Below are 57,671 nucleotides of genomic sequence, written 5' to 3' on the forward strand. Positions count from 1 at the left end.
TGTGATAACATGGTTTGCAGGGCTTTTTTATATCCCTAGATTATTCATTTATCATATTGAAGCCAGTCAAAAACCATCTCCTGATAAAGAAATTCTCTCAGAACAATTGAAATTGATGACCAAAAGACTTTGGTTTATCATTACATGGCCATCTGCTGTATTAGCCCTATTTTTTGCGGTATGGCTGCTTGTTATTTATCCTGGTTGGTTAACACAACCATGGATGCACATAAAATTAGGTTTTGTATTGTTACTGATTTTATATCACCTTAAAAACCATCAAATATTTAAGAAATTTCAACGTAATGAAATTAATTACACCTCTAATTACATGCGTATGTGGAACGAGGGGGCTACCTTAATTTTATTCGCAGTTGTGTTTTTGGTGATCTTGAAGAGTTCTTTTAATTGGATTTTTGGCGTTGCTGGGATTATTGTTTTAGGAATATTACTAATGTTGGGCATAAAACTATATAAGAGAATTCGAAATAAGAATCCTGAAGCTTAATTAGGGTGTATCCCTAAACCTTGTAATGTATTGGTATAGTTATTTTTAAGACCAGTGATATGAGAACAATTTAATGCCTGTTATTTTAAACTTTAATCAAAAACAATATCGTCAATTGTTATTTTTTTATCGTCCTTAAAATCATAAAGTGTTAATCTTCTAAGGGTATAGTAGTCAACCCAAAATTTCTCTAATGAATTTAGGTAACTTACCACAGCTTTATCTTTTTCAGACTGGGCAATGTTCAAGTCGGTTATAGTAATCTTGCCAAGTACATATCTCTTCTTGGTAATGTCATATCGCTTAAGAGCAATTTCTTGTGCTTTTTCTGAGGTTGACAAAAAGTCTCTTTGACTAGACCAGTTTAGTGTATGCAAAAATATTTCTTGTTGAAAAGCTTGCTTTTCTTGTTCAATATCATTTTCTACCAGGCCTAAATCTGCTTCTGCCATTTTTCGTCTAGATTTGGTAACGCCCCAATCAAAAATAGGAAGTCCTACTGTCAATGAAATATTCTGCTGTTGGTCATAATCTTGAAAAAGAGTGGCGTAATCGTCAGAACGTCTATTTAGACCAAAATTTGCACGTAAATTTATTTCTAAACGATTGCTGCCTTTTACTTCGGCCAACCGCTTTTCAGCTTCCAGCCTTCTTCGTCTAAATTCGATAACCGATTTTCTGTTTGTCTTGGCTTCTTCCATAGCCTTATCTAAGGTAATAGCAAAATTTTCTAATTTTTCTGGCACTTCAAGTTCAATGGACTCAGTCTCCAATTCTAAATATCTAGCTAAATCTTGGGAGGTTTTTTTTAGTAGAATGGTGTTTGTGGTAACGTTGTTCTGAGATATTAAATAACTAAGCTCTATTTGTAGTAGCTCATTCTCGGCAATCTTACCTATTTTAAAGCGTTCTTTGGTAATTTGAAGCAGGGTATCTTGATTAGATAAATTTTTCTTTGAGATATCTAAAGTTACCTGAGCTTTTAACAGACCAAAGTATAACCTGCAAGTGGTCAAAGATATATCTTCCATATTTTCAATAATAGTACGCTTAGATTCTTCATATCTTAGTGGCTCTATTTCTCGTTGCCATTTATACGGATTGTAAAACAGTGAACTCTGAAAATAATTGATAGAGAAAGGGATCAAAGAATAATTGGTTGCTTTTTCCGTACCAAAACGATCAACACGATCTATTTTGCTATTGATTGAAAAATTTCCACCTGTGAAAGGTACCTTTTGCTCTAACCGTAATTGTGCATCAATAACCGATTGATTTTGGTTTACAAAAATGTCTTGACCCTCATCATTGATAATTCTACGTATAGAATTTGAATATTCTGGTATTGTAGCTTGTAAGCTTAGCTGAGGTAAAAAATCGGCCTGATAATTTCGAAACCTCCAATAACCAGATCTATATGTATTTACGGCTTTAACATATTCTGGTGATTTTTTCTGGGCAATTTTAATGGCTTCAGTCAGTTTAATTTTTTGTGCCTGACTGTAGCTGTAAAAATGAAAAATCAGGAAAAGGAAAAATAACACTCTTCTCATTTGGTTTGTTTTGATCAATTCTAAAGTTAAAGCGAATTATATATACTGTTATTCATGCCTAATGGCATCAATAGGATTTTTATTAGCGGCAGATTTTGCAGGGAAGACTCCAAAAATGAGCCCAATAAAGGTTGCTACCAAAAATGACAATAAGATGGAGCCTATAGATACTATGGTTTCTATACCAGTAGCAAGTTCTAATATATATGAAGCAATTATTCCTAAAATGCACCCTAAGATACCACCGCCCAAGCTAATTAAAATAGACTCTGATAAAAACTGTAAGATGATATCTTGTTTGGTAGCGCCAATTGCTTTCATTATTCCAATTTCTTTAGTACGCTCTAAAATGGATGCCAACATTATATTCATAATGCCTATACCTCCGATCAACAAAGAAATTCCGGCAATTATACTTAAAACGATATTGAAAATCTGTTTTGTTTTTTGTTGCTGTTTTAATAAATGAATGGGGATAGAGATTTCAAAATCAAGCATATCATTATGCTTTCTTTTAAGCATTTTACTGATTACTTCAGCGGTAGATTTTAGCTCGTTTGAATTATTTACCTGTATAGTCAGCTTATCTATTTGATGATAGTTGCCACGCGGCTTTCTTTTTTTTGGTCCGTTATTATTGCCGCCCATAATCACCATACCACCACCAATGTCCATGGTTTTGTCACTTATTATTTTTCGATCTTTATAGCGAACCAGAAATGTTTTTACAGGAATATAAATGTCTTGGTTTAAGTCTCTGATTCCTAGGTTTTCTTGAGCTGTTTCTGAGATTAATTTTTCTTCAATAATACCGATAACCTTTAACCAAACATCTTTTACTTTGATGTATTTACCAATGGCACTTTCTCTGGTAAATAGCTTTTTTTCTACCTTTTTTCCAATAATACATACAGGCAAGGCGTTTACGGTTTGTCTTTTGGTGAAATTCTCTCCTTGGGCTATTTGAATATTTGAAGTTTCAAAAAATGAGTTAGTTATCCCTATTAATTTCACAGAACTTTGTTTGCCTTTTTTAATGACATAAGTTTCAAGAATAATTTCAGGGCTTAGCTTTTTTACCGTTGGAATGTTTTTTTCTATGCTAGATACATCTAGTAAATCCAGTCCTTTAGAAAATCTAATTGTTCTTGACGCACCGCTATCATCTTCTGATTCAGAATTATTTTCGTCTGCTTCATCGGGTATGGGCGTCACAACTATATTGTTCACGCCTACCAGATCTAATTGTGCTAAAATTTCCTGTTCGGCACCCTTGCCTATAGCTAACATGGTAATTACCGCAGCTACTCCAAATATGATTCCTAATGCGGTAAGTAATGTACGTACCTTATTGGACATTATTACACGAATGGCTTCAGAAAGGTTAGACTTAATCGTTTCTAAAATGATTTTATTAGTCATAGAAGATTATCTTATCTGAGCAATATTTTTATCTTCTAGCCCCTCAGGTTTACTAAGGTAGACAACATCTTTTTCCGATAATCCTCTTTTAACGATAATTACATCATCATTTGATTCTCCAAGTTCTACTTGCTTTTTGTCTATAGAAAAACCAGAAGCACTGTAGACGTAATTTATGGAGTCTTTAGTGAATACAGCTTCTAAAGGAATCATTAATACATTTTCTTCTTTTTGAATTAAGATTCTATTAGAGGTTGTCATGCCCGGTCTAATATTAGGATTGGTTTCGTTTAGTTTTATCAATACCTGAAAAAGGTTAATATCAGAACCCTTTTTGTTTTCCCCAACATTGGCAACACTAGTAACAACCCCTTCAATAGTTATTTCAGGAAAGGCATCAAAACCAACCAAAACCGTTTGTCCTTTGCTTATTTTCCTAATGTCAACTTCATTAGAGTATGTTTTAGATTCCATTTTTGTTAAATCGGGAAGCGTGGCAATCGTTAAATTCCATGCATTGATATCTGAGCCTACTTTCTTCTTGCTACCATCCCAGTTTTTAGCATAGGTTACCATGCCATTGGCATCTGAATGAATTGTAAATGATTTTTGAAGCGCAATAAGATCATCTAATTTTGCTCGTATTTTAGAAACTTCGGTGCCAACCTCAACCATTTTAGCAACAGCCTTTCTTTTCTTTATAGAATAATCTTCCTTTCTTTCTCTTAAATCTCGTGTAGCCCTTTCTATTTTTATTTCTAATTGCCTTATGGTTGTCGGTGATTCATAAATTGACTTCTTTAGCTCAAGCTGATCTTCTTGCATATTAAACTGAATATCCTTCAAAGCCGTTCTTTCTTGTTTTAAGGTCAGCGTAGTATCTAGTTGTTCTTGTAGATATTTTGATTCGGCATTTTCTAAACTTAATTGAGCATCTATGATTTGTTCATTAACCGGAGAAGGATCCAGCCTACCTACATAATCTCCTTTTTTGATTACGGTACCTTCAGGAATCAAATCTTGTATTTTAATATTGTTTAACCTAAATTTTCTAAGGTTTGCCGGACCATCAATATTTTTAAGGTTTGTAGATTGTGCTTCACCGGAAATTAGCACCTCATTTAAGAATTCTCCTTTTATAACCTTGGTAGTTACTGAGACTTCTTCTTTTGAATCAGCACTAAAAAAAAAATAACCTAAGAGAAGTAGTACAATAGGGATCCCGACAAGATAAAGTCGTTTTTTATGCATGGTAGATTGGTTTTAAAACTTCTAAAATTAACTAATTTGTTTTTTCAAAAATTTCACTAAATGTTATTTTTTTCATAATAAATTACGTGAATAGTTAATAAAATACCATAAAATAGTGTTATTCCTCAATAATTTTTGAATATGTTAATAATAGAGGTTCCCAGTTATAAGTTTTAGATTAATTTTTTTTGGTGCGATATTTGCTAACTTTGAAGGAAACACATCGCTTTTGTTAACAAGGTTTTCACTTAGAACACGCATATTTGTATCAATGATTTTATTGGTGTTAATAGCATCTGTTTTAATATTTGGTATTACTGTTTATCAGTTTAAGGAAATTAATATAGACTACCATGAAAACAGAATGGAGCGCAAAGAGGAGCAAATTCGCCAAAGTATAGATCTTGCCATTCAGAAAACCACGTATCCCGTTACGACCGAAAATCTCGATTTAATTTTCAAAAATGAAATTTATGAGATTGCGGTAGTGCAGAATATGAACTTTAACATCTATAGTTTAGATGGTGAGCTTATAAAGAGCTCTCGTCCAAAATTTGCCAATGACTCTATATCTATGTGCTTAGATGCAGAGGTGCTCAATAAATTAGAAGTAAGTCCGGTAAAACGTTATGTAAGGGAAAATGCTTTGGCAGGAGATAAGTACCAAGCTTCCTTTACCTATATAGCCGATCAAAAGTTTAAACCAATTGGTATTTTAAATCTGCCTTACTTTGAAGATAATTCATTTAATGACCACGAATTAAGAGAATTTCTATTGCGCTTGTCAGGGGTGTATTTATTGATGTTACTAATGGCGATATCATTTGCCTTTTTTATTTCTAAGTATATTACCCGCTCTTTAGAAACCATATCTACCATGATGGGGCGCACCAATCTAAACAAGCAGAACAAGAAAATTTTCATCGACAATCCTGGTGAAGAGATAGAAAAATTAATTGCCGCTTATAATGGTATGATTGATGAATTAGGACAAAGTGCCGTAAAATTAGCTCGTAGTGAGCGTGAACAGGCCTGGCGAGAAATGGCGAAGCAAGTGGCGCATGAGATTAAAAATCCGCTAACGCCAATGAGATTAACAGTGCAGAGTTTTGAACGTAAGTTTGATCCAAAAGATCCACAAATTAATGAGAAACTTAAAGAATACTCTAATACCTTAATTCAGCAAATAGATACCATGAGCAGCATTGCATCTGCTTTCTCAAATTTTGCGGAAATGCCTGCACAGCAGAATGAGACACTGAATGTGGTTAAAATTGTAAAACTGGCTTTAGATATTTTCAATGAAGATTATATTCATTTCATTGCAGAAGAAGAGGAAATTATTGCAAAATTAGATCGTACACAATTAATACGTGTGGTAACCAATTTGGTTAAAAATGCCATACAAGCCGTGCCAGATGTTGTATCGCCTAGAGTTTTGGTCAGTGTGGCATCAGAAGGGGATATGGTTAAAATATCTGTGGCAGATAACGGTCACGGTATTGGAAAGGATAACGAAGAAAAAATATTTGAACCTAAATTTACTACCAAAACAAGTGGTATGGGCTTAGGTTTGGGTATGGTAAAAAATATAGTGGAAACGTATAAGGGATCTATCAACTTTACGTCTCATTTAGGTAAGGGAACGGTATTTTGTGTTAAGTTTCCTAAAGAAAATGTATAACGCAACAAATCAATAACAATGTCATACGAAACTTTATTAATTGAAAAAGAGGATGCTACAGCAATTGTAACGATCAATCGTCCTAATAAATTAAATGCTTTAAACAAGCAAACCATAGGCGAATTACATGAGGCTTTCAAGGATTTGAATAAAGATAAAAGTGTAAAGGCTATTATCTTGACCGGCAGTGGAGAAAAGGCATTTGTTGCCGGTGCCGATATTTCAGAATTCTCTGATTTCAGTGAAAAAGAAGGAAAAAAATTAGCGGCTAAAGGTCAAAAACAGTTGTTCAATTTTGTGGAAGAATTATCTAAACCTGTAATTGCAGCAGTCAATGGTTTTGCCTTAGGCGGCGGTTTAGAATTGGCCATGGCCTGTCATTTTAGAGTGGCCAGTGATAATGCTAAAATGGGATTGCCCGAAGTATCTTTAGGTGTTATACCTGGTTACGGTGGTACACAACGTTTACCGCAGTTGGTGGGTAAGGGCAGGGCTATGGAAATGATCATGACCGCAGGTATGATTTCTGCTGCACAAGCACAAGATTTTGGTTTGGTAAATCATGTAACTACACAAGAAGAACTCATGCCATTGTGCCATAAAATTATCTCTAAAATAACCAATAACTCAACTGTTGCCATTTCTCATGCAATAAAAGCAGTAAATGCTGGTTTTAAAAATACTGTAAATGGTTATGAACAGGAAATTGAGGCTTTCGGCGCCTGTTTTGCAACAGACGATTTTACCGAAGGGACCACCGCATTTTTAGAAAAAAGAAAAGCAGCGTTTCCGGGTTCATGACATAAACCAAACTGGTTATGTTAAAACGTAGCGCTTTCTTATTCTTTTTAATGATCAATGTTCTGGCTTCTTTTGCTCAAGAAGAACTGGTTTCGTATACTATTGGTGAAAAATTCCACGATAAATACAGGTACTCTAACATGCTTGCCATTGCAGATGATGGTAGTGAAGGTACTGTTGTAGTTCGTGCCTATTATACCGGAATTGTTTTAAGACCTAAGGGGTATTTTATTGAGCATTACAATAAAAATCTAGAACTGGTTTCTGAATATAATTATAAACTTAAAAATGCTAATTTTATAGATGCCTATGTACGTAACGGGCAAGTTTATTTGTTGTTTTTGGAGTACAACTATAATGCTAGAAGTTATCAGTATGAAGTGCATAGAAGCCCCTTCTCTCAATTTCAGTTTACAAAAGAAACCTTGCTGTCTATAGCGTCTGACCCGGTAGAACAGCCTTTGGATAGAAATTTCTATAACAGAAATTTCTCGTCTGGGTTTACCACTTCTATTTTATTCAATGATGAAAAGTCGGCATTTGCCATAACTACGCACTATAAGAAAAGAAAGATCGATCAGCATACTATTCATGTTTTCGATGCCAATCTAAATAAATTAATGGAGCACGATTTTTCTGATGAGGTAGAAGAAAAAAACTATGCTTTTGAAAATATTGTTTTTTCTAAAGATTTACAGAATGTCTATTTGGTAGGTAAGGCCTATTTTAAAAAAAAGCGTTTTAATGCTACGGAACGAAAGTTTCAGTATGAGATGGTCAGAGTTTCAAAAAGCGGTAGAAGCGTACAATCTTTCTATACTCCCGGTAAATTTCCAGAATCTCTAAAACCTATTTTTAAAGAGAATGAGCTGTTATGTATCGGTTTTTATGCGGATAGAAAGGATAATAGATACAACGGTATTTCTTATTTTAATTTAGATCCCAACTCTTTAGAATTGAAGGCTGAAAAATTTAATCCGTTTTCTGAACAGTTTATGATGGATAAGTTTGGGCGTGAAGATGATAAGGCTATTAAAGATTTGGTATTTAAAGGAATGACTATCACCAAGGAAGGTAATATTTTGTTCAATGCAGAGGAGTATTTTACAAGTAGAAGTGTACAGTCTAACTCTAGCGGTGGTCGTGTAATGGTTACTAGATATCACCATAATGATATTATCAGTGCAAAATTGAGTCCGGTGGGAGATTTAATTTGGGCAAGGAATATCAATAAAACGGAGGTAACCCAAGGCGATGGTGCATATGCATCCTATAGTGCTTACACTAAAAATGATATCACCTACTTTTTCATCAGTACATCTTCAGAAAACCCTCAGCAATTGAGTGAAGACCGTATTATGTTTAAACAAGGATTAAGTAGAAATAGAAATGTATTTTTAATTCGTTTAGATAAAAACGGGCATATGAAATACAACAAGGTTATTGACGATACCGAAGCACGCTTGCCTTTAATGGTATCTGCACCTTATATTGATTATCTGCATGATGAATTAAGATTCTATGCCAAAAGAGGTACAAAAAAGCAATTGGTTCAAGTAAGTGTTAAATAATCTGATCCCGTGTTTTGAAATTATAAGAAATTCTAATGCCAAGCCCAATTGTTCTGGTGTTATAATTATCTTTTGAGTACGATTGTGCATTAAAATCTAATTGATTGAGCGCTTTACCGGCATTCAAGCCATTATAAATTAGGTAAAATCCGTAAGTAGCGTTGTTAGACCACTTAGATTCTTCAATACCTAAAGCAAAAGACCAATAATACATTTTTGCAGTAATCTTTTTTTCTAGTCTAATATTATCAGAATCTAAAAAATTACCTATCGCCTGTATTTTGCCGAAATGATATTTTGGTATTAAAACAACGCGCGTACCTTCTTCTTCATAAAATAGCTTTGGCGAAAATCCCCATATGAACCCTTCGAAGTGTTCATTTAAGTAGGCAGCGTATGTTGGTGGTCCTGTTTGATCGGCACCAAACATTTCTTGTGAGTTTAAGCCGTAGTAGTATGAAACATCAACTTCAGGAGCAATAAATTTGTATGAAGTCAATTCAGAGCCGAAAGTTATTTTATAAAATATATTGTCGTTAAATTCTTCATCTATAAAAACATCGTATTCACCATAAAGACTTGGTGTGGCCAATTGGCAAAAACAATGGTAATTAAGAAAAAGAAGTGCTACTACGAATATGCTTTTCATTCAACCAATTTAAATAATTATAAAATGAAACTATAAAATATTTTATTAGGATTATTTCCATAATTTTGGAATAAATCCTAATATGAAATCAGATTTTCCTGTAAAAGGTAGGGGAGCCCAAAAAAATACCAGTAATAAATTCTCTACGTATAGTTATGAAACACGAGATGATTTTCTTGAGTTTTGCCGTTTAGAAGGGGAAGTTGCTGACAGGAATAAAACCCAATTCTTACCTATATTTCCAAAAACGATAGTAAATAAAGTAACTAGTCCAGATGTGGGTATGAGTTACTCTATGAACATGTACCAAGGTTGTGAGCACGGCTGCATTTATTGTTATGCTAGAAATGCACATGAATTTTGGGGCTATAGCGCGGGATTAGATTTTGAACGAAAAATTCTGGTAAAGCATGATGCTCCAAAACTTTTGGAAGCAAAATTGAAAAGTAAAAGCTGGAAAGCTTGTACCATAGTCCTGTCGGGCAACACAGATTGTTATCAGCCTGCAGAAAAAGAATTTCAACTGACCAGAAAGTGTCTAGAGGTATTCTTAAAATATAGACATCCGGTAGGGATTATAACCAAAAACGCTTTGATTTTGCGTGATTTGGATATTCTAAAAGAACTTAATGAATACGGATTAATAGGCATCAATATTTCGGTTACTTCCTTATCTGAAGAAACGAGAAGAATAGTAGAACCTAGAACTACGACTATTAAAAAACGGCTTGAAGCTATTCGCGTATTATCAGAAAATGGTATACCGGTAAATGCCATGTTGGCACCGATTATACCAGGAATAAACAGTCATGAAATTTTGAATTTGGCTAAGGCGGTTTCAGAACATGGAGCTGTGTCCATGGCATTCACCGTAGTTCGTTTAAACGGGGCAATTGGTGAAATATTCACAGATTGGATTCGTAAAACCTTACCCGACAAAGCAGAAAAAGTATTACATCAAATTCAAGAATGCCACGGTGGTAATTTAAACGACAGTAGATTTGGTGTGAGAAGCAAGGGCGAAGGTAAAATTGCTACTCAAATTCATGATATGGTGCGTTTGGCTAAACGGAAGTATTTTAAGAATACATCTTTTCCTAAGCTCAATATAGATTTACATGAATCTTATAAAGATGGCCAGTTGAAGTTATTCTAAGCTTAATTCTTTTACGTAGATGTATAGACTGTCTGACTAAACATTTGAGATGGTACTGTCATCTCTAAAAGTAAAATTATCCCCTTTAGTTTTTATTAAAAAATTTATTCAAGGGTAGTTATTAAAGTTAAGATACGTTGCTCTATGGTGAGAAAATTACAGGCAGATTTCTCTCTAAAAGTAAAAAACGGATTTTCTGTTTTTTTGATGAAATGAAGTCGCCTATAGGTGTTGTGGAAAATTGAATTGATGATGATGTAATTTATTTTTTCAATCCTTGATAAAAAAATATTTTTCTCAAGGATGAGTACAACTATATGTTAACGAGGGTATTATTAGATATGAGTCAAAAAAAATAGCTTTAAAATCAGTGGGTTAAAATTAAAAACCTTGCAGTTGAATACGGTGAAAAAAATCTTTTGAAAGTTTTGTTAAGAAAAAATCCAAACGTTAAATCCAAGCGTAGATAGGAGGAGTACAATAAATATTAGAGCTATTTATAAACACCGATAACACTTCCAAATAAGATATGAAAAATTTAAAAAAGAATACCGAAAAAACGGAGAGAACGCCTTTCTTCTCCAGAATGAAACATCTAATTGAAAATGCCAACGCATGGGGCGTATTTGTAATGGGTAGCACATTTGTGTTAATGTTTGGTTCGGCTTATCTAGCTTATATATTGCAAAACGACTTTACTCAATTGCATTTAGAAAGAAGAAGCACCATGATCGGATTAATTTTTATGATCGTTGCTGCTGCCTTTTTCGTTTTTAAATTGAGTTTCTTCATTTATACATTTATACGATTTTTAAAATATAAAGCAATACCATCGGTTTCTGATGAAGAATTGCCTACGGTTACGGTTATTGTTCCTGCCTATAATGAAGGAAAGCAAGTATGGGCAACGTTAAAGAGTTTAGCGGTAAGTGATTATCCAGCGCATAAAATTCAATTATTAGCTATTGATGATGGTAGTAAAGATGATACTTGGACTTGGATGCAAGAAGCTAAAAAGGAATTGGGAGATAGAGTTTCTATCTGTCAGCAACCTAAGAACATGGGTAAACGTCATGCATTGTACAGAGGTTTCAACGAAGGTACCGGAGAGATTTTTGTTACCGTTGATAGTGATTCTATTGTAGATAGAGATACGTTAAGGAATTTGGTGAGTCCGTTCATAGTTGATGAGAATTGTGGTGCGGTAGCTGGTAATATTCGCGTGCTCAACAATAAGAAAGAAATTTTGCCTAAAATGCTAGACGTGAGTTTTGCACTTAGTTTTGAGTTTGTACGTTCATCAGAAAGTACGTTGAATTCGGTATTGTGTACACCAGGCGCTTTAGCAGCTTACAGAGCTACAGCGGTATTCGGTTGCCTGGATGAATGGATCAATCAAACATTTATGGGGCAAGCTTCGGATATAGGGGAAGATAGGGCAATGACCAACATGATATTAAAACAAGGTTTCCACGTATTGTTTCAAAGAAATGCATTAGCGTATACTAATGTTCCTGAAAAATATAAAGGACTTTATAAAATGTTCATTAGATGGGGTAGAAGTAATGTACGAGAGAACATTCAAATGTCTAAGTATGTATTTACTAACTTTAGAAAAGGTCCTAAAGCAGGTGCAAGATTATTGTTCTTTAGCCAATTTTCAAGAATTGTATTGTGTTACCCATTTGTACTTTTCATGTTAGTTTTTGTTCTTACACACCCATTATTATTCTTAAGTTCTACTTTTGTAAGTATCATGGTCTTATCAACATTTCCAGTATTGTTCTATGCTAAAAGATATTCAATTTCTGAATCAATTTGGGCGTATTCATATAGCATACTTTTTACATTCGGTCTTTTTTGGATTACGCCATATGCGCTTGCTACGGCAAGTAGAAGTGGGTGGTTAACAAGAGAATTGCCACAGAAATAGGCATGATGTTCTCTTAAAATGAAAAAGGGTCTCAACTTAAATTGAGACCCTTTTTGAATGTTTTTATGTGGTTTGGCAAGTTTAGCTTAAATTTTTTAATGGATTCCATTCTTGGTAAAATTGTTCTAAAAAGTCAATCATATATTGGTGTCGCTCATGTGCTAGGCGTTTGCCTGCTTTGGTGTTCATTTTGTCTTTAAGAAGTAATAATTTCTCGTAAAAGTGATTTAATGTGGGTGCTTCTGATTTTTTATATTCTTCTTTGGTCATTTCTAGATTAGGAGGTATGCTAGGGTCATAGAGCGCTCTATTTTTAAATCCGCCATAGTTGAATGCACGAGCAATACCTATAGCGCCAATAGCATCTAGACGGTCGGCATCTTGCACTACTTTAAGTTCTTTGGATGTAAACAGTTTTCTCTTCATTTTACCATCAATTAGGCTGACTTTGAAAGAACTGTATTTAATGATGTTTGTTACATGATTAATTGTTCTTTTAGGCACGCCTAGGCCCAACAAAAAATCCTCTGCCATTTTGGGACCTAAGGCTTCATCGCCATCATGAAATTTAGCATCTGCAATATCATGAAGAAGTGCACCAAGGCTAACCACCAATAGGTTTACATCATTTTCTTCTTTCGCAATGAGCATACTATTGTTAAATACACGTTGAATATGAAACCAGTCATGCCCTCCTTCGGCATCTTTCAATGATTCTTTAACAAAAGTGATGGTTTCTTCTACTATTTCTGAATTTGTCATTTAAAAGAATTTATACCGCTAACTACGGATGCTTCAATTTGTTTGATAAGGTCATCTAGGTTGCCCTTGTTTTCTAAAGGTTGTTGTACTTCTAAGCGAACCTTGGCACCTAATCCCATTGGAAATTGCCCATATCTTACCAGTTTCCAAGAGTTATTAATGCTAATAGGTACTATTAGGGCAGAAGGAGACTTTTTAAGAAGCATTTTAAGACCCATTGGTTTAAAAGGTTTTGGATGTCCGTCCCTGCTTCTTGTTCCTTCGGGGAATATTACCGCACTTCTATTGTGCTTTTCAATGTAACTGCCTAGTTTGCCTATTTGCATGATTGCAGATTTACCATCTTTTCTATCAATAAGTACAGAGCCACCGTGGACAAGGTTAAAGGAAACACTAGGGATACCCTTTCCCAGTTCTTTTTTGCTTACAAATTTTGGATGATGTTTACGCATGTACCAGATAAGAGGAGGTATATCATACATGCTTTGATGATTTGTTACGATGATCAATGGCCTTTCTGTAGGTAGATCATAATTATTGGTGAAACTATAAGTAGTACCTAAAATATTCGTGCTTCTCATTAAGCAAAAGTTGAGTTTGCTTACTACAGGTTTTAAACCATTATATCCGAAAATTTTAAGTCCCAACCATTGTATTGGATGGAAAATGAGTAGGCATAGCCCAAATGCTATGAAAAAAAAAGGAGTTATTATATAGGAAAGCAACTTCTGCATTTTGCAAAAATAAAAAACCGCTCAATTAGAGCGGTTTTTTAATCCTATTATTTTGTTGAAAATTAGCCTAAGCTATACACTTTAGCAAAACTCATCGTAAGCTTGCGCTAAATTCTGAGCGATCATTTCCGCTGGTCTTCCTTCAATGTGGTGACGTTCAATCATGTGAACCAATTCACCATCTTTGAACAATGCCATAGATGGAGAAGAAGGAGGGAAGGGCACCATAAGGTTTCTTGCAGCATCAACTGCCTCTTTATCTACACCAGCAAATACAGTAACTGCATAATCTGGTTTTTTACCGTTTTGCAAGCTCATTTTAGCTGCAGGTCTTGCATTTGCTGCCGCACAACCACAAACAGAGTTTACAACTACTAAAGTGGTTCCTTCTTTATTAATGGCATTTGCAACTGCATCTGCTGTATATAATTCTTGAAATCCGGCAGAGGCCAGATCTTCTCTCATTGGTTTTACTAATTCCGCAGGGTACATATTTTTAAATGTTTAAATTAAACTATTACAAAGATAATCAATTAGTCGCAGCACTCGCTCAGACCTTAACTTTTCATTCGTCTAACTTTCTAAGGGTAATATTTTATCTTTGGCAAAATTGAGAATACGAAATGATTAAATGGTTGGGGGCTGTAGTAGGCTTTTTTTTAAGAGGATTGTCCGGAGCAGTATTAGGTTTTTTTGCCGGAAGTATTATTGATAGTTTTTTTGGGTCTAATAAAGGCAATGCACGTAGCATATTTGAGGACTATACAAGACCAAATGTTACCGCTGCGGATTTTGAATTGAACCTGCTATCACTTTGTTCTATTGTTATTAAGGCAGACGGGCAAGTAAGCCGGTCAGAAATGGATTATGTGCGCCAGTATTTTGTTAGTACTTACGGTAAGGACAAGGCTAATGCTATTTTTAGAAGTTTTAATGAAATCAATAAAAAAGGACAAATATCCGCACAAAGCGTATGTACATTTTTGGCACAACGTACACGCTATGAAGTCAGGTTACAGTTGCTTCATTTTTTGTTTGGTATTGCACAGGCAGACGGTAGCATCAGTAATCCTGAAATACAAAAAATTAGAGAAATAGCCGGCTATCTTAGGGTATCGCTAAATGAATTTGAAAGTATAAAGGCCATGTTCGTAAAATCTGCGAACAACTCTTATAAAATTTTAGATGTAGAGAAATCTGCTACAGATGCAGAAGTTAAAAAGGCCTATAGGGAAATGGCTAAGAAATATCATCCAGACAGGGTAAATACACAAGATGAGGCCATAAAAAAAGGTGCTGAGGAGAAATTTAAACAAGTTCAAGCGGCATATGAGACTATTCAAAAAGAACGTGGATTAAATTAAATACTTAAAATAGATTTTATTATGCAAGAATTTTGGTTTTATGTAACATTAGGTTTACAGCATGTATTAGATATTAATGCATATGATCATATCCTTTTTTTGGCAGCGCTGACGCTTCCTTTTACGTTTAATAGTTGGAAGAAAGTTTTACTGTTAGCTACGGTATTTACATTTACCCATTGCTTGGCTCTCGTGTTTTCAGTGTATGAAATATTAGTTGTAGAAGCAAGTTGGATCGAGTTCTTGATCCCTGTGACAATTGTAGCGACCGCTATTTTCAATTTGGTAGATTACAGAACTGAAAATGAAAATAGGACTATTTGGTTTCATGTATGGGCTACCGCATTTTTTGGATTAATTCATGGTTTCGGATTTTCAAATTATTTTAAGATGATGATTATGGGAGAAGAAGATAAGTTAGCCCCTTTATTGGGCTTTGCTGGCGGAATAGAACTTTCTCAGGTGGTAGTGGTGTTGCTGGTATTGATTTTGGCTTCTATATTTCAAAGGCTTTTGAAGGTCAAAAAAAGCATATTTGTTGCCATAGGTAGTGGTCTCATAATACTAATTACACTACCATTGTTATTTGAAACATTTCCCTTTTAGATTGTTAAAGTTTAGCCTAAGATATTGTCGGTACTAACCAAAGCAGGTACCTTGGGTTTAAAAGCTTACCGTAAATGAACAAAGAAAAGCAGTTAAAATATGATAGGGCCTATTTAAGAATGGCTAAAGAATGGGGTATGCTTTCATCATGTAAGCGAAAGCAAGTAGGAGCCATAATCGTCAAGGATAGAATGATTATCTCTGACGGATATAATGGCACCCCAACCGGTTTTGAAAATTATTGTGAAGATGACGAGGGATATACCAAATGGTATGTTTTACACGCTGAGGCCAATGCCATATTGAAAGTGGCAGCATCTACCCAATCTTGTCAAGGTGCTACATTATATATCACTTTATCACCTTGTAGAGAATGTAGTAAGTTAATACACCAATCTGGCATTAAACGTGTGGTGTATCAAGTAGGATACAAAGATGATTCAGGTTTACAATTTTTAGCAAAGGCAGGAGTTGAATTACAACATATGCCAGAAATAAATGTTATTAACTAACGTTTACTCTAATGATGAATAAAAAATACAGTGCTCTATTTCCTTTAATTATCGCTTCTGCGCTTGCATTAGGGTTTTTTATTGGTGGAAAACTGAATTTTAATGATTCTCCAGAACGTCTTTTTTCTACTAATTCAAAAAAAGATAAACTCAACAGACTTATAGATTACATTGATTATGAGTATGTAGATGATGTAAATACCGATAGTATTGTAGATGTAACGGTAAACAGTATCCTAGAAAAACTAGATCCTCATTCGGTTTATATTTCAGAACAGGAGTTGTCTGGTGTAACAGAAAACATGAAAGGAGATTTTGTGGGTATCGGTATCAACTTTTACGCTTATAAAGATTCCATTGCGGTTATTAAAACAGTTAAAGACGGACCTAGTTACTCCAAGGGTATTTTACCAGGAGATCGTATCCTTATGGCAGATAATGATACTTTATTCGGGAAAGATTTTCCAAGTAAAATTATTGTAGAGAAATTAAAAGGTAAAGAAGGTACTTCCGTAAATTTAACTGTATTTAGAAAATCTGAAAATAGAACCTTTAATGTTAAGGTAAATCGTGGTATTGTTCCCCTAAAAAGTGTTGATGCTTATTATATGCTTACCAAAGACATTGGGTATATAAAGGTGAACCGATTTGCAGAGTCCACTTATAAAGAATTTAAACATGCTTTGCTAAGATTGCAAAAGCGTGGAGCTAATAAATTGGTGTTGGACCTGCGTGATAATCCTGGTGGTTATTTAGGTATGGCCGAGGAAATGGCAGATGAATTTCTAGAAGATGGTAAGCTAATTTTATTTACCAAGAACAAGAAAGGAAAGATCAACAAGAGTTATGCTACAGATGACGGTAGCTTTGAAGACAAGCCAATTTATGTATTGATCAATGAAAGGTCTGCTTCTGCTAGTGAAATAGTAGCAGGTGCATTGCAAGATAATGATATAGGAACTATTGTTGGCCGTAGATCTTTTGGTAAGGGCTTGGTACAGCGTGAAATGGCTTTGGGTGATGGCTCTGCGGTAAGGCTTACGGTTTCTAGATATTATACGCCCACAGGTAGAAGTATTCAAAAAACCTATGCTAACGGGACTAAAGACTATTATCAGCGTTTTACAGACCGGTTCCATAGTGGTGAAATGATTTCTGTTGATAGCATTAAGGTAGCGGATTCTTTAAAGTTTGTTACTCCAAAAGGAAAGATTGTTTACGGCGGTGGTGGTATTATCCCCGATGTATTCGTGCCCATTGGCAGCAATGAAGAAGAAGCTGTTGAGAGTATGGATAACCTAGGTTTTTTATCCTTTTTCGTCTTTGAACATTTAGATGAAGATCGAGAAAGATATGCTCAATATACCCAAGAAGAGTTTGTGAACGATTTTAAAGTAGATGATATTCTCTTTGAAAGATTTGTCCAGTATTCTGTAAATAGAGATCTAAGAATGAATTTCTACGATTATGAGGAAAGTATAAAAAGGTTTTTAAAGGCCAATATAGCAGAACAGTTGTTCAATGCTAATATACACGCTAAAATTAAAGCTGATGAAGACCTTATGCTTCAAAAGGTCTTAGAACTAGATAATGGCATAGCGCAACAAAAAGAATCTACTGAAATTAAGATCAATGATTAATCTTTGTTTATTTTATCTTGAATCTTTCTACTGGTAACGAACACCAAAAGAAGCACAATGGCGCATAATGATGCCATAATTCCTATTAAAGCTATGGTACTATTCTTTTCAAATGGATCAGAAAAATTTACTAGAGTTACATTATAGGCTATAAGTGCTACTGCAATTACTATGAAAATTATAGATAACGTCTTGCTCATAAATTTGTTTTTATAAAAATACAACCTTCTAGTGGCCTAGAAAAGTTCATTAATGTTAGTGGTGAATAATTTAACAGCTATAGCCATTAAAATTACTCCAAATACCTTTCTAATAACGTTTACTCCGTTTTTACCTAGCATACGCTCAATCTTAACAGAAGATTTTAACACTATAAATACGAAGACAATATTAACAATAATGGCAACGATAATATTTTCAACAAAATATTCTGCCCTTAACGATAATAACGAGGTAAGTGTACCTGCACCTGCAATTAAAGGAAATGCAATAGGTACAATAGATGCGCTTTCCGGTTCATCATCTTTGTATAGTGTGATACCTAAAATCATTTCAATGGCCAAAAAGAAAATAATAAAAGCTCCTGCTACAGCAAAGGAATTAACATCGATTCCTATTAAATTTAATATTTCTTCTCCTAGAAATAGAAAGGCTACCATAATTACTGCGGCAACTACAGAGGCTTTTTCAGACTGTATATGACCTACTTTTTTTCTAAGACCAATGATAATGGGAATACTTCCTAAAATATCAATGACGGCGAATAGCACCATACTGGCGGTTGCTATCTCTCTTAAATCAAAATGAAAACCCATCTTTCAAGTTTTTTGCAAATTTACGTTTATAAATATGCATTTGCATATTTATTGTTATAATTTTCTGAGACCTATATTTTATAAAAAATGTATCTTGCGCCCTCTAAATTAGGTTATGTTTCAATTAGGGAAAACCATAGTATCTGAAGAAATAATAGAAAACGATTTTGTGTGTAACCTTAGTGCATGCAAAGGTGGTTGTTGTGTTGATGGTGAGGCAGGTGCGCCTGTAGAAGATTCAGAAACTGAGATTATGGTAGATATCTATGCAAAGGTTAAACCATTTTTAAGACCCGAAGGTATTGCGGTCATTGAAGAACAAGGTGCTTTTGTTAAGGGTGAAGATGGTGAATGGGAAACCCCTTTGGTAAATGGTAGTGAATGTGCCTACGTTGTTTTTGATGAAAAGAAGATTGCTAAATGTGGTATAGAAGAAGCGTATAACCAAGGAGAAATTACATGGAAAAAACCGGTTTCATGTCATTTATACCCCATACGGGTGCGTGAGTATACAGAGCTGACGGCCGTTAACTATCATAAATGGCAAATTTGTGATTCGGCATGTGCTTTGGGAGATGAGTTAAAAGTGCCAATTTACAAATTCGTAAAGGAAGGTTTAATTAGAAAATTTGGTGAAACCTGGTATAATGAACTAGAATTGGTGGCCAAGGATCATCTTAAATAGTAGGGATATATATAACGATCTGTGTGCCTATTGGGTTGGTGTGTTCGTCAAATTTATCAATGATGTCCACATGAAAATAGTTTTCATAGTCCCGTGAAAAATTAGCCAATCTTTCTTTGGTGATATCTATACCTACAGATTTTCTTTTTAATATTTTACTGTCCTTTATTTTCTGTGCAGCATCTCTACCTACACCGTTGTCTGTAATAATTATTTCTATAAATCCGTTTTTACCTTTAGCAATTTCTAAGTCTATGTTTTTTAAACCATCTTTAGAGGAAAGACCGTGCCATAATGCATTTTCTAAAAAGGGTTGTAGAATAAGAGAAGGAATTTTAATTTGATGGGTGTCTAGGTCATCTTTTATATGAACATTAAAGTTGATTTCATTAGAAAACCTAATATTTTCAATATTCATGTATAATTCTACCGTTTCAAGTTCTTCTGCCAATGAGATTTCTCGTTGCGATGAGGCTTCCAATATTTTACGCACAAGTTTGGAAAACTTATTTAGATAATGAACAGCATTTTTCTTTTCATTATTTATAATATATAGTTTGATTGAATTAAGTGAATTGAATAAAAAATGCGGATTCATTTGACTACGTAGCATACTTTGTTCCAGTGTCAAAAGTTTTTTGTCGGCATTTAGTTGACTCTGACGATATAGAATATAAAGGATACCTATCAATAGAATTAAGAAAATACCAATGATGATAAGCATGGTCTTATTCTTTTTCAATTTTAAACGTACAGATTCATTCTCTTGGGCAAGACGTTCTAGTTGGTTTGCTCTAATTTGAGATTCATACCTTAAAATCATGTCATTTACATATCTTATGTTGAGTGACTTTGTTATACGTTCTTCATATTTTTTAGATTCTTTAAAGTATTTCATGCCTTTCTCATAATCATCCCTTTTGATCCAAAGTTCAGACAAGAATTTATTGGAATCTGCTTTTTCGGCATTGAGTTCATATTTTTCGGCAAGTGCTAGACCAGATTCTAAATTGGTTTCTGCGGCATCGTAATTTTCCTGTCTAATGAAGGCCCAGCCTAAATTAATGTATATATTGGTGATTATTTTATATTCGTTTAGAGAAATAGCCTTTAATAAATTGGATTGTAAAATACGTATCGCTTCTTGTATCTTACCTTGATGAACATATATGTGCGCAATGTTATAATTGCATTTTATCTTGCCAGTTTTAGAGTCTATAATTTCATAATAGACCATTGATTTTCTAAAGTTTTTTAAGCCTGGTTCAAGTTTACCTTGAGATTCATAACACTCTCCTAAGTTGAGGTGATTTATGGCTAAACCTAATTTGTCATTTAGCTCCTTTTCTAGGAACATTGCTTTTTCATACTTCTCAATGGCTAGTTCATATTGCTCAAGCATTTGGTAAATACCACCAATATTATTTAAAGCTATTATGATACTCCGTTTTAGACCTGTGCTTGGGTTTGTTACAGTTTCGGCTAACTCTAGTGCATCTTGGCTATAGTCCAAAGCAGAGTTGAAGGCGTCTGTATGTCTATATACAGTACTGATCATGTTAAGGCTATAAACTTTACATTCAATATTGTCGGCATCTACAGACGCTTTTAGTGCTTCTTGGTAAAGGTCAAGTGATTTTGAATATGAAGATTGGTTGCGGTAAATATCACCTAGGTTATTTAGGGCATATGCCTGTCCTGTATAGTACTTTTTAGATAATGACCTTTGTTCAATATATCGTAATGCAGTACTGTCAATGTTAAAAGTGCCTAGCAATTTATCTATCTCTTGACATGTTTGCGGTGTTACAACCAACAAACTGTCCACACGGTCCTGTAAACGTGGTGGTATGTCTTGAGAATTACCGTCGTGTGAAAACACAAAAGTGTACAGAAGAAAAAAAAGAATTTTGTACCTGAATATATGCACTATACGTTTATGGAAAAAGCTTAAGTATTATGTTACAACCAATTTAATGATTTATAACATGTCTAAAAAATCAGATTTTTTTTGTCTGGATACCGGTATTTTATGATTAGATTTTAGGACTACATACCCATCGGTCTTCAAAAATTCCTTTATTTTATTTAAATTGATAATATATGAATTGTGAATTCTAAAAAATGAATCCGAAGGTAATAATTCATTCACTTCTTTTAATTTTTTAGTAAGTACAATTTTTTGACCGTCACTTAAAAATATAGTACTATAGTTGCCGTCAGATTCTGCATATAAAATTTCATTACTTTCTAAGAATAATAATTTTCCATCGGTATTAAGGGTAATGCGTTTGTGCACTGCCCTGGAGTTATAATTTAAGAGTGCCATTTCAAGATTTTCGACGGAGAAGTTCTTACTATGATATTTTTTAATTTTTACAATAGTTTCTTCTAAATCATCGGTATCTATAGGTTTTAATAGGTAATCTAATGCTTGGCTCTTTATTGCTTTCAGAGCATATTGGTTATAAGCCGTGGTTATAACAACGGGAAAACTTTTATTTGTGAGCTTTCTAATGAATTGAAAACCATCCATAGTGGGCATTTCTATATCCAAAAATAAGCAGTCCGGAGTATGTTTTTCTAGGTAAGCTAGGGCTTCGTTGGGATTAGTAAACGAGGCTACCACGTTGATTTCATCACTAAAGTTAGTAAGCTCCCAAGTTAAGCTTTGAAGTGCTTTTATTTCATCATCAACAATTACAGCTTGTATCATAAAAATTGGGCTATCAATCAAGAAAGTTATGAAAAATTAGGCGCTTGTAAAGTTTTTGACTAATTAATTTGTGTCAATGGATGTGATTGTGGTGTAATCGGTATATTTTGGACTAAAGGCGTTGTTGCTATTATTCCATATAACAAAAAGAAAGAATTAAGCTTTAAATATTTTCTATGGTTAAGTTTTAAATTATTTGTGTTCCGTTTATACATAAAAAGGGGCAGGTTATACAAAATAGGATGAACAGTTTTAAGCATAAATTTATCTTTAGCAAAGAACTTTAATATGTTGTAAGTATAGGTGACATGTGAGAATGCATTATACTGGTATCATTGATAGTGATTTTATTATAGGCCTTTCAAATTTTGTCAAATGAAAAGAGGGTTAATTAAAATGTATCGCTTACAATTAAGGTTCAAGAACATGATATGACCAAACCATAACAATAAAATTTTTTAATAATCATGCTATATATTATACAGATTTTGGGTAAACCCCTTAAAATGTTTTGCTTCGGTTTTATACCGTTGATTTTATTAGCAGGTGCTTCAAAGAGAGATTTTGAAAAGTTAAGGCTGGATAAAGGTACTTGCAGCTTTAATATTGATGGCAAATTAAGTTTTCATTTAAATGGTGTGGCGAATTTTCAAAATAAAACGGAAGTAGATAAGTTTGGAAATAAAACAGATAAGTTACTATTGATTTTTAATACCTGTGATGATAAAAAAATACAAACGTTAGAATTTGTAATTGCATCTAAGGCGAAAGGAAGTCAAGGATTGCCTGAGGGTAAATATAAAATTAAAAACTTAAACCGCTTAATGAATAATTTTAGTGGGGTTTATGGTTTTGCAGATTTACGGGAGGTAAGCGAACTACCTTTCTTTATAAAATCTGGCGATATAATTATTACAGAAAGTTTTTCTAACAAGGTTGATGGTAAGTTAGAAGTACAATTGCAAAATGCAGAAGGAGAATTATTGAATGTAAAAGGTTCTTTTAATGCAGCTGTTAAAGTTTAAATAAAATAAAAGTTAGTACGGTTCTTTATAGGGTAGTGTATGTTATCTTATATCTAATGTTTGAGCGCCAAAATAGTATTATTACGACTTGTCGTAAAATTACATTCTAAGAAAAGGTTTCGGGGGAACTACCTTTATTAGACTTGGTGGGCATTTTTCAAAAAAAAAGAGACATTAGTGGGGCCGTACATTTTTTTACACCTAGGATAATTTCAAATTTCGTGCCTTGGGTTACTTCAATTAATATGTTTTTTCCATTAATTTCATCTATAGAGCTGATAGTTAAAAAAGTAGATATAAATATTTACTTGATCATTAAAAGGTAAAGGCTAGATACTTACGTATTAATTTTTAAAATGTCTTATATTCAATGTGAGGAGGGTGTACCCCAATGGTATATGCCCACGGTATGGTAAGGATATTAGTTGATAATTGGCTAGGAACTAAATTGTTGTTTTGATAGTAATAGTAAAACAAAAAAGACCCGATATTTAGGGGTCTTTTTTATAAACGGCTAAGCCGAGGTTAAGTAAGGGGATTTTTATTTATCGTTTTTGATATATGGTCTTAATACTATTGTAAAGAGTAGTGCAGCTGCATATATCATTAATATTGTGATGTAATTTTCCATAGACTAAACAATAAAGTATAAGTTATATACGAGTAATCTTTGATTTTGGATCAAGGAAACTTAATAGTTTTATCAAAAAAATATTTTAAAAAGCCATTTTCAGAATATTTTTTAAGCTAGACCATTGGTGGATCAGTCTTTGTTTAAACAGTTCAAAAGAATAATGTTTACTCTTTTTGTAGATATAAAAAGATAATTTTGAAGCCAGAAGTAAACCGGCATAGACGAATATTGCTTGTAGGTATGGGGACATACACAAAATAACAAAAAAGTAAGTAAATTCTTACGTTTAAAATATGCATTTCATCGAATAATTATATTTTTTCGATGAAATGCAAGTTTCTCTATGCAGTCAATGGTTGGTTTTGTTTTGGACTATAGAAAATTATCAACCTTTTTGTAAGCTTCAATAACGGCTAGCTCACCTTCTTTATTTCCTCTAGAATTACCGTGCTCCATACCAAGTACGCCGTTGAACCCTTTTTCATGAATCCATTTAAACACATTATGATAGTTGATTTCGCCGGTGGTAGGTTCATTTCTACCAGGGTTATCTCCTATTTGTATATAGGCTATTTCTGACCAAGAAGCTTCCATGTTTGGAATTAGGTTTCCTTCTTGAATTTGTTGGTGGTAAATGTCAAACAAAATTTTACAAGAAGGAGAGTTTACAGCTCTACAGATTTCAAATGCTTGTGGAGAATCCGTCAAAAATAGCCCGGGATGATTTCTAAAATTAAGAGGTTCCAAGACCATAGTAATTTGATGGGGTTCTAAAATAGCAGACGCTTGCCTTAGGCTTTCTACCACATTAGCGGTTTGGTAGCCCATTCTAAGATTTAGATCTACATGGCCTGGTACAACAGTCATCCATTTAGCATTAACGCGCTTGGCTACTTCAATAGAGTTTTTGATGTCATTTAAGAATTCTTCTCTTTTAACTTTATCGCCAGAAGCAAGATTAGGAGTTTTCCAGTGTATATCATGCGCTACGAACACTCCCATTTCCAAACCACGTTCTTTCATGGTTTTCGCCATCTTTTCTTGAAGTTCTACCGGGCGATTACGCATCCCGTTATCTTCAAATGCGGTATAACCTTGATCAGCCATAAAGTTCAGCTGGTCAATTGGGTCTTCACCTGCAAGATGTTTAAACATACCTAAATGAGGCGCATATTTTAAATTATACTTGTGAGCTTTTGTAGTGGAATCTAAGGTATTTGCATATGATAGGGTGCCACCAAGGGAAATTGCACTTGTAGTTAATGCAGATTTTTGAATAAAGCTTCTTCTTTTCATGAGTATTTATATAATTGATAATAGCCAAATGCAAGTATTTCATTGCTTTTGGCTATGGAATATTAAAATATTAGTTGATTATAAAGACCAGGCCTTACCTTCTGTAAGCTCCTGTAGGTCGCCACAAGGTATATATTCTCCTGGTACAGGTAAATATGCCAATACCTTTTCGCCTACGTACTCAGAGGCTTTATATCCCCAAATGGTCATTCCTCTTAAGTTATTGGAAAAAGCAAATCTAGATATCTCATCCTCTAATTCTGCCGTGGTACCTTCGGATATGGCCTTAGTATAGCTGTTGATGGTCTCAAACATTTCTGCTTGTTGGTCTTTAGTGTATTTTAATGATTTAGCTAAAACAGGTTCTAGGTCTTCAGTAGTTAAATCTTCAGCTTTTTCTTTACCGGTATCTACCAATGCTTTGTCAATGAATTTTTTCATGGACATCTTTAGGAACTCTTGTTGTTCCTTTTCCATGACATCTTGTGCAAACTTGTCTATGAAAATATCGACTTGTACTTCAGAGGCAGCAGGGGTATCCGTTTTTGGTAAAATGATGTCTACCAGTGTCGTTAATATGTTACCTTCCGTTTGTGTTAAAAATTCAGGAGTCCAGCTAATGGCAGGCTCACTTTTACAACTTTGTACGATAGATAATAGGGTTGGGGTAGCCACCATATATCCAAGTGACAGCCCCATATTTTTTAATACGCGTCTTCTATTCATTATATGTTTCCTTTTTTAAGTTCCTTAACCGCATGATCTGCAGCTCTAGCCGTAAAGGCCATATATGTTAATGATGGATTTACGCAACTGGCAGAGGTCATAAATGACCCATCGGTTACATATACATTAGGTACATCATGTAATTGGTTGTTTCCGTTTAAAACAGATGTTTTTCTGTCTCTGCCCATTCGGGCTGTACCCATTTCATGGATTCCTAAACCTAAGGCACTTTCGTTATCATAACCTTTTACATCTCTAAGTCCGGCTTTTTCTAGCATATCAACGGCCGACTCTAAAATATCTTTACGCATTTTAAGTTCGTTTTCTTGAAGTTCGGCATCAAAAGTTACCGTTGGTAGACCCCAATCATCCAGTTTATCGTAGTCTAAAGTGAACCTGTTGTTTTCATAAGGTAGTACCTCTCCAAAGCCCATCATACCAAATGTCCATCCGCCTGGTTTTAAAACGGCATCTTTTAAGTCTTTACCGTGAGATAGTTCGGCAATAGATTCTTCCCAGTTACCTCTAGAGGCTCCACCTTGATAGCCAAATCCTCTCTTATAATCTTTTCTATCAGAATCTCCGCCTAGGTTTCTAAATCTTGGAATATAAATTCCACTAGGCTTTCTACCTTTATAATACTTATCCTCAAATCCGTCGAACTTGCCAGAAGCACCTACTTGAAGTTGGTGGTCCATAATATTACGTCCTAATTGATCAGATTCATTACCCATGCCATTAGGGAAGCTTTCAGATTTAGATTGCATTAATATAGAAGTAGATGCAATTGCAGATGCGCACAAGAAAATAACCTTGGCTTTAAATTCAAAAGTTTCTTTGGTATTTGAGTCAATTACCTTAACACCTGTAGCTTTCTTGGTTTTTGGGTCATAAATTACCTCATGTACAATTGAATCAGGCCTAAGTGTCATATTACCGGTAGCTTCAGCTGCGGGCAACGTAGAAGATAAACTGCTGAAGTATGCTCCAAAAGGACAGCCTCTAATACATCTATTTCTAAATTGACATTTACTTCTACCGTCAAATTGCTTGGTTCCTGTAATGTGGGCAGTTCTTCCTGCAGTTACTACACGACCGTCAAAATTTTCAGCAACTTTATCACGAAATTCTTGTTCTACACAATTTAAATCCATCATTGGTAAAAATTTACCGTCTGGTAATTGTTCTAGACCTAAATTTTCGCCACTTACGCCAATATACTCCTCAACTTTGTCGTACCAAGGTGCAATATCTTTATAGCGCACAGGCCAATCTATGGCAATACCTTCTTTTTTGTTGGCTTCAAAATCAATATCACTTAAACGGTAGCTTTGACGTCCCCATTGTAGAGAACGACCTCCTAGATGATAGCCTCTCATCCAATCGAATCGTTTAGTTTCGTTATATGGGTGTTTTAAATCATTTACAAACCACATGTTACTCGCCTGGTTGGTAGTATATCCCGTTCTGTTTTGTTTTGGTTGTTGCTCTATGATTTTTTTAGTAGGTTGACCGGCATTAGGAAAATCCCATGGGTCCATATTCGCAGTCTCGTAATCTTCTATATGTTTTACCATACGACCACGTTCTAAGACTAGTGTTTTAAGGCCTGCTTCGCATAATTCTTTTGCGGCCCAACCGCCACTGATTCCTGTTCCTACAACTATAGCATCATAGGAGTCCTGCTCTTCATTGTAATAAAATTTGCTCATAAAAGTTGTTTATTCTCTAAATTTATTAAATATAAAGTTAATTCTATACATTTATTGTTTAATCTTATTGCGAAATCCTCTAAAATTAGCATCTTGCATGATTAATAAACCAAGTAATAATTTTGGCTCAAAAGCTTAAGATTATAATTCAAACAACAACAAATTACCAAAAATGAAAAGAAAAAGTTTTATCAGAATGGCTTCGGCTGTTGTAATTGGAATCTCGTTATTAACAACTTACGCTTGTAAGGAAACGAAAAAAGAAAAAGTAGAAACTGCTGAGATAGGCGAAAAGACTGCTAACACGGAACCGTTTTTCGAGTTATCTTTAGCACAGTGGTCTATTCATAAAATGATCAGAGAAGATGGTGTAGATCCATATTCATTTGCTGAGAAAGCTAAGAACTGGGGGTTTACAGGATTGGAATATGTTAGCCAATTATATAACCCAGAATTGGAAAAAGCCAACTATTCTGATGAGGCGATGGCCAATTTCGTTGCAAAATCTAACGAAGAGGCAAAAAAACATGGCATGAAGAATGTTTTGATTATGATAGATGGTCAAGGTAATTTGGCCGTTAGTGATGAAGCAGAGCGAAACAAAACGGTTGAAAAACATAAAAAATGGGTAGATGCCGCAGCAGCTATGGGTTGTCATGCCATAAGAGTAAACCTAAGCGGTAGTAACGTTCCTGAGCAATGGATCAAGAACTCGGTAGATGGACTTACAAAATTAGCGACTTATGCAAAAACAAAAAATATTAATATATTAGTAGAAAATCACGGAGGCCTATCTTCTAACGGTGAACTTCAAGCTCAGGTTTTGAAAAAGGTGAACATGGATAACTGTGGTAGTCTTCCAGATTTTGGAAATTTCTGCATTGAACGTAAACCAGATAGTTGGGATTGCGCAAAAGAATATGATAAATATAAAGGTGTAAAAGAACTAATGCCATATGCAAAGGCGGTAAGTGCAAAATCTAATAATTTTGATGCAGATGGTTATGACACGGGTATAGATTATGTGCAAATGTTGAAAATTGTAAAAGATGCAGGTTACAAAGGTTTTATTGGTGTAGAATATGAAGGTTCTGAAATTAGTGAAGAAGAAGGAATCATTGCTACTAGAGATTTATTGATAAAGGCAGCAAATGAAATAGAGTAATCTTAAGATTATGATTTATGGAGGCTTTTTTTAACGAAATTTTTGACTATAATTTTCATTGTAATAAAAAGCTGATCGAGCATTATTCGGCGATAAATACGGTGCCAACAGAATCAATGCGTCTATTTAGTCATATCTTAAATACACATCATATTTGGAATGCAAGAATCTTAAATGAACCTGTCGGTTTTGAGGTTTGGCAAGAGCATGATGTAAAAGATTGGGCAAATATCCATTACGAAAATCAACGTAGTTCGTTCAACATAGTTACCAATGCTGGTAATTTTGATAAGCATATAGATTATGAGAATTCAGAGGGGCGACAGTTCGCTAATAGTTTAAAAGATATTCTTTTTCATATTATCAATCACGCTACAAATTGCAGAGGGCAAATCAATGTAGATGCGAGAAGTAATGATGAAACTTCTATATGCTTAGATTATATTTATTATAAAAGATAGATGAAAAATAAAGTTAGAGCACAGCTTTGCTTTATGATGTTTTTAGAATTCTTTATTTGGGGTGCGTGGTTTGTAACTCTAGGAACGTTTTTAGGAAACAATTTAAAAGCAACAGATGGTGAAATAGCCTTGGCATTTTCAACACAATCATGGGGAGCTATTATCGCTCCCTTTGTTATTGGTATAATTGCCGACCGTTATTTTAATGCAGAAAGAATTTTGGGAACCTTACACCTTTTGGGTGCCGTACTTATGTATTTTATGTACCAAAGTTCAGCATTCAGTGATTTTTATATTTTGGTTTTAGCGTATATGATTTTATATATGCCAACCTTGGCATTGGTTAATTCGGTATCATTTAACCAAATGAGGAATCCTGCAAAAGAGTTTTCTATGGTCCGTGTTTTTGGAACTGTTGGATGGATTGTCGCCGGACTTTCTATAAGCTATATTTTTAGCTGGGATCAAGGGGAGAATATAGGTAGAGGTCTGCTTAAAAATACATTTTTAATGACGGCTGTAGCATCTTTGATCTTAGGGTTGTTCAGTTTTACATTGCCCAAAACCTTACCAAAAGCTGCTAGTTCAGAAAAACTTGGTGTAAAAGAAATATTAGGGCTAGATTCTTTGAGTTTATTTAAGGATAAGAACTTTTTGGTCTTCTTTATTTCTTCGGTTCTAATATGTATACCACTGGCGTTCTATTATCAAAACGCAAATCCTTTTCTAGTAGAAATAGGGATGGATAATCCTACAGGTAAAATGACCTTGGGTCAAATATCTGAAATTGCATTCATGTTGTTACTTCCTTTGTTCTTTACCAAATTCGGATTTAAGAAAACCATATTGGTAGCTATGGCAGCCTGGGTGGTACGTTACTTGTTATTTGCATTCGGTGATGTTAACGAACTTGGTTTCATGTTAATAGTTGGTATTGCACTCCATGGTATATGTTATGATTTTTTCTTTGTATCTGGGCAAATTTATACCGATAATAAAGCAGGTGATAAATTTAAAAGTTCTGCACAAGGACTCATTACATTAGCTACTTATGGCGTGGGTATGTTAATAGGTTTTTGGGTTGCCGGTAAAATATCTACCACGTACCTATTAGAAGATGGTAAACACCTTTGGAAAACCATTTGGATGTATCCTGCTGGTTTTGCGCTAGCTGTATTTATTTTGTTCGCAATTTTCTTCAAAACAGAGAAAATTGAATATCAATCTTAGATAAATTCTTTAATTTCAATGCCTGAAAATTGTGATTCATGTTATAATGTATCCATATTTTATTGGAATAACGAGTTATAAATTATCAAACAATAAAACAAATCAGAAGGAATTTTAAACAAATAAATTTTCAAATTAAATAATTATAAAAATGCCAAAGAAAATACGATTAGGAATATTAGGTGGAGGTGGAGATTCGTTGATAGGTGTATTACATAGAGTAGCAGCTTTTATCAATGATAATTATGAAATTACAGGGGCTGTTTTTAACCCTGACCATGATGCTAATTTAGCTTTTGCAAAAGAAATAGATATTCCTTTAAACAGAATTTATAAGGACTTTGATACTTTAGTTGAAGAGGAATTGAAACTTCCGGAAGATGAACGCATACAGGTGTGTTCCATTCTAACGCCAAATTTTTTGCATTACCCTATGGCCAAGAAATTATTGGATAATGGTTTTAGCGTTATTTGTGAAAAACCAATGACCACTAATTTGGAAGAAGCTAAAGACCTGCAAAAATCTCATGAAAGAGCAGGTACTGTTTTTGCGCTAACACATACCTATACGGGTTACCCAATGGTACGCCAAATGCGTGAAATGATCAAATCAGGTGCGTTAGGGAAAATTCATAAAGTAGATGCGGTATATTATCAAGGATGGATCAATACTATTATTCATGATAAAGAGAAAAGATCTTCGGTTTGGAGATTAGACCCTAAAAAAGCCGGTATTAGTTCTTGTATGGCAGATATAGGGGTGCACGCCTTTAATATGATTGAATATACTACGGGACTTAAAGTGAACGAACTACTTTGCGATTTTAATTATCTGTATGAAGATAACCAGATGGATGTAGATGGTACCGTGCTTATACGTTTGGGGGATCATGTAAAAGGGGTGATAAGAGGTAGCCAAGTTGCTACTGGTGAAGAAAATGGACTGGCTATTTCTATTTATGGAGAGAAGGGGGCTTTTCGTTGGGAACAAGAAAGACCTAACTTTCTGTACAAGTTAAGTGATACCGAACCAACACAGATCTACAAGCCTGGTCATGCCTATAATTCTGAATTGTCTTTAGATGGTACTAAATTACCTGCAGGACATCCAGAAGGTATTTTTGATTCTATGGCCAATATTTATAAAGGTGTAGCCAAAGCTATTAGAGGCCAGGAGTACAATAGTGGAGAATTTCCAACAATGACCGATGGTGTTCGAGGGATGAACTTTATAGAGGCTACCGTAGATTCTCACAAAAATGGAAATACTTGGATAGCATTAGAAAACTAATAAAGAATAAGAAAGAATAAAAAAGAGTCGCAATTTGCGGCTCTTTTGTTTTAGTGCAATGTTGATCAAGTGTATACTGTTTCAAATTTTTGACATACAACTATCATGCTTTCCTTAGGGTTTCTATTAAATGCTTGTAATTCCCTTGTAAAAAAATCCCAATAATAATTTTTCCAACGGTCTAAGGATATAGCATCATATACATCTAATTGAGCATAAGAAGCATCAATGCTAAAATACGGTTTAAGTGTTACCCCCGTAGTTGCTATAATACATTGCGCTTCGCCGTTCCAATCAGTAACTACTATGTAATCTCCAATTTTTGGTAAAGGTTCTTTTCTATTTTGTAGGCCTAATAATGAACGGGAGATTGCTTTCTTTTCTCCGCTTTTTGTGAATTTGGCATTTTGGTCGGCGTCATATTGGTTGTCGCCAAAAAACATCGTTTTTGGGGTTTCATGGAAGACATCTTCGAGATGATTTTTTAAATAGGTGCCCCACATGTTTCTAGCCGATGCATTTTCCATAAATAATAATTTATTTTAAGTGTTGGAGTGTATAAACGTTTTAGTTTCTATTTAATTTTAAGAGCAGAAAAATTTACCTGCTTATAATTGCTTGTCCGTAAGGTTTATTGTTTTTTTTGATCAAAGCTATTATGGTTACTATTTAATATGCTTTAGGGTTGTAGTTGTTTTAATAAAAAAGTTTATTAAGTAATTCGTTACTAATTCTTTAGAGATTATCTTACCGATAATTTTTGTTCCAGTCTCAATAGTGTTAAATACCTCCCCCTTTATTCATGCTTGAATTTTTATCTTTTTTTGATGGTATTTCCTATATTTATAGCAAATCTCCCATGTATGGAGAGGAACCCCTTACAATTCTTAAATATAATATATTTTGACACATTTTACGTGTCTATTTTCAACAACTAAATCAACAATAGATAGTATATTTTTATGAAAACAATCAAAGGACCAGCCGTATTCTTGGCACAGTTTGTAGACAGTAAAGCCCCGTTCAATAGTTTAGATGGTATTTGTAAATGGGCAGCTGACCTTGGTTATAAAGGAATTCAGATTCCTACCTGGGAAAGTTTTTTAATAGATTTGGATAAGGCTGCGGAAAGCCAGGATTATTGTGATGAGTTAAAGGCCAAGGTGAACTCTTACGGATTGGAAATAACAGAACTTTCTACGCATTTACAAGGGCAATTGGTGGCTGTAAACCCTGCGTATGATTTAATGTTTGATTCTTTCGCTCCTAAAAATGTACAAGGAAACCCTAAAGCAAGAACACAATGGGCAATAGAAACTGTTAAAAAAGCGGCAACGGCAAGTAGAAGACTTGGGTTGAATGTTCATGCTACTTTTTCTGGTTCTTTATTGTGGCATACCATGCATCCTTGGCCTCAAAGACCAGCTGGTCTAGTAGAAATGGGCTTTGAGGAGTTGGCAAAAAGATGGACGCCAATCTTAAATCATTTTGATAAAGAAGGAGTAGACGTTTGTTATGAAATTCATCCTGGGGAAGATTTACATGATGGCGACACTTTTGAGCGTTTTCTGGAAGCTACGGGAAATCATAAAAGAGTAAATATTCTTTATGATCCAAGTCATTTTGTACTGCAACAGTTAGATTATATTACATACATTGATCATTACCATGAGTTTATAAAATCTTTTCATGTGAAGGATTCAGAATTTAACCCAACAGGAAAAAAAGGTGCTTTTGGTGGTTATAATGATTGGGGCGATAGAGCAGGTAGATATCGTTCATTAGGTGACGGACAGATAGATTTTAAAACCATATTCTCTAAATTAACACAATATGGTTGTGATGTTTGGGCGGTTATGGAATGGGAATGTTGTATTAAGAGTCCAGAGCAAGGTGCACGAGAAGGAGCTAAATTCATTGCGGATCATATTATAGAAGCAACCGAAAAAACTTTTGATGATTTCGCAGGTGGAGATATAGATAAGGAAATGTTGAAAAAAATGTTAGGAATTTAAAATAGAAGATAAATGAAGAAGGTATTGGTAAGTGTAGCTTGTTTGTTGGCATTCATTGCTTGTAAACAAGAAAAAAAAGAAACCTCTGAAGCTGTTATAGATGAAAAGGTTACTGCTGTAGAAAATGAATGGGAGGTTTTGTTCAACGGCACTTCGCTGGAGAAATGGAAAGGCTTTAAAACAAACGAGGTTAGCGATGCTTGGAAAATTGAGGGTGAGGCATTAGTATTTACGCCACCTGCGAAAGGGAAAAAAAACAAAAACCATGACCTGGTTACCAGACAAGAGTATACCAATTTTGTATTGCAATTAGATTGGAAAATATCAGAGGCCGGTAATAGTGGTGTTTTTTGGGGGGTTAGTGAAAATGAAAATTTTGGTGCGGGATACCAAACAGGTCCTGAAATCCAAATATTGGATAATGACAAGCATCCTGATGCAAAAGCTGGTACAACACATCAAGCAGGTGCGCTGTATGATATGGTTTCTCCCGCAAAAGATGTTACTAAACCAGTTGGTGAGTGGAATACAATGGTCATCACCGTAAACCATAAAGAACACAAAGGCAATGTAGTGTTGAACGGTACAGAAATAGTAACGTTTCCTGTAGCAAATGAAGAATGGAATGCTATGGTTGCAAATTCTAAGTTTGCAGGTTGGGACGGATTTGGAAAATACACCACCGGTAAAATAGGATTGCAAGATCACCATGATATAGTGTCTTTTAGAAATATAAAAATCAAGCAACTTTAAACGTATTTACATATGAAATTTAAATACTCGTTAATAGTAGTATTGGCTATTTTAGGTGTTGTTTCTTGTCAAGAAAAAGTACCGCAAAATACGGTTGATAGTGTAGATACTAAAGAAAAGGATAATGTCATTGTACATGAAGAGTATATGGGTGAAGAGCCTACAACTCCTGAAGGTACTGAGTTTTATGAGCCTAAAGTACCAGTGGTGAAGCCAGCTGGTTTAGGTGCTACACCTAGTGATGCTATTGTGCTTTTTAATGGTACAAACTTTGATAATTGGATAAGTATTAAAGATAGTTCTGCCGTTAAATGGCATTTGAACAAAGATGGTAGCATGACGGTAAATGACAAAACCGGCAACATACAGACTAAGCAGCATTTTGGCGATGTACAATTGCATATAGAATGGAAATCTCCTTTACCTGTGCAAAGAGACAATCAAAATAGAGCGAATAGTGGTGTTTTTTTAAATGGTATCTATGAAGTTCAAATATTGGATCAAAATGATAACCCTACGTACGTAAATGGACAAGTGGCTTCTATCTACAAGCAGCATGTTCCTTTGGCTATGGCCTCTGTGCCAACTGGTGATTGGAATACATATGATATTATTTATCACGCACCAGAATTTAATGAGGATGGGGGTAAAATAAAATCGGGTGATATCACGGTTATTCACAACGGAATCTTAGTTCAGGATCATGTGGAGCTTAAAGGTACTACGCCTTACGTTGGCTGGCCTAAGAACCCAGCTCATGGTAAAGGCCCATTAATGTTGCAAGATCACGGCGATGATAGTCGTGTGAGCTTTAGAAATATTTGGGTCAGAGAGCTATAAGGTTTTAACATCTAAAAATTAAGGAGTAAGCAAAATATATTTTGTTTGCTCCTTTGTTAATTATATCAGGAAAGGTGATTGAGATTGAAATTTTCATTTACCTTACCTTTGTCTATATCTAAAATGTATTTATGATTCAATCAATGACCGGCTTTGGAAAGCATGTAGTTCAATTGCCTAATAAAAAAATTACGGTAGAAATAAAATCTCTTAATAGTAAAAGTATTGATTTAAACGCTCGTATGCCTTCAAGCTACCGTGAAAAAGAATTGGAACTAAGAAAATTGGTCGCTAATTCATTATTGCGAGGAAAAGTAGATTTTAACTTATATGTGGAACTTACTGGAGATACAACCTCTACCCAGGTTAATGAAGAAGCGGTTAAGCAGTACATGAATCAATTGAAAAATATTGCTGATGGGGATGACCTTAGATTGTTAGAGATGGCATTACGTTTTCCTGATGCTATGAAGACCGATAAGGAAGATATAGATGAATCTGAATACGAAGCTATCAAAGAAGCATTAAAAGGCGCCCTGGTAGAAATCAATGAGTTTAGATCTGAAGAAGGTAGTGTGTTAGAAAAAGATTTTCTAGCTAGAATATCTTCTTTAAAGAAATTATTAGAAGAGGTTGTACGTATTGATCCAGATAGACAAGCTACCATTCGTGAGCGTTTAGAAAAAGCGGTACAAGATATTAAGGCAGATTTAGATGCAAACAGATTTGAACAAGAGCTTATCTATTATTTAGAGAAATATGATATTACCGAAGAAAAGGTACGTTTGGCAAATCATTTAGATTACTTCAGTAAAACATTACAATCAGATGACAGTAACGGTAAAAAACTAGGATTCATTGCTCAAGAAATAGGTCGTGAAATAAATACGATCGGTTCTAAGGCAAACTTTGCCCCTATGCAGCAAATAGTAGTTCAAATGAAAGATGAACTAGAAAAAATTAAAGAACAAATGCTAAATGTACTATAGATGAAAGGTGGAAAATTAATTATTTTTTCTGCGCCTTCAGGAAGTGGAAAAACAACCATTGTACGCCATTTATTGAAAAAGCCAGAATTAAATTTGGCTTTTTCTGTATCTGCAACTTCGCGCCCAAGAAGAGGTAAGGAAAAAAATAAGGAGCATTATTATTTTATGTCTGTTTCCGAGTTTAAAAATCATATCAAGAACGATGATTTTTTAGAGTGGGAAGAAGTTTATAGGGATAACTTTTATGGTACGTTGAAAAGCGAAGTAGAACGGCTATGGGCAGAAGGCAAGAACGTTATTTTTGATATTGACGTTGTTGGTGGACTAAGAATAAAAAAGAAGTTTCCGGATCAAACATTGGCTGTTTTTGTTAAGCCGCCAAGTGTAGATGAACTTAAAATCAGGCTTAAGAAACGTAGTACGGAAAGCGAAGACAAAATAAATATGCGTATTGCAAAGGCATCGGTAGAATTGGCAACGGCACCACAGTTTGATAAAGTGATTAAGAATTATGATCTTGATGTGGCCTTGAAGGAATCAGTAGATTTAGTAGCATCTTTCATTTCTAACGATAAAGAATAAGGACAGATGAAAAAGGTAGGACTATACTTTGGTACCTTTAACCCTATTCATATAGGACATTTGGCTATAGCGAATCATATGGTGGAGTTTTCGGACTTAGATGAAGTTTGGTTCGTAGTAACACCTCAAAGTCCGTTTAAGGCTAAGAAATCTCTTTTGGATAACCATCAGAGATTTGATATGGTCTATGAGGCAACCAAAGGGTATGATAAGCTGAAGCCCAGTACTATTGAATTTAATTTACCACAACCAAATTACACCATAAACACCTTAGTGCATTTAGGGGAGAAATACCCTGAAGGATATGATTTTTCATTGATTATGGGTGAGGACAATTTAAAAAGTTTTCATAAATGGAAGAATTATGAGATGATATTAGATCTTCATCATTTATATGTGTACCCAAGAATATCTAAAGGGGCTGTTGAGCATCAATTTAAGGACCATAAAAAGATACATAGGGTAAATGCACCTATCATGGAAATCTCTTCAACATTCATTCGCAAAGAGCATAAAAACGGTAAGAATATTAAACCTTTATTACCAGTAGAAGTGTGGAAATATATGGATGAGATGAATTTTTATCGTTAATTTATAGTGTTTGCTTTGCGCAAGTTATCGGTTGCTAAAAATACATCCCCTTTATTATAATACCACTTACGTACTTTAGGTATTTTAATTCCGTTTACGGTAATTAACTCTGAAAGTAAAATGTATTCTCCGTCGTTCTTACTTTCATCATGAAAAAATTGATAGACTTCCATAGCGTAGGTTTTTGGGTCAAAGTAGAAATACCAAGTATCGTTACCTACTTCTTTTTCATACGTAGCTTTCAATACTAAATATGATTTACCTTTAAAGGTTTTCTTAATAACCTTATCATCTATAATGGTTCCTGGGTTCTTTAACTTCATTGGTAATCCATATAGGTAGGTATAGTAGTTTTTCATCATTTTAGCACGGTCACAGCTAATGTTTAAACTATCTTTTATCTTGGGGAAAATAGAAGTACTACCATTTAGTTTTAATGTACAGGTATCATTATTTAATTCAGATTCAATAACGTAATTGTCTTTGGTGACGGTAGTTTTGAAATAGTTGTTAGGTAATTTCATTTCTACGATCGTACTTCGTAGGCTACCTTTTGGATTCTCCATCTCAATAAGCATTTTGCCCTTAAAGCTAGACCAATGGTCTTCTGGGTCATGAAAGGCTATTGCGCGTTCTAATAATTCATTACCGGTTATTTCTTGGGCATAGCTTAAAACTCCGGACAGCATGAAAAAAGATAGCAAGAAATATTTCATAAGTACGTTTTATTTAATGAGCAGCTAATTTAATCTAGCGTAGCCGGTTTAACATCGGCATCGTGCTCTTTGTAATACAGTTCTAACAGATTCATGGTCGCGGTCATTAAATCTTTTGTTTCAAGCAAGATAGTGAAATATAATGTTGTGTTTTTAGGACTTGATTCTTCTGACCTTGTGCGCTCTACTTGTAAGCTTATTTTTTGAGAAACCAAATCGTACAATTCTTGCTTGTTATTAAGAATGTTGCCAATTTTTTCAAAAGATCTTTCTTCAAAAGCATGGTAGGTATTATCTAAAATCTCAGCTAATTTTATATCTATTTGCTTAAGTTCTTTTATTTGGTTGTATTTTAATTTCTTATGGTTATTGTTAACATGCTTATGGCTTACTTTTCCAATATATTCCAATGACTGCGAAATATCCGTTAAATGCCCCATTGCATTAATGTAGAAATTACTGGCGCCAATATGAGCTTCTTCTAGGTTTTTGATAAAGTAAAAGGTGTGGTTTCTTAAATCTTCAATTTCATTGGCTAATTTTGCTCCTTGCTTTTTATTTTTGTGAAGGGAGCTGAGGTCTTGTTTTGCTAGTCCGTTAATAGAATTAGAGTATATTTTATTAGCTCTTTTGACGACATTGGCAATATTCTTAGCGCTCTCTTCAATAACACCTTGAATAGAACTACTTTCTGCGCGTTCTAAAATTTCTTCTTCTTTAGTCTCTTTTAATTTCTTGGTATGTGAAAGGTAATTTTTACCAATCAACACAAAGGCAAATATTAGTAATGCGCTAATTGCATAAATACCGCCTAGATGAATAATGTAAGCGATTATGGCCGCAGCTACGAATGCTACTATTGCTGTAAAGAACCATCCGCCAATGACATTTAATACACCGGCAACTCTGTATACGGCACTTTCAGAACCCCAGGCCCTATCTGCCAAAGATGTACCCATAGCTACCATAAAAGTTACGTATGTAGTGGATAAAGGTAGTTTTAATGATGTAGCAAGGGAAATTAGTACACTTGCAACCATTAAGTTTACAGAAGCTCTAATTAAGTCAAAAGCGGGTTGATCCTTTGCTTTTGCCTTTTGAGCATATGAAGTTGGTTTTATAAATTGTTTGTTAATGCGGTTTTGAAATGAAACTGGCATTATTCCGTTTAAATTTTCAGATGCCTTTATAGAGAATTTTACAATTTGCCTAGATAAATAATTGGGTTCAAAACGTTCATCTCCTTCATCTTGCCTTGAGAGATCTACACTTGTTTTGACCACATTTTTTGCTTTGGATGAAAACCATAGCGTAATTACCATAATAACGCCAGATGCCAGTAGCAAATAAGTAGGTGTTTGCACAGCTACTGCCAGCCCTTTCATATTAAACTCAGAAGCCAACTGGCCAGAATCTGACCAACTCAAGAAAGATTCGTAAGCGGCCAAGGGAACACCAATAAAGTTAACTAAATCATTACCTGCAAAAGCCATAGCCAAGGCAAAAGTGCCTAGAATAATAATTATCGTATAAATGTTCCATTTCATGAAAGTTGTTGCCAGCCATGATAGTATAAACCATAGCAAGAAATTACCTAATATAAATAACTCTGGATTTTCTCCAATGAACAAAGATGCTTGCGGGCTTATTATAGAGGTACCCTTAAGGCCTTTGATAAGAATAAAATATATAATTGCAGTAACCGCCATACCGCCAAAAATGGCGCCTACCCATTTAGGCTTATCATTGAATTTGAACGATAGTAAAACCCTGGTAAAAAATTGTACAATGGCACCAATGGTAAAAGCAATGACAACTGATAATAAAATGCCAATTATAATTTCAGTAGCCTTATCTGTATTTATATAATTGGAAAGATGGGTGAAATTACCATCTCCTGAATAAATTTTAACCAATGATATGGCAACAGCTGCACCTAATAGTTCAAAAACAATAGATACGGTGGTTGAAGTTGGCATACCTAAGGTGTTAAAAAAATCCAGTAAGAGAATATCGGTAATCATAACGGCCATAAACACGATCATGATTTCTGCAAATACGAACTCTGACGGATTAAAAATTCCTTTTCGGGCAACTTCCATCATGCCACTAGAAGATACTGCCCCAAAGGCTATACCTACACTGGCAACTAGCATAATTGTTTTAAAGGAAATTGCTTTTGATCCTATTGCTGAATTTAAAAAATTGACGGCATCATTACTAACGCCTACAATTAAATCTGTTATGGCTAAAACTGCCAAAGCAATAATCATGAATAAATATATGTTCTCGCCCATCAATAATTTAAATAAGGAACAAAAATGATATTATAAATTATCATTAACGTTAAAAAAAGGTTATGAAGTTAATTTTGTTTGCTTTGTAATGATGATTAATAGTTGCAAAGAAACTAAGTTTAGTTGATGAAAATACTAATTTCTTTGAAAAAAGAATTTTTGTCTTGATTTTAAAACCACTTTTCAACACTAACGGTATGGGAATCTAGTAAATAAATTTGTTATGAAATTACCTCGTTTGGTTAGCGAGTAATATTGAACTGCTTAAGGCATCTTCTGTAGAAGAGCTTATTTTAGCTGTAGAAGGCGGTGAGAATCGTTTGGCGTACAAGGTTTCCAGAATTTGGGCGGGCTCCCCTTCTTTAACTGTTATTTTTAAGTGACTTGGTTCATAGCCGGCAAATTGAACTGTGATATTATACGTGCCGGCAGATATATCATTAAATTCAAAATTACCTCTAAAATTTGTTTGGGTAGATCGGGCACCAGTGTTTATGGTTACCGAAGCCATTAGTAAGGGTTCGTTTGAAAACTCACCATCTAAAATTTTACCTTTAATAGAACTGGTCCCTTGTGCAAAAGACAAAGAACAAATCATTAAAGCGAGCAGAATATATAGTTTTTTCATGTGTTAAATAACTGGCACAAAGAAAACAACCTAAAGTTAAGATAAGGTTACGTGAGGATTATCAATATATGTTTTAAAGGTTAAGGTTCTAGCAATTAACTTTTTACTGTGATTGATACTTTTAGTATCAATATCCGCAAATACTGTATCTTGCAAGCTTTAAAATGACACGCATGAATTGGGAGCAATTATTATCTTTAAGAAGACAAGGAGATGTTAATAAGAGGTTACGAAATGAACAAGATGAAACTCGTTTAGGGTTTGATGTTGATTATGATCGTATTATATTTTCTTCCGCTTTTAGAAGTCTTCAAGATAAGACCCAGGTAATCCCTTTGTCAAAAACCGATTTTGTACATACTAGATTGACCCATAGCCTAGAAGTTTCTGTGGTGGGTAGAAGTTTAGGTAGGTTGGCCGGAAAAAAAATAATTGAAAAACACCCATATCTAAAAGAAATTCATGGATATCAATTCAATGATTTTGGTGGCATTGTGGCTGCCGCGGCATTAGCTCATGATATAGGAAACCCTCCTTTTGGTCATAGTGGGGAAAAAGCGATCGGTGAATATTTTAAAACCGGAAACGGAATAAAATTTAAAGAACTTCTGTCAGAAGAGGAATATCAAGATATTATCGATTTTGAAGGTAATGCTAACGGATTCCGGTTATTGACCCAAGATAGAGCAGGGGTTTCTGGCGGACTACGTTTAAGCAATGCCACATTGGGTGCTTTTATGAAATACCCAAAAGAGTCTTTACCTAAAAAACCTACAAATCATATCTGTGATAAAAAATTTGGTTTCTTTCAAAGTGAAAAACATATTTTTAAAGAGATTGCTGAAGATTTAGGGTTGCATAGTAGAAGTGATGATGGTACTATTTCTTTTGGCAGACATCCTTTAACGTTTCTAGTGGAAGCCGCAGATGATATTTGTTATACCATCATTGACTTTGAAGATGGTATTAATTTAGGACTCATTTCTGAGGATTATGCTTTAGAATACTTAATAAAACTGGTAAAGGACACCATAAACACCAAAAAGTACAATTCTTTGGAGTATATGGAAGATAGGCTTAGCTATTTACGGGCTTTGGCAATCAACACTTTAATACAAGATGCGGTTGCTATTTTTATTGAACATGAAGAAAGTATCTTGAACGGCACCTTTGAAGTTTCTTTGTTGGATAAAAGTAAATTTAAAGCGCAAATTGAAGATATCATAAGCTTAAGCGTTCAGAAAATATACCAATCTCAAGAAGTATTAGAGAAGGAGATAGCTGGCTATACCATTATTTCTGATATTTTAGATGTTTACATTGATGCTTTGATCGGTAAGAAAAACAATACCGCATCTAATTACCATAAACTTATATTAAGAACCCTGCCAGGATTTTATCAAGCTACTAATGTATCACTTTATCAAATAGTTTTGAATACATGTTGTTATGTAGCTAGTTTATCAGATAGCGCCGCAGTACACATGCACAATAAAATTAAGGGGAAGACACTTTAGAAACCATAAAGGAGACCTACGCCCAATACTTGTTTAAATTGTATTTTAGGCGTTCCAGCATTTACGATGGTGCCGTTATCGTTTTTCACCACATCAAAAAGAATATCGTCATCATAAATTAGTTGTGTTCCTAAGCTGGTGCTTATAAATTTGTTAACCTTCATCTTTAAGGTAAGCTCCCAATCAACATCTACATTTCCAAAACTTTTAGTATAATCGGTATATAGATTTAATCTATTTTTTAATTCAATATTGTCGGCAATATTATAGTTGAAATTATTGGTGATCAGAATACCAAGTTCTAATAAATGGTTTTTTCCTGGTGTAATAATATTGCCATCTGCATCTAAAACGGCTTTTTGAACACCAAAAGCTCCATTATTAGCCAAATTTTGATCTAAAACCAGAGTTGATTTTTGGGTTAATGGAGAAAGATATAGATTAAACTTTTTCTCTTTGGATATAAATGATGTCCCCGCACCGAACAAAAGATAACCAGGAGCCATAAATCTTGAAATGGGGTTACTTCTATCAGGATACTTATATCCATTAGAAAACTGGGTGTTAAAATTTAATTGAACCGAGTAAAACCACCTGCTATCATTTTCTCTTTTATAGCCAAGGTTAGAAGTTAAACGTATAACATCTTCTGTTTTTCTGAGTTTGCGTCCTTCTTGTGCGTTTAATCCGTAACGCAACTCTAAGTTGTTTTCCCACTCGAAATGACTAAACTTATATTTCCTTGCAAATTTTAAAAACCCAAGGCCGCTTATGGCATTGTCACCACCAGATTTCCAGTTAATAAAAGCTACTTCGCTCATATTAATACCAAAACTATTTTCAGTTTCCCAGAATGAAGGCACTCTAAAGCGCTGAAAACCTTTTTGAAGTGTCTTGGTTTTTTTAAAATCGATATTCGGTATTTGAAGATTTACATCTTTTCTGGGGGAATAGATTTTATCTAGTGTTCTGCGAATAACAATGGTGTCGAAGGCAATGGTATCGAAGGCAATGGTATCAATAGAAACGCTGTCGATAACAATTGGGGCGGGTATGGTGTCTTGACCGTAAGATAGGTTGGTTACCAAAAAAAGTAACGGAAGCAGAAATTTAAGCGATTTTGAAGCTATTCTTTTCATAGAAATTGTTGTACATATTGTTTTACGGACATCTTATCTATTCCTGCTTTTTTATACAGTTTTTCGGTTGGCCCATGTGTAATAAAGTAATCAGGAATACCAAATATCTTAATTATTTTATAGATTCCAATATTATTTGCAAATTCTAATACAGCGCTACCAAATCCGCCAATAGCTGAGCCATCTTCTAGTGTAATAATATGCTCGTATTTCTGTAGGATTTCTTTTAACAAAATAGTGTCCAGTGGTTTAATGAATGGAAAATTATAATGTGCAATGGCTCCATGTTGGTCTAATTCTGACATCAAATTTGATGCCATATTTCCAATTGGTCCTGTGCTTAATATGGCTATTTTGGTTCCTTCTTTTAAAATATGACCTTTTCCAATGGCAAGTTTCTCCATTGGCACTTGCCAATGAATCAAATTTCCTCTACCACGCGGATATCTAATGGCAATAGGATGGTCTAATCCTAATTGTGCCGTGTACATGATATTGCGCAGTTCAATTTCATTTAATGGAGAGAAAACGATAAGGTTTGGAATGCATCTTAAATATGAAATATCAAATACACCGTGATGTGTTGGTCCGTCTTCACCTACCAGGCCAGCACGATCCAAACAAAAAATAACGGGTAAATTCTGTATAGCTACATCATGTATTACTTGATCATAGGCGCGTTGTAGAAATGTGGAGTAAATATTACAGAATACGACTAAACCGTCTGTAGCCATACCTGCAGCTAAGGTTACCGCGTGCTGTTCTGCAATACCAACATCAAAAGCGCGATCCGGTATGGTTTCCATCATAAATTTTAAAGAACTACCCGTTGGCATGGCGGGAGTTATACCTACAATTTTTTCATTCTTTTGAGCAAGTTCTACTAACGTTTTACCAAAAACATCTTGGTATTTAGGTGGTTCGGCAATACTGGTTTTCTTTTGTAGTTCTCCTGTTTGTTTGTCAAATTTACCAGGGGCATGGTACGTAACCTGGTTTTCCTCTGCCTTTTGCAAGCCTTTACCTTTGGTGGTAATGACATGTAATAATTTTGGTCCCTCAATTTTTTGTAATCGTTCTAATTCCTGCACTAAAATTGGTAAATCATGACCGTCTACAGGACCTGAATAATGAAAATTAAGGCACTCGAAAATATTCTCTTCTTTTGCGGTACCTGTTTTTACGTTGGTCAAGTATTTTTTTAATGCACCTACACTGGGGTCTATTCCCATAGCATTGTCATTAAGTACCACTAGAATATTGGCATTGGTGACGCCTGCATGGTTTAAACCCTCAAAAGCCATACCACTGGCTATAGATGCATCTCCTATTACCGCAATATGTTGTCTTCGTAATTTTCCTTGTAATTGCGCTGCCAAAGCCATACCTAATAAAGCAGAAATAGAGGTGGAGCTGTGTCCAGTGCCAAAAGCGTCATATTCGCTTTCTTGCATTTTGGGGAAGCCACTTATACCGCCCAGTTGCCTATTGGTATCAAAAACATCTTTTCTACCGCTCAGTATTTTATGTCCGTATGCTTGGTGGCCAACATCCCAAATAAGCTTGTCTACTGGTGTGTTAAAAACATAGTGCAGTGCTATGGTCAATTCTACAACACCTAGACTGGCACCCAAATGGCCTTCTTTTACAGAAACAATATCAATTATAAATTCACGTAGCTCAACGGCCAATTGCTCTAAATCTTTTTCTTTTAAAGATTTAAGGTCGTTAGGAGAATTGATATGTTCTAGTATCGATTTCAAACTGTGGGTATAATGGAGACAAAAATACTTTTTTAAAAATGAAACTATCGTATTTTTGAACCTATGGTTTTACCTTATGATGATACTTATTTTATGAAAAAGGCACTTCAAGAAGCAGAATATGCACTTGAAGCTGGTGAAGTGCCCGTGGGTGCAGTTATTGTAGTTCAAGATAGAATCATTGCCAGAGCGCATAATCTTACGGAAAAGTTAAACGATGTTACTGCACATGCAGAAATGCAAGCCATTACTTCGGCCGCTAATTTTTTAGGTGGAAAATATCTTAAGGACTGCACGCTATATGTATCCCTAGAGCCTTGCCAAATGTGCGCGGGAGCTTTGTATTGGAGTCAAATTGGTAAAATAGTCTATGGAGCAACAGATCTGCATCGCGGATGTGGAGTAATGGGAACTACGCTTCACCCTAAAACTAAAATATTGGGTGGTATTCTTGAGGATCAAGCAGCGCGATTATTGCAACAGTTTTTTGAGAAAAAAAGAAAATAGTACTTTGAACATAAACGAAAAACCACGCAAAAGCGTGGTCATCTAATTTTTTAGTAAAAAAGAAAATTAATTATAATACCTGTACTTGCCCGGCAACAGTACCTTTTCTTCCTTCTTCCTCTTCGTAGCTTACTTTGTCACCTTCTTTAATTTCTGTGCCATGTAAAGCGGTGGCATGAACAAAAATATCCTTTCCAGTTTCTTCATTGGTTATAAATCCATAACCTTTAGATTCATTGTAAAATTTGACGGTACCAATCATTGTATTGAAATTTTAATATTAACATTCTAATTTAATATTTTTTCCTGTGGATTGGTAGAAAAATGGACTATTAATTTTTTGGAGTATCTTGATTATCAGTGTTTCGTGGTTCTTTTCCTTGCATTTTTCTTACATTTTCTTCCGTAAGCATGTAATCATTGAATTTTTTACCCTTGCTTTCGTTGATCAAGAAAAGCGGCATTGCCAGTAAAAACAGACCTAAAGTTCCTGAACCTATATATCTATGCGATAATGCTTCTTGGTCAGCATCTAAGCTAAAACCATAAATAATTAAACCTAAGGAAATTAAAACGACAAGGGTGATAATGTATTTCATATTGTTTTTTCTTTTTTTTTAAGCATTCTGTAATAAACTTTCTATTTCGTGAATCGTATCAATTCTCTTCTGTAAGCGGTCAATAATTTTGATTTGGATACAAAGCCCATGTATTTTCCATTTTTTACAACGGGTAAATTCCATGCACCACTATCTTGAAATTTCTGCATTACTATTTGCATACTATCCAATCCGTAATAAATATGATCGGGTGCTTTATGAGTAAAGGTTTCTACTTTTGTGGTGTTGTACAATTTGGTGTCGAACATAAACTCTCTAATATCATCTAAAAGAATGATACCTAAAAATTTCTGATCGGCATCCACTACGGGGAAAATATTCCGAGTAGATTTTGCAACGGAGTCGTGTAGCATTTCACCTAACGTCATTTCTGGGTTTACCGTTTTAAAGTTGGTTTCTATAACAGTGTCCAGATCCATAAGGGTAAGTACTGCTTGATCTTTATTATGGGTCAATAACTCGCCACTTTCTGCTAATTCTCTGGTGTAAATGGTATAATCTACCGTGTTTTTGGTGATGATGTATGAAATGGATGCCGTAATCATTAAGGGAACAAACAAAGCGTAACCACCCGTTATTTCTGCAATAAGGAAAATTGCGGTTAATGGTGCATGTTGCACACCGGCAATTAGGCCTGCCATGCCTATTAAGGTAAAATTACTCTCTGATACCGAAAATCCTAATCCGGAATTGTTGATCAATTTGGCTACTACATTCCCTAATGCGCTCCCCATAACCATGGTGGGAATGAAAATTCCACCAGCTCCACCTGCTGCCAAAGTTGTTGTCATTGCTACAGCCTTGAAAATGGTAATGCCAAAAAGTAAGGCAATAACAATCCAAATATTACCCATGTAAGCATCAAAAGGGGTTTTACCCAAAGCACTGATATGGTCTCCTTTTAATAAGTCGTTTATAAAGGAGAATCCTTCACCGTATAATGGTGGAACCATATAAAGCATAATGCCAATTGCCGATCCACCAACCAATAGACGGTACTTTGGACTTTTTAATGGTTTAAAAAGATTAATGATGCCAAAGTACATTTTGGTAAAATAGATAGATGCCACTGCGGTACCCACGCCTAAAACGATATAGAACAAAGTGTCTTTTACTTGAAAAGGTTCGTTAATGGAGAAGTTGAACAATACCTCATTACCCATAAAAAAATAGGAGGTAAGTACACCGCTTATAGATGCCAGTAATAGCGGTAGCATAGATATCATGGTAAGGTCCAAGCTAAATACTTCTACTGCAAATATGATAGCTGCAATAGGAGATTGAAATATGGATGATATGGCACCTGCCGATGCACAGGCAATTAATAAGGATCGTGTTTTGGAGTTGATATGAAACAATCGCCCAAGGTTAGAGCTTATAGCCGCACCTGTAGCTACTGCAGGACCCAATAAACCTACAGACCCACCAAAACCAACGGTTAAAGGAGCAATTATTAATTGGGTGTATACTTGCTTGACATCTATATGCCCTTTATTTTTGGAAAGAGAAAAAAGAATAGAAGAAACGGCATGCTTTAATTTCTCTTTATGCACATATTTTACATACAGATAGACCAGGGTAAGTCCGATAATAGGCAAGATAAAATACAGTTGATTGCTAGAAAATATGATTCCTTTTTCAAGCGATGCTTCAATGAAATAGGTAATGTTTTTTAGTGTAACCGATGCCAAACCAGCTAAAAGCCCCACAACAACACTTAAAATATATATAAAGGTCTTTTGAGAGATGTTTTTATATCTCCACTTATAAATACGCTTTAAAAGGTTGTTCGTTTGTATAGGCATGCTTATATACTTAAATTAAAAGTATTAAAAAATCCTGCACTAAGGCAGGATTTTAAATTATGATTTTATCAAGTTAGACTATTCTTGAATATCTAATTTTAAGTTCAATTCTTTTAATTGTTCGTTATCGATTGGGGCAGGGGCATCAATCATGACATCTCTACCACTATTGTTTTTAGGGAAGGCGATGAAGTCACGTATCGTTTCTTGTCCGCCTAAGATAGCAACAAGTCTATCTAGACCAAATGCTAGTCCGCCATGTGGTGGTGCACCGTATTGGAAAGCGTCCATTAAGAACCCGAATTGTGCTTTAGCTTCTTCTGGTGTAAAACCTAAATGCTTGAACATGGTGGCCTGTGTTTCTTTATCATGAATACGAATAGAACCACCGCCTATTTCGTTTCCGTTCAATACCAAATCGTAAGCATTTGCACGTACTGCACCTGGGTCGGTATCCAATAACTCTAACTGACCTGGTTTAGGCGATGTAAATGGGTGATGCATGGCATGGTAATGACCGGTTTCTTCGTCAAGCTCTAATAATGGGAAATCTACTACCCATAATGGTGCAAATTCGTTCGGTTTTCTAAGCCCTAGTCTGGTAGCCATTTCCATACGTAAGGCGCTTAACTGTGTTCTTGTTTTGTTGGCATCACCAGAAAGCACGCAGATTAGGTCACCTGGTTTAGCACCGGTTACCTCTGCCCATTTTGCTAAATCGTCTTGGTCGTAAAATTTATCAACGGTAGATTTAAAGCTTCCGTCTTCATTACATTTTGCGTAAACCATTCCGTTAGCACCAACTTGAGGGCGTTTTACCCAGTTTACCAGGGCATCTAATTCTTTTCTAGTGTAAGATGCTGCACCTGGAACCGCAAGACCGACAACTAATTCAGCAGCATTAAAAACACCGAATTCTTTATGTTGTGCTACGGCATTTAATTCACCAAACTCCATACCAAAACGAATATCTGGCTTATCGTTACCATATTTCGCCATAGCATCATCATAGGTCATTCTTGGGAAAGAATCGATCTCAACACCATTCACTTCTTTTAAAAGATATTTGGTCAAGTTCTCGAAAACGTTAAGTATATCTTCTTGCTCAACAAACGCCATTTCACAATCTATCTGTGTAAACTCTGGCTGTCTATCGGCACGTAAATCTTCGTCTCTAAAACACTTTACAATCTGAAAGTACTTATCCATACCACCAACCATAAGCAATTGCTTAAATGTTTGTGGTGATTGTGGTAAGGCATAAAACTGCCCTTCGTTCATACGGCTAGGTACCACGAAATCACGAGCACCTTCTGGTGTAGATTTTATTAAATACGGAGTCTCCACTTCTATAAAGCCTTCGCCAGATAAAAATTTACGAACTTCCATAGTTACCTTACTTCTAAAAATAAGATTATTTTGTACCGGTTTTCTACGGATGTCTAAATACCTATATTTCATACGCAGGTCCTCGCCACCGTCGGTTTCGTTCTCAATGGTGAACGGCGGAGTTTTAGATTCGTTCAGAATTGTAAGTTCAGAAACCAAAACTTCAATATTACCCGTTGGTATGTTTGCGTTTTTTGAAGCTCTTTCAATAACCTCACCCTTTATTTGAATAACAAACTCTCTACCTAAGTTTCTTGCCTGCTCTAAAAGTTCTGCACTGGTACGGTCTTCATCAAGGACTAATTGTGTAATACCGTAACGATCACGTATATCTACCCAAACAACAAAACCTTTGTCCCTTGTTTTGGAAACCCACCCAGATAGTGTAACTGTTGTACCAATATGTGATTCTCTTAATTCCCCGCAGGAATGGCTTCTATACATAACATGTGCTTTAATGAAAGGACAAATTTAAGAAGTCTATTTCATTATAGGTCTATATAGGATGTAGGTTTTGCCCAATGATTAGTTTTATGGGTTGCAGTGATTGATTGTTTTTAAAAATCTGTGAGTTAGTGGGTTATATGTTCAATGTTAATTTAATGTTATGTAAAAGTTACCTAAACATTGATTAATTGCAAAATAATTGTATCTTTATCTTGTTGAACTACTATAAAATAATAATCTCAAAAAATATATATCATGAAAAAAATCTTAATTATAGCTGTAATGGCATTGTCTTTAGGAGCATATGCTCAAGTTGATCCTACCTTTGAAAAAGAGGGTGATAAAGTAAAAGCTACTTACTTTCACGCAAATGGAGAAAAGTCTCAAGAAGGGTATTTTTTAAATGAGAAGTTAGAGGGTGAGTGGAAAATGTTTAATGAAAAAGGGGATAAAATTGCAATGGGTAATTACGAGAATGGTGTTAGAACCGGTAAATGGTTATTCTGGGAAGGCGATGTAAAAAGCGAAGTAAGTTTTGATAACAACAGAATTGCAAGTGTTTCTAAAGCAAATGTAAAAGACCCTGTAGTTAGTAATAAATAAACTAAATAACTCAAATGAAAAGCCCGTATCAATTTTGATACGGGCTTTTTTTATGCAATTCACTTAAAGTATATTATGCTACACTTTCAAGCGATTCGTTTTGATCACTGCTCTTGTTTCCAAAACTACTAAACTTAACCTTAATACGATACACGATATTGAAAAGTACCGGTACAATGATCAACGTTAAGAAGGTAGCAACCAACAAACCGAAGATTACAGTCCATGCCAATGGTCCCCAGAAAACTACGTTGTCACCACCTACATAAATATGGGGGTTAAACTCTGAGAACAATGCAAAGAAATCAATGTTCAATCCTATAGCTAGAGGAATCAAGCCTAAAACGGTGGTAATAGCAGTTAGGATTACCGGTCGTAATCTTGCTTTACCACCAACGATCATAGAATCTGTTGCATCTTCCATAGTCAACAAATCACTGTCTTCTATGCCCAGGCGCACTTTTTTACGATCAATCAGAATTTGGGTATAATCTAGCAGTACTACTCCATTATTTACCACAATACCTGCCAATGAAATAATACCCATCATGGTCATCATAATTACGAAAGACCATCCGGTAATCATCAATCCTCCAAATACACCAATAAAGCTTAAGAAAATGGCGATCATAATAATCAAAGGTTTAGAGATACCACCAAATTGAAATATTAAGATAAGCATAATCAATCCTAATCCGGAGAAAAAGGCACCTACTAAGAAAGCCTGTTGTTTTGCCTGTTCCTCTAACTGACCGGTATAATCAATTTTAACGGTAGCGGGAGTTCCATCAAAACTTTCCATTTCCGTTTGAATTTCGGCAACGATTGCGCCGGCATCGGTAAAACCAGGTTTTAAGCCAGAGTAGATGGTTACTACTCGTTTACCATCACGGTGTTTAATAGCGCTAAAGCCAGATGTGTTTTTCTCTCTCGCAACAGCAGAAATCGGAATCTCCTTAATCTGTCCGTTAGAAGGGTCTCTAAAAATGATATTCTGATTGAATAACGCACTCTTGTTGTACCTTAAATCTTCATTAAATCTGATGTTGATATCATAATCTTCACCATCTTCTTTGTAAACACCTGCTTTTTCACCAAAAATGGAACGCCTTAACTGGCTACCTACTTGGCCAACCGCAACACCTAATTCACCCGCTTTTTCACGATCCACTATGACTTGCATGGCTGGTTTTCCTTTGTTAACATCAATCTTCAATTCTTCAATACCCGCAATATTTTTGGTATTGATGAAGTTTTTAATGTCCTCTGCAGTATTGATCAACACATCATAATCATTACCTTCAAGTTCAATATTAATAGGGAAACCTGCTGGCGGACCATTGGCATCTTTCTCCACGGATATGGCAACACCAGGGTAAATACCTTGCAATGCAGCTTGAACACGAGCCCTTATATCTTCGGTATTTAAACCATTACGATATTTATACTCACTAAAGTTTACGGTTACTTTTCCCTTATGTGGCATTTCTGCAGATGAGCCGCCATCTGTTAACGGATTACCGGCACCTTCACCTACAACAGATACTGCAGAGGCCATCATAAAGTTTTTACCATCTTTTTGATACTTAGGGTCGTCCATAATGGCATACACCTGATTTTCGACTTCTTTGGTTATCTCATTGGTTTTTTCAATAGATGTTCCTTCTGGGTATTCTACATACACATAGATTTCATTTGGTTTGTTATCCGGAAAGAATTCAATTTTAGTTCTTCCGCTGCCAACAGACATACCAAATAGCATAAATACACCGATCAACATTAAAAATGTAATACCAAAATACCAATATACATTGCTACCCCTTAAAGCGTGCTTTAAACGACGCTCATACCAGTTTTCAAAACGAGCCATGGTTTTCTTTTGAAACCTAATAGCTGAACCTTTAATAATATATTTATAAGCCCAAAACATGATTGCAGTAAGAAACAATACGGAACCTAACCCGCGCATTGCGCCACCAAATATTAAAATTAATGTTCCTAGACTACCTAGAATAACACTCATTCTAATCAATTGTTTTAGGGTCAATTCTTTTTCATCGGTACTCATGAATTTAGATACTAACATGGAGTTCATGAAAATTGCCACGAATAATGATGATCCCAATACCACAGAAAGTGTAATAGGGAAATAGATCATAAATTGGCCAAAAATACCAGGCCAAAGTCCTAGTGGAACAAATGCGGCCACTGTTGTAGCAGTAGATATAATAATGGGGTAGGCAATTTCGCCGATCCCTTTTTTAGCAGCTTCGGTTCTTGACAAACCTTCATCCATTAAACGGTATACGTTTTCAACTACCACAATACCATTATCTACCAACATACCAAGACCCATAATCATCCCAAAAAGAATCATGGTGTTCAGCGTATAACCAAGCCATGATAGAATTACGAAAGACATGAACATGGACATAGGAATTGCAAAGCCAACGAATAAGGCATTTCTAAATCCTAAGAAAAACATTAAAACGGTGACCACTAGGATAATACCAAAGATGATGTTGTTTACCAAATCATCAACCTGGTTCAATGTACGAGTAGAAGAATCATTGGCAATAGAAATGTTTAAATCTGGCGGAAAATAATCTGCTTTCTCCTTCTTTACCAATGCTTTAATCTTATCTGCTGCAGAAATTGAATTTCTACCAGCTCTCTTTTTAACATCGAGCATGACTACGTTCTTCCCAAATTCACGAGCATAAGTAGTTTTGTCCTTGGACTGAAAGTTAACGGTGGCAATATCTTTTAAGTATACGGCACCGTTCTCAGATTTAACAACAAAATTATTCAGTTCTTTAGGATCCTCTACTTCACCTAGAATACGAATGGTACGTCTTTGCCCTACGGTTTTTAAGTTACCTGCAGACATGGTCATATTACCATTACTGATGGCATTGATTACATCTTGAAAACTAATTTTCGCAGCCATCATTTTGTAAATGTCCACACCTACTTCTACTTCTAAATCTTGTGCGCCACGAATATCCGCTTGTTTAATTTCGGGCAGGTCTTCTACTTCATCCTGTAAGTATTCTGCAAATTCCTTTAATTTTTCTACAGGATAATCTCCTGTAAAATTGATATTCATTATCGGTACTTCTTCGGAAAAGTTAAGATCGAACACATTTGGCTCTACCTTGGCTCCATTAAATGTTGGCCAGTCTTCACTTGCTTTTTCACTATCTACTTCATCTTTTACCTTTTGCTTTGCTTGTTCAACGGTAATATCCTCGTCAAACTCTATGGTTACAATAGCATAATCTTCTTGAGAGGTAGATACTATTTCTACAACGTTGCTAATATTTTTTAAACGATCTTCTAATGGGTCGGTTATTAGTTTTTCAATATCTTCAGCGGTGTTACCTGGATAGGGAGTACTAATGTAGATCTTGGTCTCTATGATTTCAGGAAAATCTTCTCTTGGCATGGCCATGTAGGCGCTAAATCCCAACCAAAGGAAAATGGCTATCATAACATAAATAACCGAAGGGTTATCAATGGCCCAAGACGATAAACCGAATTCTTTATCGGCGTTCTTTTGTACTTTGCTCATCGATATTTATTTTTTAATTTTAACTTTTTGACCATCCTTGACGCTTCTTGCGCCTTCTTGTATAATACGATTACCATCAGCAAGTCCTTTTAAAACTTCAATAGTTGCACCCTGTGTTTTGCCCGTAGTGATGATAGTTCGTTTTACAAGAGATACACCTTCATCATTTGGCTCTTCTGCTACAAAAACATATTGCTCACCTTCTGCATTTTCTGATATTATACTAGTAGGTATTAAAATAGCATCTTCACTGGTGTAGTCGTTTATAGCTACTTTAGCAGTTAAATTAGGTTTTATTTTTCCTTCTTTGTTCGGTACCGGAATTTCAGCTTCAAAAGATCGGTTAGACGGATTAATGAAGTTGCCCGTTTCTCTTATTTTTGTAATGGTACTATCGCCTAAAACAGGAAAATATACCAATGCTTCTTTTCCTTTGGTTACACTACCAATATAAGATTCAGGTACCTCTACCTCAATGTACATGTTAGATAGGTTTACAATACGGAATACTTCGGATCCTTGTCCAGGAGCAACTACTGTACCTTGATCTTTTATGACATTATCAATAATACCTGAAAAAGGTGCTCTAATATTAGATTTCCTTAGTTGGCTCTCGGTTTGGGAAACCATATTTTCTGCAGCTTCGTAATTGGTCTTAGCTTGTAAGTATTGAATTTCTGATCCAATGTTCTGGTTCCATAGGCGTTCTTGGCGCTCAAAGGTGGTTTTTGCCAATGTGGATTGTGTTTTTAGTTGGTCTAATTGGCTTGACATTCCGCCATCATCTATAGTTGCTAATATTTGACCTTTAGTAACTTTGTCTCCTTCTTTAACATACACTCTTTGTAATGTGCCCGCCATTTCTGGATAGATCAATACGTTTTGTTTGGTAGATACATCGCCCTGTAATTCTAGGTAGTGGTTAAATACTTGTTCTTTAGCGGTCAAAGTATTTACTAGTGGTAATTTTTCTTCATTGCCTAAAATTGCAATAGCAGAATCTAATGACTTTAACTGTGCATCAATATTTTTCTGCTGTGCGGTAATTTCATTTTTCTTAGCTCTTATGGCCTCTAGATTTTGCTGGCTTATAATATCTGCTACCGATTGCTCGTCACCGCCACATGAGTATATGCCCATGGTTGCCATTAATATAACTAGTATTTTCTTCATGATTGTATTTTTAATGATTGATTATTTAGTCTTTTGAATTTAATATGTTTTCCAGGTCGGTTTTTTTATTTATGACCTCTACCATGGATTGTAGGAACTCTTGTTGTGTAGTATATAATTGTGTTTGTGCTTGCCTTAACTCAAAACTGGTTGCCAAGCCTTCTTTATATTTTATTTGGTTTTTATTTTCAATACGTTCAGATAACATTAGGTTTTGCTTAGCCGTCTCATAGTTATCTATAGCAAGCGTGTAGTTATTTTTGGCATGTTCTAACCGTAATCTAATTTGTTGTTCAGCTTCGGTTAACTGTGTTTTTGTTTTTTCCAAAGCAATTTTAGCGCGCTGGGTACTGGCACTTCTTTTAAGCGAACTAAATATGGGAATGTTAAGATCAAAACCTAATACAGAAGAGTCGAACCATTGTTGGTCTCCACTGAAAAAATCAAAACTTTCAGAATATGCAGAGCTACCGTAATTTACAAAGGCATTTAAAGTAGGTAATGCACGACTTCTAGCTAGTTTCCATTCAAAATAACGCTGTTCATTTGAATTCTTTGCTAGCTTGTAATCTACGTTTTCATTAATATTGAATTCGGTGTTAAGAATACCTAAATCCATTTTAGACATGGTTAAATCCTCTAGTTTTTCCTGTAACTGAGTAGGGGCGCTAAGATCTAGACCCATACTTACATTTAACATTTGCAAGGTAATCTCTTTAAGTCTAAGGGCGTTTTGCAGTTGATTGTCAATAGATGATAATGTTATCTGAAGTTGGTCAACACTTTCTTCATCGCCTAATCCGTTTTCAAACAATTTTGAAGTTTCATAAAGGTTTTTTTCAAGTGTTGCCTTATTCTTTTCCAATATTTTTACACTTTCGTTGGCTAGAAGTACGTTGCCGTATGCTTCTACAACTTGCTTTCTAACATCTAGTTCAGTTTTTTCTTTGTTGTTGTCGCTGTAACTTAAAAAAGCCTTTGTTGCTTGAACACCAACAATATATGAGCCATCAAAAATTTGTTGTTTAAGGGTGGCAGTTGCGGTCATTGATTGCGGCTGAGAGAAAACTACGGGTAAAAATTCACCAGCTGGCCCACCAGCCAATTCTGCTGGTAATAAGGTTACAGGTTGTTTTAATTGATTAGAGTACCCTACGGATCCATCTATTTGAGGTAATCCGCCCGCAATGGTTTCCCATTTTTGTTTTTGGGCATCAATAATGTCTCTATTCGCATTAATAGCTGAATAGTTGTTCTCTAAAGCAAATTGTATGGCTTCTTCTAGTGTAAAGCTGTAGCTCTGCTCTTGTGAGTATCCTAAGCTGATATTTAGAATTGTGATTAAAATTACTAACTGATTTCGCATTTATTCTTGATTTGAATTGATGATGTTGTTTAAAATGTTTTTTCCTTTTGGGGTTACTATACCTCTAAGGTGATACTCTAAAAATGAGTCCATTAATTTTGATATTGGAAAAATAGTTATGGGAAATATAGTTTGGTCTTTTATACTGTTCATACCAGAAAAATATATTCTTGCTATAAATTCTGGATCTATATTAGCTCTGAATAACTCTTGTTGCAACCCACGATCTACATTTAATAACACGCACTTATGCATTTTTTCGAAGTGCATTGATTTAACCGATTTATATATTTTCGGGTAATATTTCATTAACTGATACTGAGGAGAGCTTTTCTCTTCATTTAGGTGGGACATTACATATTTTTTAATCTCGTACAGTTCCTCAATAGCGTTTTTCTCCATCGCAATTATTAAGTCTATACCATCGCTTAAATCACAAAACTTGTTCATGACGC

53 protein-coding genes (2 of these 53 only partly in view) are annotated in these 57,671 nt (G+C 34.9%); 25 read left to right on the forward strand and 28 right to left on the reverse strand.

All coding sequences use genetic code 11. From position 1 onward, the window contains the following. Positions 1-508, forward strand: the 3' portion of a protein-coding gene (locus tag BW936_RS03000; protein WP_076546831.1) for a CopD family protein. Its footprint begins 44 nt before the window's first position; 508 of the gene's 552 nt are visible here — the last part of the coding sequence; the start codon falls outside the window, past its left edge; the stop codon is at positions 506-508. A 92-nt stretch (positions 509-600) separates the two neighbouring features. Here BW936_RS03000 and BW936_RS03005 read toward each other — a convergent pair whose 3' ends face one another. The 3 genes from BW936_RS03005 to BW936_RS03015 are packed head-to-tail and all read right to left on the reverse strand — an operon-like array spanning position 601 to position 4,734. Beyond that, on the reverse strand, positions 601-2,061 hold the full coding sequence (locus BW936_RS03005) for a TolC family protein (RefSeq protein WP_076546832.1): 1,461 nt from the start codon (positions 2,059-2,061) through the stop codon (positions 601-603). A 48-nt stretch (positions 2,062-2,109) separates the two neighbouring features. Next, complete coding sequence (locus BW936_RS03010; RefSeq protein WP_076546833.1) at positions 2,110-3,483, reverse strand: ABC transporter permease; 1,374 nt, start codon at positions 3,481-3,483, stop codon at positions 2,110-2,112. 6 nt (positions 3,484-3,489) lie between these two features. Further along, positions 3,490-4,734 (reverse strand): efflux RND transporter periplasmic adaptor subunit, encoded by a 1,245-nt coding sequence (locus tag BW936_RS03015; RefSeq protein WP_076546834.1) that lies wholly within the window; start codon positions 4,732-4,734, stop codon positions 3,490-3,492. Positions 4,735-5,005: 271 nt separating this feature from the next. On the opposite strand from BW936_RS03015, the gene BW936_RS03020 reads away from it, so the two are divergent. From BW936_RS03020 to BW936_RS03030, 3 genes are read left to right on the forward strand one after another with little or no spacing between them, the layout of a single operon-like run. Continuing rightward, on the forward strand, positions 5,006-6,418 hold the full coding sequence (locus BW936_RS03020) for a sensor histidine kinase (protein ID WP_076546835.1): 1,413 nt from the start codon (positions 5,006-5,008) through the stop codon (positions 6,416-6,418). Between the two features lie 18 nt (positions 6,419-6,436). Continuing rightward, positions 6,437-7,219: an enoyl-CoA hydratase/isomerase family protein gene (locus BW936_RS03025; RefSeq protein ID WP_076546836.1), complete on the forward strand. Its 783-nt coding sequence runs from the start codon at positions 6,437-6,439 to the stop codon at positions 7,217-7,219. Positions 7,220-7,236: 17 nt separating this feature from the next. Next, the gene (locus BW936_RS03030; RefSeq protein ID WP_076546837.1) at positions 7,237-8,790 is read left to right on the forward strand and encodes a hypothetical protein; all 1,554 of its coding nucleotides are present in this window, start codon (positions 7,237-7,239) and stop codon (positions 8,788-8,790) included. On the opposite strand, the gene BW936_RS03035 is transcribed toward BW936_RS03030, so the two are convergent. Then, complete coding sequence (locus BW936_RS03035; protein WP_143744047.1) at positions 8,783-9,439, reverse strand: hypothetical protein; 657 nt, start codon at positions 9,437-9,439, stop codon at positions 8,783-8,785. The two genes, BW936_RS03030 and BW936_RS03035, sit on opposite strands and share 8 nt — an antisense overlap. Before the next feature lie 82 nt (positions 9,440-9,521). Between BW936_RS03035 and BW936_RS03040 the strand changes: the two genes are divergently transcribed. Further along, positions 9,522-10,595, forward strand: a complete 1,074-nt coding sequence (locus BW936_RS03040; protein WP_076546839.1) for a PA0069 family radical SAM protein — start codon at positions 9,522-9,524, stop codon at positions 10,593-10,595. A 586-nt stretch (positions 10,596-11,181) separates the two neighbouring features. Continuing rightward, entirely contained in the window at positions 11,182-12,528 is a 1,347-nt protein-coding gene (locus tag BW936_RS03045; RefSeq protein ID WP_244156182.1) for a glycosyltransferase family 2 protein, read from the forward strand. An 81-nt stretch (positions 12,529-12,609) separates the two neighbouring features. On the opposite strand, the gene BW936_RS03050 is transcribed toward BW936_RS03045, so the two are convergent. The 3 genes from BW936_RS03050 to BW936_RS03060 all read right to left on the reverse strand — a co-directional run bounded on the left by BW936_RS03050 (position 12,610) and on the right by BW936_RS03060 (position 14,516). Further along, positions 12,610-13,290, reverse strand: coding sequence for an HD domain-containing protein (locus tag BW936_RS03050; RefSeq protein WP_076546841.1), 681 nt, complete (start codon positions 13,288-13,290; stop codon positions 12,610-12,612). Beyond that, a complete protein-coding gene (locus BW936_RS03055) occupies positions 13,287-13,871 on the reverse strand; it encodes a lysophospholipid acyltransferase family protein (RefSeq protein WP_317042871.1) in 585 nt (194 codons plus the stop codon). Before BW936_RS03055 ends, BW936_RS03050 begins: the two co-directional genes overlap by 4 nt. Positions 13,872-14,105: 234 nt before the next feature. After that, on the reverse strand, positions 14,106-14,516 hold the full coding sequence (locus BW936_RS03060; RefSeq protein WP_076546843.1) for a BrxA/BrxB family bacilliredoxin: 411 nt from the start codon (positions 14,514-14,516) through the stop codon (positions 14,106-14,108). A 131-nt stretch (positions 14,517-14,647) separates the two neighbouring features. Between BW936_RS03060 and BW936_RS03065 the strand changes: the two genes are divergently transcribed. The 4 genes from BW936_RS03065 to BW936_RS03080 all read left to right on the forward strand — a co-directional run bounded on the left by BW936_RS03065 (position 14,648) and on the right by BW936_RS03080 (position 18,146). After that, positions 14,648-15,388 (forward strand): TerB family tellurite resistance protein, encoded by a 741-nt coding sequence (locus BW936_RS03065; RefSeq protein ID WP_076546844.1) that lies wholly within the window; start codon positions 14,648-14,650, stop codon positions 15,386-15,388. Between the two features lie 21 nt (positions 15,389-15,409). Continuing rightward, on the forward strand, positions 15,410-15,994 hold the full coding sequence (locus BW936_RS03070; RefSeq protein ID WP_076546845.1) for a HupE/UreJ family protein: 585 nt from the start codon (positions 15,410-15,412) through the stop codon (positions 15,992-15,994). A 74-nt stretch (positions 15,995-16,068) separates the two neighbouring features. Continuing rightward, a complete protein-coding gene (locus BW936_RS03075) occupies positions 16,069-16,506 on the forward strand; it encodes a deoxycytidylate deaminase (RefSeq protein ID WP_076546846.1) in 438 nt (145 codons plus the stop codon). A 14-nt stretch (positions 16,507-16,520) separates the two neighbouring features. After that, positions 16,521-18,146 (forward strand): S41 family peptidase, encoded by a 1,626-nt coding sequence (locus BW936_RS03080; RefSeq protein ID WP_076547943.1) that lies wholly within the window; start codon positions 16,521-16,523, stop codon positions 18,144-18,146. Here the strand turns inward: BW936_RS03080 and BW936_RS03085 are convergent. Both BW936_RS03085 and BW936_RS03090 read right to left on the reverse strand, forming a co-directional pair. Then, positions 18,143-18,346 (reverse strand): hypothetical protein, encoded by a 204-nt coding sequence (locus BW936_RS03085; protein WP_076546847.1) that lies wholly within the window; start codon positions 18,344-18,346, stop codon positions 18,143-18,145. The genes BW936_RS03080 and BW936_RS03085 overlap by 4 nt on opposite strands. Positions 18,347-18,382: 36 nt before the next feature. Then, the gene (locus BW936_RS03090; RefSeq protein ID WP_076546848.1) at positions 18,383-18,961 is read right to left on the reverse strand and encodes a MarC family protein; all 579 of its coding nucleotides are present in this window, start codon (positions 18,959-18,961) and stop codon (positions 18,383-18,385) included. A 115-nt stretch (positions 18,962-19,076) separates the two neighbouring features. Between BW936_RS03090 and BW936_RS03095 the strand changes: the two genes are divergently transcribed. Then, complete coding sequence (locus BW936_RS03095) at positions 19,077-19,646, forward strand: DUF3109 family protein (protein WP_076546849.1); 570 nt, start codon at positions 19,077-19,079, stop codon at positions 19,644-19,646. Here BW936_RS03095 and BW936_RS03100 read toward each other — a convergent pair. Both BW936_RS03100 and BW936_RS03105 read right to left on the reverse strand, forming a co-directional pair. Then, the gene (locus BW936_RS03100) at positions 19,639-21,528 is read right to left on the reverse strand and encodes a tetratricopeptide repeat-containing sensor histidine kinase (RefSeq protein WP_244156158.1); all 1,890 of its coding nucleotides are present in this window, start codon (positions 21,526-21,528) and stop codon (positions 19,639-19,641) included. The two genes, BW936_RS03095 and BW936_RS03100, sit on opposite strands and share 8 nt — an antisense overlap. A gap of 99 nt (positions 21,529-21,627) precedes the next feature. Continuing rightward, a complete protein-coding gene (locus BW936_RS03105) occupies positions 21,628-22,362 on the reverse strand; it encodes a LytR/AlgR family response regulator transcription factor (RefSeq protein ID WP_076546851.1) in 735 nt (244 codons plus the stop codon). A 467-nt stretch (positions 22,363-22,829) separates the two neighbouring features. Here BW936_RS03105 and BW936_RS03110 point away from each other — a divergent pair, with 467 nt between their 5' ends. Continuing rightward, on the forward strand, positions 22,830-23,387 hold the full coding sequence (locus BW936_RS03110; RefSeq protein ID WP_143744048.1) for a hypothetical protein: 558 nt from the start codon (positions 22,830-22,832) through the stop codon (positions 23,385-23,387). 1,006 nt (positions 23,388-24,393) lie between these two features. Here the strand turns inward: BW936_RS03110 and BW936_RS03115 are convergent. The 3 genes from BW936_RS03115 to BW936_RS03125 all read right to left on the reverse strand — a co-directional run bounded on the left by BW936_RS03115 (position 24,394) and on the right by BW936_RS03125 (position 27,755). Next, complete coding sequence (locus BW936_RS03115) at positions 24,394-25,317, reverse strand: hydroxypyruvate isomerase family protein (RefSeq protein ID WP_076546853.1); 924 nt, start codon at positions 25,315-25,317, stop codon at positions 24,394-24,396. 78 nt (positions 25,318-25,395) lie between these two features. Further along, positions 25,396-26,043, reverse strand: a complete 648-nt coding sequence (locus BW936_RS03120; protein ID WP_076546854.1) for a gluconate 2-dehydrogenase subunit 3 family protein — start codon at positions 26,041-26,043, stop codon at positions 25,396-25,398. Then, positions 26,043-27,755 (reverse strand): GMC oxidoreductase, encoded by a 1,713-nt coding sequence (locus BW936_RS03125; RefSeq protein WP_076546855.1) that lies wholly within the window; start codon positions 27,753-27,755, stop codon positions 26,043-26,045. Before BW936_RS03125 ends, BW936_RS03120 begins: the two co-directional genes overlap by 1 nt. A gap of 172 nt (positions 27,756-27,927) precedes the next feature. Here BW936_RS03125 and BW936_RS03130 point away from each other — a divergent pair, with 172 nt between their 5' ends. The 4 genes from BW936_RS03130 to BW936_RS03145 all read left to right on the forward strand — a co-directional run bounded on the left by BW936_RS03130 (position 27,928) and on the right by BW936_RS03145 (position 31,902). Continuing rightward, the gene (locus BW936_RS03130; protein ID WP_076546856.1) at positions 27,928-28,920 is read left to right on the forward strand and encodes a sugar phosphate isomerase/epimerase family protein; all 993 of its coding nucleotides are present in this window, start codon (positions 27,928-27,930) and stop codon (positions 28,918-28,920) included. A gap of 17 nt (positions 28,921-28,937) precedes the next feature. Next, entirely contained in the window at positions 28,938-29,381 is a 444-nt protein-coding gene (locus BW936_RS03135) for a DinB family protein (RefSeq protein WP_076546857.1), read from the forward strand. Beyond that, positions 29,382-30,611, forward strand: coding sequence for a nucleoside permease (locus BW936_RS03140; RefSeq protein WP_076546858.1), 1,230 nt, complete (start codon positions 29,382-29,384; stop codon positions 30,609-30,611). It begins immediately after the preceding gene. A gap of 151 nt (positions 30,612-30,762) precedes the next feature. After that, on the forward strand, positions 30,763-31,902 hold the full coding sequence (locus BW936_RS03145) for a Gfo/Idh/MocA family protein (protein WP_076546859.1): 1,140 nt from the start codon (positions 30,763-30,765) through the stop codon (positions 31,900-31,902). A 65-nt stretch (positions 31,903-31,967) separates the two neighbouring features. On the opposite strand, the gene BW936_RS03150 is transcribed toward BW936_RS03145, so the two are convergent. Beyond that, on the reverse strand, positions 31,968-32,429 hold the full coding sequence (locus tag BW936_RS03150; RefSeq protein WP_076546860.1) for an ASCH domain-containing protein: 462 nt from the start codon (positions 32,427-32,429) through the stop codon (positions 31,968-31,970). Positions 32,430-32,864: 435 nt separating this feature from the next. On the opposite strand from BW936_RS03150, the gene BW936_RS03155 reads away from it, so the two are divergent. The 6 genes from BW936_RS03155 (at position 32,865) to nadD (ending at position 37,672) form a co-directional block, all read left to right on the forward strand. Next, positions 32,865-33,917: a sugar phosphate isomerase/epimerase family protein gene (locus BW936_RS03155; RefSeq protein WP_076546861.1), complete on the forward strand. Its 1,053-nt coding sequence runs from the start codon at positions 32,865-32,867 to the stop codon at positions 33,915-33,917. Between the two features lie 12 nt (positions 33,918-33,929). After that, on the forward strand, positions 33,930-34,670 hold the full coding sequence (locus BW936_RS03160; protein WP_076546862.1) for a 3-keto-disaccharide hydrolase: 741 nt from the start codon (positions 33,930-33,932) through the stop codon (positions 34,668-34,670). Between the two features lie 12 nt (positions 34,671-34,682). Beyond that, on the forward strand, positions 34,683-35,510 hold the full coding sequence (locus BW936_RS03165; protein WP_076546863.1) for a 3-keto-disaccharide hydrolase: 828 nt from the start codon (positions 34,683-34,685) through the stop codon (positions 35,508-35,510). Between the two features lie 131 nt (positions 35,511-35,641). Then, positions 35,642-36,499 carry a YicC/YloC family endoribonuclease gene (locus tag BW936_RS03170; protein ID WP_076546864.1) on the forward strand — a complete coding sequence of 286 codons (858 nt, stop codon included), beginning with the start codon at positions 35,642-35,644 and terminating at the stop codon, positions 36,497-36,499. Then, on the forward strand, positions 36,500-37,081 hold the full coding sequence (gene gmk / locus BW936_RS03175; protein ID WP_076546865.1) for a guanylate kinase: 582 nt from the start codon (positions 36,500-36,502) through the stop codon (positions 37,079-37,081). A gap of 6 nt (positions 37,082-37,087) precedes the next feature. Continuing rightward, positions 37,088-37,672: a nicotinate (nicotinamide) nucleotide adenylyltransferase gene (gene nadD, locus BW936_RS03180; protein WP_076546866.1), complete on the forward strand. Its 585-nt coding sequence runs from the start codon at positions 37,088-37,090 to the stop codon at positions 37,670-37,672. Here nadD and BW936_RS03185 read toward each other — a convergent pair. The 3 genes from BW936_RS03185 to BW936_RS03195 form a co-directional block, all read right to left on the reverse strand. Then, a complete protein-coding gene (locus tag BW936_RS03185; protein ID WP_076546867.1) occupies positions 37,669-38,388 on the reverse strand; it encodes a DUF6503 family protein in 720 nt (239 codons plus the stop codon). The two genes, nadD and BW936_RS03185, sit on opposite strands and share 4 nt — an antisense overlap. Positions 38,389-38,417: 29 nt before the next feature. Next, positions 38,418-40,685, reverse strand: a complete 2,268-nt coding sequence (locus BW936_RS03190) for an inorganic phosphate transporter (protein WP_076546868.1) — start codon at positions 40,683-40,685, stop codon at positions 38,418-38,420. Positions 40,686-40,914: 229 nt separating this feature from the next. Next, the gene (locus BW936_RS03195; protein WP_084181961.1) at positions 40,915-41,313 is read right to left on the reverse strand and encodes a carboxypeptidase-like regulatory domain-containing protein; all 399 of its coding nucleotides are present in this window, start codon (positions 41,311-41,313) and stop codon (positions 40,915-40,917) included. A gap of 173 nt (positions 41,314-41,486) precedes the next feature. Between BW936_RS03195 and BW936_RS03200 the strand changes: the two genes are divergently transcribed. After that, positions 41,487-42,830 carry a deoxyguanosinetriphosphate triphosphohydrolase gene (locus BW936_RS03200; RefSeq protein WP_076546870.1) on the forward strand — a complete coding sequence of 448 codons (1,344 nt, stop codon included), beginning with the start codon at positions 41,487-41,489 and terminating at the stop codon, positions 42,828-42,830. On the opposite strand, the gene BW936_RS03205 is transcribed toward BW936_RS03200, so the two are convergent. Together BW936_RS03205 and BW936_RS03210 are read right to left on the reverse strand one after the other, a co-directional pair. Beyond that, positions 42,827-43,969, reverse strand: a complete 1,143-nt coding sequence (locus tag BW936_RS03205) for a DUF3078 domain-containing protein (RefSeq protein WP_076546871.1) — start codon at positions 43,967-43,969, stop codon at positions 42,827-42,829. The two genes, BW936_RS03200 and BW936_RS03205, sit on opposite strands and share 4 nt — an antisense overlap. Further along, positions 43,966-45,732, reverse strand: a complete 1,767-nt coding sequence (locus tag BW936_RS03210) for a 1-deoxy-D-xylulose-5-phosphate synthase (RefSeq protein WP_076546872.1) — start codon at positions 45,730-45,732, stop codon at positions 43,966-43,968. The genes BW936_RS03205 and BW936_RS03210 overlap by 4 nt, the downstream gene beginning before the upstream one ends. A gap of 63 nt (positions 45,733-45,795) precedes the next feature. On the opposite strand from BW936_RS03210, the gene BW936_RS03215 reads away from it, so the two are divergent. After that, positions 45,796-46,239, forward strand: a complete 444-nt coding sequence (locus BW936_RS03215) for a nucleoside deaminase (RefSeq protein ID WP_076546873.1) — start codon at positions 45,796-45,798, stop codon at positions 46,237-46,239. 70 nt (positions 46,240-46,309) lie between these two features. Here the strand turns inward: BW936_RS03215 and BW936_RS03220 are convergent, their stop codons facing one another. The 4 genes from BW936_RS03220 to aspS form a co-directional block, all read right to left on the reverse strand. After that, entirely contained in the window at positions 46,310-46,501 is a 192-nt protein-coding gene (locus BW936_RS03220; protein ID WP_076546874.1) for a cold-shock protein, read from the reverse strand. 70 nt (positions 46,502-46,571) lie between these two features. Further along, positions 46,572-46,838 carry a hypothetical protein gene (locus BW936_RS03225; RefSeq protein ID WP_076546875.1) on the reverse strand — a complete coding sequence of 89 codons (267 nt, stop codon included), beginning with the start codon at positions 46,836-46,838 and terminating at the stop codon, positions 46,572-46,574. A gap of 41 nt (positions 46,839-46,879) precedes the next feature. Then, positions 46,880-48,664 carry a chloride channel protein gene (locus BW936_RS03230; RefSeq protein WP_076546876.1) on the reverse strand — a complete coding sequence of 595 codons (1,785 nt, stop codon included), beginning with the start codon at positions 48,662-48,664 and terminating at the stop codon, positions 46,880-46,882. A 78-nt stretch (positions 48,665-48,742) separates the two neighbouring features. Then, a complete protein-coding gene (gene aspS / locus BW936_RS03235; protein ID WP_076546877.1) occupies positions 48,743-50,497 on the reverse strand; it encodes an aspartate--tRNA ligase in 1,755 nt (584 codons plus the stop codon). 258 nt (positions 50,498-50,755) lie between these two features. Here aspS and BW936_RS03240 point away from each other — a divergent pair, with 258 nt between their 5' ends. Beyond that, the gene (locus BW936_RS03240) at positions 50,756-51,103 is read left to right on the forward strand and encodes a toxin-antitoxin system YwqK family antitoxin (RefSeq protein WP_076546878.1); all 348 of its coding nucleotides are present in this window, start codon (positions 50,756-50,758) and stop codon (positions 51,101-51,103) included. A gap of 73 nt (positions 51,104-51,176) precedes the next feature. On the opposite strand, the gene BW936_RS03245 is transcribed toward BW936_RS03240, so the two are convergent. The 4 genes in view from BW936_RS03245 to BW936_RS03260 are tightly spaced (at most 25 nt apart) and all read right to left on the reverse strand, a layout consistent with a single transcriptional unit that may run on beyond the window. Then, entirely contained in the window at positions 51,177-54,677 is a 3,501-nt protein-coding gene (locus BW936_RS03245) for an efflux RND transporter permease subunit (protein WP_076546879.1), read from the reverse strand. Between the two features lie 6 nt (positions 54,678-54,683). After that, on the reverse strand, positions 54,684-55,850 hold the full coding sequence (locus tag BW936_RS03250) for an efflux RND transporter periplasmic adaptor subunit (RefSeq protein ID WP_076546880.1): 1,167 nt from the start codon (positions 55,848-55,850) through the stop codon (positions 54,684-54,686). 25 nt (positions 55,851-55,875) lie between these two features. Further along, positions 55,876-57,216 (reverse strand): TolC family protein, encoded by a 1,341-nt coding sequence (locus BW936_RS03255; RefSeq protein WP_076546881.1) that lies wholly within the window; start codon positions 57,214-57,216, stop codon positions 55,876-55,878. Beyond that, positions 57,217-57,671, reverse strand: the 3' portion of a protein-coding gene (locus tag BW936_RS03260; RefSeq protein ID WP_317042872.1) for a TetR/AcrR family transcriptional regulator. It continues 202 nt past the right edge of the window; 455 of the gene's 657 nt are visible here — the last part of the coding sequence; the start codon falls outside the window, past its right edge — the gene reads right to left on this strand; the stop codon is at positions 57,217-57,219.

Source organism: Maribacter ulvicola (assembly GCF_900155985.1).
Classification (GTDB): domain Bacteria; phylum Bacteroidota; class Bacteroidia; order Flavobacteriales; family Flavobacteriaceae; genus Maribacter; species Maribacter ulvicola.

What these genes read in the sequence shown, in the direction of transcription:
- BW936_RS03005 (WP_076546832.1), bottom strand. Translation starts at nt 2,061, where the DNA reads ATGAGAAGAGTGTTATTTTTCCTTTTCCTGATTTTTCATTTTTACAGC.
- BW936_RS03010 (WP_076546833.1), bottom strand. Translation starts at nt 3,483, where the DNA reads ATGACTAATAAAATCATTTTAGAAACGATTAAGTCTAACCTTTCTGAA.
- BW936_RS03015 (WP_076546834.1), bottom strand. Translation starts at nt 4,734, where the DNA reads ATGCATAAAAAACGACTTTATCTTGTCGGGATCCCTATTGTACTACTT.
- BW936_RS03020 (WP_076546835.1), top strand. Translation starts at nt 5,006, where the DNA reads ATGATTTTATTGGTGTTAATAGCATCTGTTTTAATATTTGGTATTACT.
- BW936_RS03025 (WP_076546836.1), top strand. Translation starts at nt 6,437, where the DNA reads ATGTCATACGAAACTTTATTAATTGAAAAAGAGGATGCTACAGCAATT.
- BW936_RS03030 (WP_076546837.1), top strand. Translation starts at nt 7,237, where the DNA reads ATGTTAAAACGTAGCGCTTTCTTATTCTTTTTAATGATCAATGTTCTG.
- BW936_RS03035 (WP_143744047.1), bottom strand. Translation starts at nt 9,439, where the DNA reads ATGAAAAGCATATTCGTAGTAGCACTTCTTTTTCTTAATTACCATTGT.
- BW936_RS03040 (WP_076546839.1), top strand. Translation starts at nt 9,522, where the DNA reads ATGAAATCAGATTTTCCTGTAAAAGGTAGGGGAGCCCAAAAAAATACC.
- BW936_RS03045 (WP_244156182.1), top strand. Translation starts at nt 11,182, where the DNA reads ATGAAACATCTAATTGAAAATGCCAACGCATGGGGCGTATTTGTAATG.
- BW936_RS03050 (WP_076546841.1), bottom strand. Translation starts at nt 13,290, where the DNA reads ATGACAAATTCAGAAATAGTAGAAGAAACCATCACTTTTGTTAAAGAA.
- BW936_RS03055 (WP_317042871.1), bottom strand. Translation starts at nt 13,871, where the DNA reads ATGAGAAGCACGAATATTTTAGGTACTACTTATAGTTTCACCAATAAT.
- BW936_RS03060 (WP_076546843.1), bottom strand. Translation starts at nt 14,516, where the DNA reads ATGTACCCTGCGGAATTAGTAAAACCAATGAGAGAAGATCTGGCCTCT.
- BW936_RS03065 (WP_076546844.1), top strand. Translation starts at nt 14,648, where the DNA reads ATGATTAAATGGTTGGGGGCTGTAGTAGGCTTTTTTTTAAGAGGATTG.
- BW936_RS03070 (WP_076546845.1), top strand. Translation starts at nt 15,410, where the DNA reads ATGCAAGAATTTTGGTTTTATGTAACATTAGGTTTACAGCATGTATTA.
- BW936_RS03075 (WP_076546846.1), top strand. Translation starts at nt 16,069, where the DNA reads ATGAACAAAGAAAAGCAGTTAAAATATGATAGGGCCTATTTAAGAATG.
- BW936_RS03080 (WP_076547943.1), top strand. Translation starts at nt 16,521, where the DNA reads ATGAATAAAAAATACAGTGCTCTATTTCCTTTAATTATCGCTTCTGCG.
- BW936_RS03085 (WP_076546847.1), bottom strand. Translation starts at nt 18,346, where the DNA reads ATGAGCAAGACGTTATCTATAATTTTCATAGTAATTGCAGTAGCACTT.
- BW936_RS03090 (WP_076546848.1), bottom strand. Translation starts at nt 18,961, where the DNA reads ATGGGTTTTCATTTTGATTTAAGAGAGATAGCAACCGCCAGTATGGTG.
- BW936_RS03095 (WP_076546849.1), top strand. Translation starts at nt 19,077, where the DNA reads ATGTTTCAATTAGGGAAAACCATAGTATCTGAAGAAATAATAGAAAAC.
- BW936_RS03105 (WP_076546851.1), bottom strand. Translation starts at nt 22,362, where the DNA reads ATGATACAAGCTGTAATTGTTGATGATGAAATAAAAGCACTTCAAAGC.
- BW936_RS03110 (WP_143744048.1), top strand. Translation starts at nt 22,830, where the DNA reads ATGCTATATATTATACAGATTTTGGGTAAACCCCTTAAAATGTTTTGC.
- BW936_RS03115 (WP_076546853.1), bottom strand. Translation starts at nt 25,317, where the DNA reads ATGAAAAGAAGAAGCTTTATTCAAAAATCTGCATTAACTACAAGTGCA.
- BW936_RS03120 (WP_076546854.1), bottom strand. Translation starts at nt 26,043, where the DNA reads ATGAATAGAAGACGCGTATTAAAAAATATGGGGCTGTCACTTGGATAT.
- BW936_RS03125 (WP_076546855.1), bottom strand. Translation starts at nt 27,755, where the DNA reads ATGAGCAAATTTTATTACAATGAAGAGCAGGACTCCTATGATGCTATA.
- BW936_RS03130 (WP_076546856.1), top strand. Translation starts at nt 27,928, where the DNA reads ATGAAAAGAAAAAGTTTTATCAGAATGGCTTCGGCTGTTGTAATTGGA.
- BW936_RS03135 (WP_076546857.1), top strand. Translation starts at nt 28,938, where the DNA reads ATGGAGGCTTTTTTTAACGAAATTTTTGACTATAATTTTCATTGTAAT.
- BW936_RS03140 (WP_076546858.1), top strand. Translation starts at nt 29,382, where the DNA reads ATGAAAAATAAAGTTAGAGCACAGCTTTGCTTTATGATGTTTTTAGAA.
- BW936_RS03145 (WP_076546859.1), top strand. Translation starts at nt 30,763, where the DNA reads ATGCCAAAGAAAATACGATTAGGAATATTAGGTGGAGGTGGAGATTCG.
- BW936_RS03150 (WP_076546860.1), bottom strand. Translation starts at nt 32,429, where the DNA reads ATGGAAAATGCATCGGCTAGAAACATGTGGGGCACCTATTTAAAAAAT.
- BW936_RS03155 (WP_076546861.1), top strand. Translation starts at nt 32,865, where the DNA reads ATGAAAACAATCAAAGGACCAGCCGTATTCTTGGCACAGTTTGTAGAC.
- BW936_RS03160 (WP_076546862.1), top strand. Translation starts at nt 33,930, where the DNA reads ATGAAGAAGGTATTGGTAAGTGTAGCTTGTTTGTTGGCATTCATTGCT.
- BW936_RS03165 (WP_076546863.1), top strand. Translation starts at nt 34,683, where the DNA reads ATGAAATTTAAATACTCGTTAATAGTAGTATTGGCTATTTTAGGTGTT.
- BW936_RS03170 (WP_076546864.1), top strand. Translation starts at nt 35,642, where the DNA reads ATGATTCAATCAATGACCGGCTTTGGAAAGCATGTAGTTCAATTGCCT.
- gmk (WP_076546865.1), top strand. Translation starts at nt 36,500, where the DNA reads ATGAAAGGTGGAAAATTAATTATTTTTTCTGCGCCTTCAGGAAGTGGA.
- nadD (WP_076546866.1), top strand. Translation starts at nt 37,088, where the DNA reads ATGAAAAAGGTAGGACTATACTTTGGTACCTTTAACCCTATTCATATA.
- BW936_RS03185 (WP_076546867.1), bottom strand. Translation starts at nt 38,388, where the DNA reads ATGAAATATTTCTTGCTATCTTTTTTCATGCTGTCCGGAGTTTTAAGC.
- BW936_RS03190 (WP_076546868.1), bottom strand. Translation starts at nt 40,685, where the DNA reads ATGGGCGAGAACATATATTTATTCATGATTATTGCTTTGGCAGTTTTA.
- BW936_RS03195 (WP_084181961.1), bottom strand. Translation starts at nt 41,313, where the DNA reads ATGAAAAAACTATATATTCTGCTCGCTTTAATGATTTGTTCTTTGTCT.
- BW936_RS03200 (WP_076546870.1), top strand. Translation starts at nt 41,487, where the DNA reads ATGAATTGGGAGCAATTATTATCTTTAAGAAGACAAGGAGATGTTAAT.
- BW936_RS03205 (WP_076546871.1), bottom strand. Translation starts at nt 43,969, where the DNA reads ATGAAAAGAATAGCTTCAAAATCGCTTAAATTTCTGCTTCCGTTACTT.
- BW936_RS03215 (WP_076546873.1), top strand. Translation starts at nt 45,796, where the DNA reads ATGGTTTTACCTTATGATGATACTTATTTTATGAAAAAGGCACTTCAA.
- BW936_RS03220 (WP_076546874.1), bottom strand. Translation starts at nt 46,501, where the DNA reads ATGATTGGTACCGTCAAATTTTACAATGAATCTAAAGGTTATGGATTT.
- BW936_RS03225 (WP_076546875.1), bottom strand. Translation starts at nt 46,838, where the DNA reads ATGAAATACATTATCACCCTTGTCGTTTTAATTTCCTTAGGTTTAATT.
- BW936_RS03230 (WP_076546876.1), bottom strand. Translation starts at nt 48,664, where the DNA reads ATGCCTATACAAACGAACAACCTTTTAAAGCGTATTTATAAGTGGAGA.
- aspS (WP_076546877.1), bottom strand. Translation starts at nt 50,497, where the DNA reads ATGTATAGAAGCCATTCCTGCGGGGAATTAAGAGAATCACATATTGGT.
- BW936_RS03240 (WP_076546878.1), top strand. Translation starts at nt 50,756, where the DNA reads ATGAAAAAAATCTTAATTATAGCTGTAATGGCATTGTCTTTAGGAGCA.
- BW936_RS03245 (WP_076546879.1), bottom strand. Translation starts at nt 54,677, where the DNA reads ATGAGCAAAGTACAAAAGAACGCCGATAAAGAATTCGGTTTATCGTCT.
- BW936_RS03250 (WP_076546880.1), bottom strand. Translation starts at nt 55,850, where the DNA reads ATGAAGAAAATACTAGTTATATTAATGGCAACCATGGGCATATACTCA.
- BW936_RS03255 (WP_076546881.1), bottom strand. Translation starts at nt 57,216, where the DNA reads ATGCGAAATCAGTTAGTAATTTTAATCACAATTCTAAATATCAGCTTA.